At 35.9% G+C, this 57,671-nt stretch carries 59 protein-coding genes, 5 tRNA genes, 2 rRNA genes, 1 pseudogene and 3 riboswitches (2 of these 70 cut by a window edge); of the genes and pseudogenes, 53 read left to right on the top strand and 14 right to left on the bottom strand.

Translation table 11 applies throughout. The features are described from left to right. From MHH69_RS17585 to MHH69_RS17505, 17 genes are all read left to right on the top strand, one after another. Positions 1–855 (top strand): 23S ribosomal RNA (locus MHH69_RS17585); it begins 2,065 nt to the left of the window's first position. A gap of 60 nt (positions 856–915) precedes the next feature. Further along, positions 916–1,031, top strand: a 5S ribosomal RNA gene (rrf, locus tag MHH69_RS17580). A gap of 157 nt (positions 1,032–1,188) precedes the next feature. Then, positions 1,189–1,263: transfer RNA gene (locus tag MHH69_RS17575), tRNA-Asn, on the top strand. A gap of 153 nt (positions 1,264–1,416) precedes the next feature. Continuing rightward, positions 1,417–1,491 (top strand) — tRNA-Glu (locus MHH69_RS17570). Positions 1,492–1,529: 38 nt separating this feature from the next. Further along, positions 1,530–1,605, top strand: a tRNA-Val gene (locus tag MHH69_RS17565). 13 nt (positions 1,606–1,618) lie between these two features. Further along, a tRNA-Tyr gene (locus tag MHH69_RS17560) sits at positions 1,619–1,702 on the top strand. Positions 1,703–1,705: 3 nt separating this feature from the next. Further along, a tRNA-Gln gene (locus tag MHH69_RS17555) sits at positions 1,706–1,780 on the top strand. Positions 1,781–2,011: 231 nt separating this feature from the next. Further along, positions 2,012–2,917, top strand: a complete 906-nt coding sequence (gene rocF / locus MHH69_RS17550) for an arginase (RefSeq protein ID WP_341362858.1) — start codon at positions 2,012–2,014, stop codon at positions 2,915–2,917. 152 nt (positions 2,918–3,069) lie between these two features. Further along, complete coding sequence (gene sigW / locus MHH69_RS17545; protein WP_122973675.1) at positions 3,070–3,633, top strand: RNA polymerase sigma factor SigW; 564 nt, start codon at positions 3,070–3,072, stop codon at positions 3,631–3,633. A 12-nt stretch (positions 3,634–3,645) separates the two neighbouring features. Next, a complete protein-coding gene (locus tag MHH69_RS17540) occupies positions 3,646–4,257 on the top strand; it encodes an anti-sigma factor family protein (RefSeq protein ID WP_122973676.1) in 612 nt (203 codons plus the stop codon). A gap of 310 nt (positions 4,258–4,567) precedes the next feature. Then, positions 4,568–5,404: a diadenylate cyclase CdaA gene (gene cdaA / locus MHH69_RS17535; RefSeq protein ID WP_122973677.1), complete on the top strand. Its 837-nt coding sequence runs from the start codon at positions 4,568–4,570 to the stop codon at positions 5,402–5,404. Continuing rightward, on the top strand, positions 5,397–6,518 hold the full coding sequence (locus MHH69_RS17530) for a CdaR family protein (RefSeq protein WP_122973678.1): 1,122 nt from the start codon (positions 5,397–5,399) through the stop codon (positions 6,516–6,518). The genes cdaA and MHH69_RS17530 overlap by 8 nt, the downstream gene beginning before the upstream one ends. A 108-nt stretch (positions 6,519–6,626) precedes the next feature. After that, complete coding sequence (glmM, locus tag MHH69_RS17525) at positions 6,627–7,979, top strand: phosphoglucosamine mutase (protein ID WP_122973679.1); 1,353 nt, start codon at positions 6,627–6,629, stop codon at positions 7,977–7,979. 132 nt (positions 7,980–8,111) lie between these two features. Beyond that, complete coding sequence (locus MHH69_RS17520; protein ID WP_122973680.1) at positions 8,112–8,636, top strand: type 1 glutamine amidotransferase domain-containing protein; 525 nt, start codon at positions 8,112–8,114, stop codon at positions 8,634–8,636. Positions 8,637–9,150: 514 nt separating this feature from the next. Beyond that, positions 9,151–10,956 (top strand): glutamine--fructose-6-phosphate transaminase (isomerizing), encoded by a 1,806-nt coding sequence (gene glmS, locus MHH69_RS17515; protein ID WP_122973535.1) that lies wholly within the window; start codon positions 9,151–9,153, stop codon positions 10,954–10,956. 887 nt (positions 10,957–11,843) lie between these two features. Next, positions 11,844–12,560, top strand: a complete 717-nt coding sequence (locus MHH69_RS17510) for a class I SAM-dependent methyltransferase (protein ID WP_341362857.1) — start codon at positions 11,844–11,846, stop codon at positions 12,558–12,560. Between the two features lie 175 nt (positions 12,561–12,735). Further along, positions 12,736–12,912: a hypothetical protein gene (locus MHH69_RS17505; RefSeq protein ID WP_174232716.1), complete on the top strand. Its 177-nt coding sequence runs from the start codon at positions 12,736–12,738 to the stop codon at positions 12,910–12,912. Positions 12,913–13,018: 106 nt separating this feature from the next. Here the strand turns inward: MHH69_RS17505 and MHH69_RS17500 are convergent, their stop codons facing one another. The 5 genes from MHH69_RS17500 to MHH69_RS17480 form a co-directional block, all read right to left on the bottom strand. After that, entirely contained in the window at positions 13,019–14,662 is a 1,644-nt protein-coding gene (locus tag MHH69_RS17500) for a pyridoxal phosphate-dependent decarboxylase family protein (RefSeq protein ID WP_122973538.1), read from the bottom strand. Between the two features lie 220 nt (positions 14,663–14,882). Further along, entirely contained in the window at positions 14,883–16,049 is a 1,167-nt protein-coding gene (locus MHH69_RS17495) for a methyl-accepting chemotaxis protein (protein WP_122973539.1), read from the bottom strand. Positions 16,050–16,098: 49 nt separating this feature from the next. Further along, positions 16,099–16,809 carry a hypothetical protein gene (locus MHH69_RS17490; RefSeq protein WP_122973540.1) on the bottom strand — a complete coding sequence of 237 codons (711 nt, stop codon included), beginning with the start codon at positions 16,807–16,809 and terminating at the stop codon, positions 16,099–16,101. Positions 16,810–16,864: 55 nt separating this feature from the next. Beyond that, positions 16,865–17,224, bottom strand: a complete 360-nt coding sequence (locus MHH69_RS17485) for a hypothetical protein (RefSeq protein ID WP_122973541.1) — start codon at positions 17,222–17,224, stop codon at positions 16,865–16,867. A 120-nt stretch (positions 17,225–17,344) separates the two neighbouring features. Next, positions 17,345–17,431: riboswitch (cyclic di-GMP riboswitch) on the bottom strand. 428 nt (positions 17,432–17,859) lie between these two features. Further along, positions 17,860–18,363, bottom strand: coding sequence for a DinB family protein (locus tag MHH69_RS17480; RefSeq protein ID WP_122973542.1), 504 nt, complete (start codon positions 18,361–18,363; stop codon positions 17,860–17,862). A 171-nt stretch (positions 18,364–18,534) separates the two neighbouring features. Between MHH69_RS17480 and MHH69_RS17475 the strand changes: the two are divergent. Together MHH69_RS17475 and MHH69_RS17470 are read left to right on the top strand one after the other, a co-directional pair. Continuing rightward, positions 18,535–18,998: pseudogene (locus MHH69_RS17475) on the top strand (DUF523 domain-containing protein). Positions 18,999–19,118: 120 nt separating this feature from the next. Next, on the top strand, positions 19,119–19,664 hold the full coding sequence (locus MHH69_RS17470; RefSeq protein ID WP_122973543.1) for an RBBP9/YdeN family alpha/beta hydrolase: 546 nt from the start codon (positions 19,119–19,121) through the stop codon (positions 19,662–19,664). 62 nt (positions 19,665–19,726) lie between these two features. Here the strand turns inward: MHH69_RS17470 and MHH69_RS17465 are convergent, their stop codons facing one another. Next, positions 19,727–20,050: a MazG nucleotide pyrophosphohydrolase domain-containing protein gene (locus MHH69_RS17465; protein ID WP_122973544.1), complete on the bottom strand. Its 324-nt coding sequence runs from the start codon at positions 20,048–20,050 to the stop codon at positions 19,727–19,729. A gap of 195 nt (positions 20,051–20,245) precedes the next feature. Beyond that, positions 20,246–20,425: riboswitch (cobalamin riboswitch) on the top strand. Positions 20,426–20,674: 249 nt separating this feature from the next. On the opposite strand from MHH69_RS17465, the gene MHH69_RS17460 reads away from it, so the two are divergent. Continuing rightward, positions 20,675–20,887, top strand: coding sequence for a hypothetical protein (locus MHH69_RS17460; RefSeq protein WP_122973545.1), 213 nt, complete (start codon positions 20,675–20,677; stop codon positions 20,885–20,887). A 124-nt stretch (positions 20,888–21,011) separates the two neighbouring features. Continuing rightward, positions 21,012–22,055, top strand: coding sequence for a M14 family zinc carboxypeptidase (locus MHH69_RS17455; protein ID WP_341362856.1), 1,044 nt, complete (start codon positions 21,012–21,014; stop codon positions 22,053–22,055). A 118-nt stretch (positions 22,056–22,173) separates the two neighbouring features. On the opposite strand, the gene MHH69_RS17450 is transcribed toward MHH69_RS17455, so the two are convergent. Then, the gene (locus MHH69_RS17450) at positions 22,174–23,742 is read right to left on the bottom strand and encodes an IS1182 family transposase (protein ID WP_169187918.1); all 1,569 of its coding nucleotides are present in this window, start codon (positions 23,740–23,742) and stop codon (positions 22,174–22,176) included. A 429-nt stretch (positions 23,743–24,171) separates the two neighbouring features. Between MHH69_RS17450 and MHH69_RS17445 the strand changes: the two genes are divergently transcribed. The 3 genes from MHH69_RS17445 (at position 24,172) to MHH69_RS17435 (ending at position 26,290) form a co-directional block, all read left to right on the top strand. Continuing rightward, positions 24,172–25,482 (top strand): M14 family zinc carboxypeptidase, encoded by a 1,311-nt coding sequence (locus MHH69_RS17445; RefSeq protein ID WP_341362855.1) that lies wholly within the window; start codon positions 24,172–24,174, stop codon positions 25,480–25,482. A gap of 120 nt (positions 25,483–25,602) precedes the next feature. Beyond that, complete coding sequence (locus MHH69_RS17440) at positions 25,603–26,100, top strand: GNAT family N-acetyltransferase (RefSeq protein ID WP_122973255.1); 498 nt, start codon at positions 25,603–25,605, stop codon at positions 26,098–26,100. Positions 26,101–26,137: 37 nt separating this feature from the next. Further along, complete coding sequence (locus MHH69_RS17435) at positions 26,138–26,290, top strand: hypothetical protein (RefSeq protein ID WP_341362854.1); 153 nt, start codon at positions 26,138–26,140, stop codon at positions 26,288–26,290. Positions 26,291–26,574: 284 nt separating this feature from the next. Here MHH69_RS17435 and MHH69_RS17430 read toward each other — a convergent pair whose 3' ends face one another. Beyond that, on the bottom strand, positions 26,575–26,928 hold the full coding sequence (locus MHH69_RS17430) for a hypothetical protein (protein ID WP_341362853.1): 354 nt from the start codon (positions 26,926–26,928) through the stop codon (positions 26,575–26,577). A gap of 158 nt (positions 26,929–27,086) precedes the next feature. Here MHH69_RS17430 and MHH69_RS17425 point away from each other — a divergent pair, with 158 nt between their 5' ends. Beyond that, positions 27,087–27,230: a YjcZ family sporulation protein gene (locus tag MHH69_RS17425; RefSeq protein ID WP_122973253.1), complete on the top strand. Its 144-nt coding sequence runs from the start codon at positions 27,087–27,089 to the stop codon at positions 27,228–27,230. A 49-nt stretch (positions 27,231–27,279) separates the two neighbouring features. Here the strand turns inward: MHH69_RS17425 and MHH69_RS17420 are convergent, their stop codons facing one another. Beyond that, positions 27,280–28,719 carry a bifunctional metallophosphatase/5'-nucleotidase gene (locus MHH69_RS17420; RefSeq protein WP_341362852.1) on the bottom strand — a complete coding sequence of 480 codons (1,440 nt, stop codon included), beginning with the start codon at positions 28,717–28,719 and terminating at the stop codon, positions 27,280–27,282. A 190-nt stretch (positions 28,720–28,909) separates the two neighbouring features. Then, a riboswitch (cobalamin riboswitch) is annotated at positions 28,910–29,092 on the top strand. Between the two features lie 208 nt (positions 29,093–29,300). On the opposite strand from MHH69_RS17420, the gene MHH69_RS17415 reads away from it, so the two are divergent. From MHH69_RS17415 to MHH69_RS17360, 12 genes are all read left to right on the top strand, one after another. Next, complete coding sequence (locus MHH69_RS17415) at positions 29,301–29,525, top strand: glutaredoxin family protein (RefSeq protein ID WP_122973251.1); 225 nt, start codon at positions 29,301–29,303, stop codon at positions 29,523–29,525. Continuing rightward, positions 29,522–29,881 (top strand): class Ib ribonucleoside-diphosphate reductase assembly flavoprotein NrdI, encoded by a 360-nt coding sequence (nrdI, locus tag MHH69_RS17410; RefSeq protein ID WP_122973250.1) that lies wholly within the window; start codon positions 29,522–29,524, stop codon positions 29,879–29,881. Before MHH69_RS17415 ends, nrdI begins: the two co-directional genes overlap by 4 nt. Beyond that, the gene (nrdE, locus tag MHH69_RS17405; protein ID WP_122973249.1) at positions 29,878–31,971 is read left to right on the top strand and encodes a class 1b ribonucleoside-diphosphate reductase subunit alpha; all 2,094 of its coding nucleotides are present in this window, start codon (positions 29,878–29,880) and stop codon (positions 31,969–31,971) included. The genes nrdI and nrdE overlap by 4 nt, the downstream gene beginning before the upstream one ends. Next, positions 31,959–32,933 (top strand): class 1b ribonucleoside-diphosphate reductase subunit beta, encoded by a 975-nt coding sequence (gene nrdF / locus MHH69_RS17400; RefSeq protein ID WP_122973248.1) that lies wholly within the window; start codon positions 31,959–31,961, stop codon positions 32,931–32,933. Before nrdE ends, nrdF begins: the two co-directional genes overlap by 13 nt. 158 nt (positions 32,934–33,091) lie before the next feature. Next, a complete protein-coding gene (locus tag MHH69_RS17395) occupies positions 33,092–33,970 on the top strand; it encodes a quinone oxidoreductase family protein (RefSeq protein ID WP_341362851.1) in 879 nt (292 codons plus the stop codon). Between the two features lie 95 nt (positions 33,971–34,065). Beyond that, complete coding sequence (locus MHH69_RS17390; RefSeq protein WP_341362850.1) at positions 34,066–35,034, top strand: bile acid:sodium symporter family protein; 969 nt, start codon at positions 34,066–34,068, stop codon at positions 35,032–35,034. 16 nt (positions 35,035–35,050) lie between these two features. Then, positions 35,051–35,509 (top strand): GNAT family N-acetyltransferase, encoded by a 459-nt coding sequence (locus tag MHH69_RS17385; protein ID WP_122973245.1) that lies wholly within the window; start codon positions 35,051–35,053, stop codon positions 35,507–35,509. Positions 35,510–35,610: 101 nt separating this feature from the next. Further along, positions 35,611–36,783 (top strand): MDR family MFS transporter, encoded by a 1,173-nt coding sequence (locus MHH69_RS17380; protein ID WP_241559371.1) that lies wholly within the window; start codon positions 35,611–35,613, stop codon positions 36,781–36,783. Between the two features lie 21 nt (positions 36,784–36,804). Then, the gene (locus MHH69_RS17375) at positions 36,805–37,329 is read left to right on the top strand and encodes a YfiT family bacillithiol transferase (protein WP_122973244.1); all 525 of its coding nucleotides are present in this window, start codon (positions 36,805–36,807) and stop codon (positions 37,327–37,329) included. Between the two features lie 155 nt (positions 37,330–37,484). Continuing rightward, on the top strand, positions 37,485–37,718 hold the full coding sequence (locus MHH69_RS17370; RefSeq protein WP_341362849.1) for a hypothetical protein: 234 nt from the start codon (positions 37,485–37,487) through the stop codon (positions 37,716–37,718). A gap of 87 nt (positions 37,719–37,805) precedes the next feature. After that, the gene (locus tag MHH69_RS17365) at positions 37,806–38,228 is read left to right on the top strand and encodes an SRPBCC family protein (RefSeq protein ID WP_341362848.1); all 423 of its coding nucleotides are present in this window, start codon (positions 37,806–37,808) and stop codon (positions 38,226–38,228) included. Beyond that, the gene (locus MHH69_RS17360; RefSeq protein WP_341362847.1) at positions 38,228–38,551 is read left to right on the top strand and encodes an ArsR/SmtB family transcription factor; all 324 of its coding nucleotides are present in this window, start codon (positions 38,228–38,230) and stop codon (positions 38,549–38,551) included. The genes MHH69_RS17365 and MHH69_RS17360 overlap by 1 nt, the downstream gene beginning before the upstream one ends. Positions 38,552–38,663: 112 nt before the next feature. Here MHH69_RS17360 and MHH69_RS17355 read toward each other — a convergent pair whose 3' ends face one another. Next, positions 38,664–38,915 carry a hypothetical protein gene (locus MHH69_RS17355; protein ID WP_122973240.1) on the bottom strand — a complete coding sequence of 84 codons (252 nt, stop codon included), beginning with the start codon at positions 38,913–38,915 and terminating at the stop codon, positions 38,664–38,666. A 106-nt stretch (positions 38,916–39,021) separates the two neighbouring features. On the opposite strand from MHH69_RS17355, the gene MHH69_RS17350 reads away from it, so the two are divergent. The 5 genes from MHH69_RS17350 (at position 39,022) to MHH69_RS17330 (ending at position 43,642) form a co-directional block, all read left to right on the top strand. Next, positions 39,022–39,858: a DUF2268 domain-containing protein gene (locus tag MHH69_RS17350; RefSeq protein ID WP_341362846.1), complete on the top strand. Its 837-nt coding sequence runs from the start codon at positions 39,022–39,024 to the stop codon at positions 39,856–39,858. A 382-nt stretch (positions 39,859–40,240) separates the two neighbouring features. Continuing rightward, positions 40,241–41,398: a betaine/proline/choline family ABC transporter ATP-binding protein gene (locus MHH69_RS17345; RefSeq protein WP_122973238.1), complete on the top strand. Its 1,158-nt coding sequence runs from the start codon at positions 40,241–40,243 to the stop codon at positions 41,396–41,398. Further along, a complete protein-coding gene (locus MHH69_RS17340; RefSeq protein ID WP_122973237.1) occupies positions 41,395–42,042 on the top strand; it encodes an ABC transporter permease in 648 nt (215 codons plus the stop codon). The genes MHH69_RS17345 and MHH69_RS17340 overlap by 4 nt, the downstream gene beginning before the upstream one ends. Beyond that, a complete protein-coding gene (locus MHH69_RS17335; RefSeq protein ID WP_341362845.1) occupies positions 42,039–42,953 on the top strand; it encodes an osmoprotectant ABC transporter substrate-binding protein in 915 nt (304 codons plus the stop codon). The genes MHH69_RS17340 and MHH69_RS17335 overlap by 4 nt, the downstream gene beginning before the upstream one ends. A gap of 17 nt (positions 42,954–42,970) precedes the next feature. Next, positions 42,971–43,642: an ABC transporter permease gene (locus MHH69_RS17330; RefSeq protein WP_174232707.1), complete on the top strand. Its 672-nt coding sequence runs from the start codon at positions 42,971–42,973 to the stop codon at positions 43,640–43,642. 49 nt (positions 43,643–43,691) lie between these two features. Here MHH69_RS17330 and MHH69_RS17325 read toward each other — a convergent pair whose 3' ends face one another. Continuing rightward, positions 43,692–44,546: a manganese catalase family protein gene (locus MHH69_RS17325; RefSeq protein ID WP_122973234.1), complete on the bottom strand. Its 855-nt coding sequence runs from the start codon at positions 44,544–44,546 to the stop codon at positions 43,692–43,694. A 189-nt stretch (positions 44,547–44,735) separates the two neighbouring features. On the opposite strand from MHH69_RS17325, the gene MHH69_RS17320 reads away from it, so the two are divergent. From MHH69_RS17320 to corA, 3 genes are read left to right on the top strand one after another with little or no spacing between them, the layout of a single operon-like run. Continuing rightward, positions 44,736–46,067: a hydroxysqualene dehydroxylase gene (locus MHH69_RS17320; protein ID WP_122973233.1), complete on the top strand. Its 1,332-nt coding sequence runs from the start codon at positions 44,736–44,738 to the stop codon at positions 46,065–46,067. A gap of 57 nt (positions 46,068–46,124) precedes the next feature. Further along, positions 46,125–46,901, top strand: a complete 777-nt coding sequence (locus MHH69_RS17315; protein WP_122973232.1) for an alpha/beta fold hydrolase — start codon at positions 46,125–46,127, stop codon at positions 46,899–46,901. Positions 46,902–46,942: 41 nt separating this feature from the next. Then, positions 46,943–47,905, top strand: coding sequence for a magnesium/cobalt transporter CorA (gene corA / locus MHH69_RS17310; protein WP_341362844.1), 963 nt, complete (start codon positions 46,943–46,945; stop codon positions 47,903–47,905). A 17-nt stretch (positions 47,906–47,922) separates the two neighbouring features. Here corA and MHH69_RS17305 read toward each other — a convergent pair whose 3' ends face one another. Continuing rightward, positions 47,923–48,186 carry a YqhV family protein gene (locus MHH69_RS17305; RefSeq protein ID WP_404817756.1) on the bottom strand — a complete coding sequence of 88 codons (264 nt, stop codon included), beginning with the start codon at positions 48,184–48,186 and terminating at the stop codon, positions 47,923–47,925. Positions 48,187–48,386: 200 nt separating this feature from the next. Between MHH69_RS17305 and MHH69_RS17300 the strand changes: the two genes are divergently transcribed. Then, a protein-coding gene (locus MHH69_RS17300) for an IS3 family transposase (protein ID WP_341361552.1) occupies positions 48,387–49,717 on the top strand; the annotation gives its coding sequence in 2 pieces (ribosomal slippage) (positions 48,387–48,765 and positions 48,765–49,717; 1,332 coding nt in all). Between the two features lie 85 nt (positions 49,718–49,802). Here MHH69_RS17300 and MHH69_RS17295 read toward each other — a convergent pair. Continuing rightward, complete coding sequence (locus MHH69_RS17295) at positions 49,803–50,027, bottom strand: phosphate-starvation-inducible protein PsiE (RefSeq protein ID WP_341362843.1); 225 nt, start codon at positions 50,025–50,027, stop codon at positions 49,803–49,805. A gap of 158 nt (positions 50,028–50,185) precedes the next feature. Between MHH69_RS17295 and MHH69_RS17290 the strand changes: the two genes are divergently transcribed. Both MHH69_RS17290 and MHH69_RS17285 read left to right on the top strand, forming a co-directional pair. After that, positions 50,186–50,686, top strand: coding sequence for a pyridoxamine 5'-phosphate oxidase family protein (locus MHH69_RS17290; protein ID WP_341362842.1), 501 nt, complete (start codon positions 50,186–50,188; stop codon positions 50,684–50,686). A 162-nt stretch (positions 50,687–50,848) separates the two neighbouring features. Continuing rightward, positions 50,849–52,078 (top strand): MDR family MFS transporter, encoded by a 1,230-nt coding sequence (locus tag MHH69_RS17285; RefSeq protein WP_341362841.1) that lies wholly within the window; start codon positions 50,849–50,851, stop codon positions 52,076–52,078. 38 nt (positions 52,079–52,116) lie between these two features. Here MHH69_RS17285 and MHH69_RS17280 read toward each other — a convergent pair whose 3' ends face one another. After that, positions 52,117–52,419 (bottom strand): YunC family protein, encoded by a 303-nt coding sequence (locus MHH69_RS17280; protein WP_341362840.1) that lies wholly within the window; start codon positions 52,417–52,419, stop codon positions 52,117–52,119. A gap of 175 nt (positions 52,420–52,594) precedes the next feature. Between MHH69_RS17280 and MHH69_RS17275 the strand changes: the two genes are divergently transcribed. The 5 genes from MHH69_RS17275 to MHH69_RS17255 all read left to right on the top strand — a co-directional run. Further along, complete coding sequence (locus MHH69_RS17275) at positions 52,595–52,747, top strand: YpzG family protein (protein WP_341362839.1); 153 nt, start codon at positions 52,595–52,597, stop codon at positions 52,745–52,747. 518 nt (positions 52,748–53,265) lie between these two features. Beyond that, positions 53,266–53,967 (top strand): polyphosphate polymerase domain-containing protein, encoded by a 702-nt coding sequence (locus MHH69_RS17270; protein ID WP_341362838.1) that lies wholly within the window; start codon positions 53,266–53,268, stop codon positions 53,965–53,967. A 25-nt stretch (positions 53,968–53,992) separates the two neighbouring features. Next, positions 53,993–54,676: a DUF4956 domain-containing protein gene (locus MHH69_RS17265; protein ID WP_341362837.1), complete on the top strand. Its 684-nt coding sequence runs from the start codon at positions 53,993–53,995 to the stop codon at positions 54,674–54,676. Between the two features lie 75 nt (positions 54,677–54,751). Continuing rightward, on the top strand, positions 54,752–57,070 hold the full coding sequence (locus MHH69_RS17260) for a carbohydrate-binding domain-containing protein (protein ID WP_341362836.1): 2,319 nt from the start codon (positions 54,752–54,754) through the stop codon (positions 57,068–57,070). A 241-nt stretch (positions 57,071–57,311) separates the two neighbouring features. Next, positions 57,312–57,671, top strand: the 5' portion of a protein-coding gene (locus MHH69_RS17255) for a hypothetical protein (RefSeq protein WP_341362835.1). Its footprint extends 201 nt past the window's final position; only the first 360 of its 561 coding nucleotides appear in the window; it begins with the start codon at positions 57,312–57,314; its stop codon lies beyond the right edge, outside the window.

Below are 57,671 nucleotides of genomic sequence, written 5' to 3'. Positions count from 1 at the left end.
CGCGACAGGACGGAAAGACCCCGTGGAGCTTTACTGTAGCCTGATATTGAATTTTGGCACAACTTGTACAGGATAGGTAGGAGCCAGAGAACTCGGAGCGCCAGCTTCGAGGGAGGCGTCGGTGGGATACTACCCTGGTTGTGTTGAAATTCTAACCCATACCCCTTAGCGGGGTAGGAGACAGTGTCAGGTGGACAGTTTGACTGGGGCGGTCGCCTCCTAAAAGGTAACGGAGGCGCCCAAAGGTTCCCTCAGAATGGTTGGAAATCATTCGTAGAGTGTAAAGGCACAAGGGAGCTTGACTGCGAGACCTACAAGTCGAGCAGGGTCGAAAGACGGGCTTAGTGATCCGGTGGTTCCGCATGGAAGGGCCATCGCTCAACGGATAAAAGCTACCCCGGGGATAACAGGCTTATCTCCCCCAAGAGTCCACATCGACGGGGAGGTTTGGCACCTCGATGTCGGCTCATCGCATCCTGGGGCTGTAGTCGGTCCCAAGGGTTGGGCTGTTCGCCCATTAAAGCGGTACGCGAGCTGGGTTCAGAACGTCGTGAGACAGTTCGGTCCCTATCCGTCGTGGGCGTAGGAAATTTGAGAGGAGCTGTCCTTAGTACGAGAGGACCGGGATGGACACACCGCTGGTGTACCAGTTGTCTTGCCAAAGGCATCGCTGGGTAGCTATGTGTGGACGGGATAAGTGCTGAAAGCATCTAAGCATGAAGCCCCCCTCAAGATGAGATTTCCCATTACGCAAGTAAGTAAGATCCCTCAAAGACGATGAGGTAGATAGGTTCGAGGTGGAAGTGTGGTGACACATGGAGCTGACGAATACTAATCGATCGAGGACTTAACCAAATCTTGAATGCATTCAATGTCTTTATCCAGTTTTGAGAGAACAAGCTCTCAACTAAATAGTCTAGTGATGATGGCAAAGAGGTCACACCCGTTCCCATACCGAACACGGAAGTTAAGCTCTTTAGCGCCGATGGTAGTTGGGGGCTTCCCCCTGTGAGAGTAGGACGTTGCTAGGCTCAAAAAGTCATTGCTGATTCAGTCGGTAGTGGCTTTTTTATTTCGTTGTAAACATTTTTGACCTTTCCATTTTGTATGGAAATTCAATAAATAACTTGTATATTTTACTGATATCAGTATAATAATAAATATATGTAAAATGGTATTTATGATCGTTCCGAAGTAGCTCAGTGGTAGAGCAACCGGCTGTTAACCGGTTGGTCGTAGGTTCGAGTCCTACCTTCGGAGCCATTTTTTTTTTGCAAAAAATTTTTACTAAAAGTATTTTTGGATTATTTACTAGAAAATAGATAGACATAAATTTTTAACAAAAACTTTTAAAAATAGTTGCATTTACTAATTAATAGTGGTATTATAAATCTTGTCTTGTTTAAGAATTGTAAAGGCCCGTTGGTCAAGTGGTTAAGACACCGCCCTTTCACGGCGGTAACACGAGTTCGAATCTCGTACGGGTCACCAAATAAATTAAGAAATAAAAAATTATCACTTCTAATTATGGAGGATTAGCTCAGCTGGGAGAGCACCTGCCTTACAAGCAGGGGGTCGGCGGTTCGAGCCCGTCATCCTCCACCATAAGTGTTAATTTGGAGGGGTAGCGAAGTGGCTAAACGCGGCGGACTGTAAATCCGCTCCTTCGGGTTCGGCGGTTCGAATCCGTCCCCCTCCACCATTTTGGGGTATAGCCAAGCGGTAAGGCAACGGATTTTGATTCCGTCATGCCCAGGTTCGAATCCTGGTACCCCAGCCATTTTTTAATATACATAAAATGAAATAACGTCATAATATTAATTCTAATCCCAATCCTTTACTCAAACGAGTAGGGGATTTTTTTATGCCTTTAAAAATTTATATGGTTATAGAATCGATCCTTCTAAAAATAACTGAATAATATTAACTGAATAAATATTCAATATTTTGTCGAGTTGAGCCATTTTAATATTCAATATAAAATATAAGGAATTCAACAGGGGGGATAGATATGAGAAAAAGTGAAGTTTCCATTATAGGGGTACCATCAGATTATGGACAATTACGCCGTGGGGTAGATATGGGGCCAAGTGCAATTCGTTATGCTGATGTTGTAGAAAGATTAGAAAATCTCGGTTATGAAATAAAGGATGAGGGCGATATATTAATTAAAAAGGGGACAGTCCCATCCCAACTAGGAACTAATCTAAAAAATTTAAAAGAAGTAATTGAGGTATGTACAAAACTATCCGTTAAAGTACAAGAAGTAATAGATAATGGGAGATTTCCATTAGTTTTAGGTGGAGATCACAGTATAGCTATTGGAACATTAGCTGGTTTAGCTACAAAGTATAAAAACTTGGGAGTAATATGGTATGATGCCCATGCGGATATTAATACACCAGAAACTTCTCCATCAGGTAATATCCATGGAATGCCTTTGGCGGTTAGTTTAGGATTGGGAGATAATCGGTTAGTTGAAATTGGGGGATTTGCACCGAAAATCAAGCCTGAAAATATTGTTATTATAGGTGCACGGTCTGTTGATCCAGGGGAACGAGAGCTAATAAAAAAATTAGGAATTAAAGTTTATTCAATGCATGAGATCGATCGTCTAGGTATGACGAAAGTAATTGAAGATACGATTTCCTATTTAAAAGGGCGTCAAGTTGACGGAGTCCATTTATCACTTGATTTAGACGGAATTGATCCTTTATATACACCAGGTGTAGGTACACCTGTACCGGGAGGAATTACATATCGGGAAAGTCATCTCGCAATGGAGATGTTAGAGGAAGAAGGATTTATTACATCAGCAGAGTTTGTAGAAGTAAATCCTATTTTAGATGAACGAAATAAAACGGCAGATGTAGCCGTTGCTTTAATGGGGTCACTATTTGGTGAAAAACTAGTATAAGGAAGTATTTTTGCCCAGTATTGAGGATAATAATACCAAATAAGTCATTTTAAGGCATAAAAAATTTTGATATAATATTAAATGTCATGAAACTTTTTCGGTGGATAGACGTAAATAATAATAAGCCTAAAAGGTGGAGAGGGAATACACAAATGGATGCGTTAGTGAACAAAAGAATAAAGCAAGTGCTAAAAGGTGATCAAAACGCATTTTCAGATGTTGTGAGCCTCTACCAGCACAAGTTATATCAAATATGTTATCGTATGCTTGGGAACAAACAAGAAGCGGAAGATATTGCGCAAGAAGCGTTTGTTAGGGCATACATAAATCTTCATACATTCGATCAAAAAAGAAAATTTTCAACATGGTTATACCGTATTGCAACAAATCTTTGTATTGATAGAATTAGAAAGAAGAAGCCAGATTATTATTTAGATGCAGAAGTTCCAGGAACGGACGGACTTGATATGTATTCACATGTTCCTGCATCTGACCAATTGCCGGATGAAACGGTAGAAAAAATGGAATTACAAGATCGAATACAATATGAAATCAGCAGATTACCTGATAAATATCGATCGGTAATCGTATTAAAATATATAGAAGAGTTGTCGCTGCAAGAAATAAGTGAAATTCTAGATATGCCTTTAGGAACAGTTAAAACAAGAATTCATCGAGGGCGCGAAGCTTTAAGAAAGCAATTAAACAATCTGTAGGAGGGGTAAAGCATGAGTACGTGTCCACAATACATTGTTGACTATATGCACGAATACTTAGATGGCGACATCAGTCGTGAACATGAACAACAGCTAAAAAAACATTTGCAAGTGTGCTCTGACTGTCAACAACATATGCACGAGTTAAGTGACACGATTGCTTTTGTTAAGAGTGCAGCGCATATTACAGCACCTCCACATTTTGAGGAAATGGTAATGAAGCGTTTGCCGAAACATAAAAATCGGGTTGGCGTACAAAGATGGTTTAGACAACATCCGATTATTGTTGCAGCTGCTGTATTCTTCTTGTTCATGAGTGCTACTTTATTAAGTAGTTATCCTACTGATGAATTTTCATTCACTGCCAAACCGAATTTAATTGTAGATGGGCAAACAGTTATTGTCCCAGAAGGTGAAGTTGTTGAAGGTGACATCGTTGTGAAAAATGGTGATATTGTCATCGAAGGAGAAGTAAAAGGAAATGTGACGGTTATAAACGGACAATATATGGCTTCTACTTCGGTCGTTACCGGTCAAATTGAAGAAATTGATCAAGTATTTGAATGGCTATGGTATGAAATAAAAGATACGGCAAATGATTTCATGGCTTTATTTGAAAAATAATAATTAAATGAATGGATTATTTTATATAAGTAAATAAATATGTTAAAGTCTGCTCATTGGAGTAGACTTTTTTCTTGATGAAAGCTTTATAAGGGGAAAATATGATATACTGTTTTTAATGATTTCATGGCTCATTTTGAGCAGAATTCCAATTTTTTAATAAGAAAAATTCTCTCTAGTCCTTTTTATTTTTTTATAAAAATAAAAAATAGGTATATTTTAATAAATATTCTATACTCACGTAATAACGTAATAACTTCGTGACGTCATTGATATACATGAAATAGCAAGAAAAAGTGGGGGATGCCACGTGCAGATTATTGAGCAGTTTACAGACATTACGCCTGTAAATATTGTGTTTAGTTTTTTGGACGTACTATTAGTATGGTACGTAATTTATAAATTGTTAACCCTCATTAAAGGAACGAAAGCTGTTCAGTTATTAAAGGGAATTTTTGTTATCATTATCGCCAGATTTGCTACTGTTATTTTTGGCCTTGATACCCTCGGATGGTTACTACAAGAAGTAATCGATTGGGGATTTTTAGCGATTATCATTATCTTTACACCTGAAATTCGAAGAGCGTTAGAACAACTAGGTAGGGGGAAAATATTTCAACGTTCAACGAGTCAATTAGAAGATGAACAAACACGTTTAATTGAAGCGATGAAAAAATCGGTTAGCTATATGGCTAAACGACGAATCGGAGCGCTTATTTCTATAGAGAATGAAACAGGTTTAACAGAATATATTGAAACCGGTATTAAGTTAAATGCTGAAATTACTTCAGAACTATTAATTAATATTTTTATTCCAAATACACCGTTACATGACGGAGCTGTTATTATACAAAAAGATAAAATTATCGCAGCTGCATGTTATTTACCATTGTCAGAAAGTACGTTTATATCAAAAGAACTAGGTACAAGGCACCGTGCTGCAGTTGGTTTAAGTGAAGTAACGGATGCGATCACAATTGTCGTATCAGAAGAAACAGGGGCAGTTAGCCTCACTCGGAATGGAAACTTATATCGTAATTTAACAATTGAGGAATTTGAAGCTCAGCTAAGGAAAATGTGGTTTGGCCCTCAACAGGATTCAGAAATAACCTCTAAGTGGACTTGGGGGGGAAGAAAGAATGGATAAATTATTTGATAGTCACTGGGCTCTAAGAGTTGTAGCCCTTATACTTGCTATTTTGCTGTTCTTTTATGCGAAGGCTCAACTTGATAGTGGACAATCTACAGGTATAAATCCCGAAATGGATATTATTACGGACGTTCCCCTTGAAGCCTATTACGATTCGGAAAACTTAATTGTGTCAGGACTTCCAGAGACCGTTGATGTAAAGATTGAGGGACCAAGACAACTTGTCCTTGAAGCAAAATTACGAAAAGACTTTAAAGTGTTTGTGGACTTAAATTCGTTGTTAATTGGTGAACATACAGTTACAATTCAACATGAAAATTTATCGGAGAAACTTGATGTTACCATCGACCCAAAAGTAGTAGATATTGTAATTGAGGAAAAAGTCACGAAAGAAGTAAGTGTAGACCCGGAACTTAATAGTGGTCTTATCGCAGAAGGTTATGAGCTAACGGATATGAGTGTTGAACCAAGTACAGTACTTGTTACAGGTGCTAAAAGTATTATTGACAGTATCAGTTATGTTAAAGCTACTATTAATGCAGAAGAAGGTATAAATGCTTCCTTTGAACAAGAAGCAGATGTTAAAGTGTTGGATAGTAGCTTGAATAAACTAGATGTCATTATTGAGCCCACCACTGTTAATGTAAAGGTGAATGTAAGAGCTTATAGTCGTGAAATACCAATCGTTGTTCGACAGACAGGAACACCTATGGAAGGTGTCACCATTAACAGTTTATCGTCAAAAATAAAAACAATTGAAGTGTTTGGTCCAAAAACAATGATTGACCCATTAACCCAATTAGAAGTAGAATTTGACGTATCAGAAATTACAGAGTCTGGTGTTTATGATGTGGATTTAGTTTTACCAAAGGGTGCAACGAAACTTTCGGCTAAATCCATAGAGGTACAAGCTAACGTAACAAAAACAACGACAGAACCCGAGGAAGAAACTCCTGACCAACCAGAAGAAGAACTACCTGCTTCGGGGGAAACAAACACTAGTGATACAAATACTAGTGAATCAAATGATGAAGATACAAATACTGGTGAAACAGATACTAATCAAACTCCAGAAGAAACACCATCTGATGAAGGTAATACAACAGAATAAGTAGTGTGAAATGAAAACAATTATAGATCATTCATTGCAGAGATATAAATCATATAAGATCTCAATTTTGAAGCATAGAATGTCTAGCATTGAAGGAGAGAAAAAGTAATGGGAAAATATTTCGGTACTGATGGCGTGCGTGGTGTCGCCAATTCAGAGTTGACGCCTGAACTAGCGTTTAAGCTAGGTCGTGTTGGAGGTTACGTATTAACTAAACATGCAACAGAGCGTCCAAAAGTAATTATTGGACGAGATACACGCATATCAGGGCATATGTTAGAAGGAGCATTAGTTGCAGGTCTACTATCCATTGGGGTAGAAGTAATGCGACTAGGTGTTATTAGTACACCAGGTGTAGCTTATTTAACACGTGTAATGAACGCAGCTGCAGGTGTAATGATTTCCGCTTCTCATAATCCAGTTGCTGATAACGGTATTAAATTTTTCGGACCTGACGGCTTTAAATTAACAGATGCACAAGAAGCTGAAATAGAAAACATACTTGATATGGAAGAAGATACATTACCACGCCCTATCGGAGGCGATTTAGGTACAGTAAGTGATTACTTCGAAGGTGGTCAAAAGTATCTTTCATATTTAAAACAAACTGTGGATGAAGATTTCCTAGGTTTACATGTTGCACTTGATTGTGCCCATGGAGCTACTTCTCAACTAGCAACTCATTTATTTGCGGATTTAGAAGCTGATATCTCTACGATGGGTTCTTCGCCGGATGGCTTAAACATTAACGAAGGTGTAGGTTCAACTCACCCTGAAAAACTAGCCACATTAGTACTTGAACGAGGTGCAGATGTTGGACTAGCATTCGATGGAGATGGCGACCGTTTAATCGCTGTAGACGAAAAAGGTCAAATTGTTGATGGTGACCAAATTATGTTCATCATCGGTAAATATTTAAACAGTAAAGGTCGCTTAAAGAAAAATACAGTAGTGTCAACTGTCATGAGTAATTTAGGCTTCTACAAAGCACTTGGGGAAAACGGAATGTCAAGTGTGAAAACAGCGGTAGGAGATCGCTATGTTGTAGAAGAAATGCGAGCAAATGATTATAACCTAGGTGGAGAACAATCTGGACACATCGTGTTCCTAGATTATAATACAACTGGTGATGGCTTATTAACTGCGATTCAACTTGTTAACATTATGAAAGCAACGGATAAACGTTTATCTGAACTGGCTTCTGAAATGACCGTGTTCCCACAACGGCTTGTAAATGTTCGTGTTGTCGATAAACATGCTGTTACTCAAAATGAAAAAGTGGCAAAAGTAATTGCCGAAGTAGAAGCGGCAATGGGAGGAAATGGACGTGTCTTAGTTCGTCCTTCGGGTACGGAGCCTCTTGTACGTGTAATGGTTGAGGCAGCTACAGAAGAAGAATGTGAAAGCTACGTTAACCGAATTGCAAACGTCGTTCGTGAAGAATTAGGATTAACAGATTAAAATAAATATAGCCAGTAGATAAGCTGTAAATTTCTTAACAGTGGATTTACTGGCTTTTTCTATGGCCGAGGCTTTTTTCGTTTATTTGTGCAAAAAATCGGCTATAGTATAGTTGAAAGGAGTGTGTGTAAAATGGCTAAAGTAGCTACATTAATTACTGATTTGTTTGAGGATATTGAATATACAAGTCCTAAGGAAGCATTAGAAGAAGCAGGTCATACCGTAGTAACCATTGATAAAGTTGGAAACAAAGCGGTCCGAGGTAAACAAGGTGAAGTTCGAGTAGAAATCGACTATGGAATCGACGATGTAAATGCAGATGATTTTGATGCATTATTTATTCCAGGGGGCTTCTCGCCAGATTTATTACGAGATGATGATCGGGTAGTTGCCTTTGCGAAGAAATTTATGACAGATATGAAGCCTGTCTTTGCCATCTGCCATGGTCCACAGCTTTTAATTACTGCTCGTTCATTGGAAGGACGAGATATTACTGGTTATAAATCCATTCAAGTAGATTTAGAAAATGCGGGTGCTAACTTCCATGACCAAGAAGTTTTTGTTTGCCAAAAACAACTTGTGACAAGTCGTACACCAAAGGATTTACCAGCCTTTAACCGCGAAATTGTTAATTTATTAAAAGAAAAAGAATTATAATCAATAAAATTCCACTAGAGGCATTCTCTAGTGGAATTTTTTTATGAAAAAATAGGAAACTAGTAGATATGCGTGGATGATTGACGAATCACAGCATATTCTGTATGATGAAGAGGCTTGAAAAAATAATTAATTTTCAATTTACTTTTCAAGCGAGCGCAAAAGGAGGATTGGAAAAGCGCTTTATAAGTAATAAGGAAAACAATAATAGCGCCTGAACTAAGGAAATCGAACGGACTGCAATCCTTAGTTGACGAGGTGGAGGATTATCGAATTTTCGGCGGATACCTCCCGATCGCATGCCCGGTTGTTAATTTCGTTTCTAAAACAAAAAAGAAATTTTTTGGACAGCGAAACGAAAAGGCAAATAATCTAGGCAATATCGTTTTTTTATTTTTATTGCTTTTTAGTATGTTAAGGAATTAGACAGAATTCCTTTATTACTTCAAAAGCACTTGTATTTTTCATTGTCATTTTTAGTTAAATGGTATTGCTTAATCGGAGGAAAAAGAAAATGTGTGGAATCGTAGGATATAATGGTCAATTAGACGCAAAGGAAATTTTATTAAAAGGATTAGAAAAGTTAGAATACCGCGGTTATGACTCTGCAGGTATTGCGGTTCGTAACGAAGAAGGTATTACAGTTTTCAAAGAAAAAGGACGTATTGCTGATTTACGTACAGCAGTAGACGATGATGTAGATGCAACAATCGGTATTGGTCATACACGTTGGGCAACTCACGGTGTACCGAACCAATTAAATGCACATCCTCACCAAAGTGTTTCAGGTCGATATACATTAGTACACAATGGTGTCATTGAAAATTATCATTTATTGCAAAAAGCATATTTAAAAGGTATTACAATGAAATCCGATACAGATACAGAAGTCATCGTTCAACTTGTTGATTTATTTGCAAGTGAAGGTCTTTCAACTGTAGAGGCATTCCGTAAAACATTATCATTGTTACATGGTTCATATGCTTTAGCATTATTGGATCAAGAAGACGAAGATACAATTTATGTAGCGAAAAATAAATCACCATTATTAGTTGGTGTTGGTGATGGCTTTAACGTCGTTGCATCTGATGCAATGGCGATGCTACAAGTAACAGATCAATTCATCGAACTTCGCGACAAAGAAGTTGTATTAGTTCACCATGATAAAGTAGAAATTTCAACATTAGAAGGTCGTCCAGTGGAACGTAAACCGTTCAAAGCAGAGCTAGATGCTAGCGACATTGAAAAAGGTACGTACCCTCACTACATGTTAAAAGAAATGGATGAGCAACCAAGTGTTGTTCGTAAAATCATTCAAGCATATAGCAATGCTGATGGTGAATTAACAATCGATGATAATATTTTAGAAGCTTTAAAACAAGCAGATCGTTTATATATTATTGCAGCTGGAACTAGTTACCATGCTGGTTTAATCGGGAAACAATATTTCGAAAAAATTGCTGGTATTCCAGTAGAAGTTCATATTTCAAGTGAATTTGGCTACAACATGCCACTTTTATCTGAAAAACCATTATTTATCTTCATTTCTCAATCTGGAGAAACTGCGGATAGTCGTCAAGTACTTGTAAGAGTGAAAGAAGAACTTGGTTACCCAGCATTAACAATTACAAACGTACCTGGTTCTACGCTTTCTCGTGAAGCGGACTATACGTTATTATTACATGCAGGTCCTGAGATTGCCGTTGCTTCCACAAAAGCATACGTTGCACAAGTTGCAGTATTAGCTGTTGCAGCCTATGTTGCTGGTAAAGTAGCTGGTAGAGAACTAGATATGGACTTAAAACAAGAGCTTGCGATTGCAGCTAACGCTATTCAAACAATTGTTGACTCTAAAAATGAGTTAGAACAAATTGCAGAAGATTATTTAAAAATCGCACGCAATGCGTTCTTTATCGGACGTAACCTTGATTACTATGTAAGTATGGAAGGTGCGTTAAAACTGAAAGAAATCTCTTATATTCAAGCAGAAGGTTTTGCTGGTGGGGAATTAAAACACGGTACAATCGCATTAATCGAAGATGGTACACCAGTATTTGCGGTTGTTTCGCAAGAACAAGTAGCATTAAACATTCGTGGTAACGTAAAAGAAGTTGTTGCGCGCGGTGCCAATGCATGTATCATTGCAATGGAAGGATTAGAGGAAGAAGGCGATCGCCTAGTTATTCCAAAAGTTCATTCCTTATTAACTCCACTTGTAACAGTTGTACCATTACAATTAATCAGCTACTACGCGGCATTACACCGTCGTTGTGACGTAGATAAACCTCGTAACCTAGCAAAATCTGTAACGGTTGAATAAGATAGTAGACTTTCCTTAAAATTATTATCTCCCTGTCTTATTCTTCTTCCCCATGCTAAAAAGTCGGTACCTACTGCTAAATTATTGGTATCCAAACGGCAAAGGAAGCGGGAGAGCAGCGGGCGTAACGATATGTATGTAACATTTTTTCTACTGTAAAATCAATCAAAATTCGAGGCTGGGTCCATTAGTGATCCAGTCTATTTGTTTTGTCCAATATCTCCTCAATCCCTTGACCTATAAGGGTTCAATCATCCTTTCTTAATTTCTCTTGTGTCTATTCTGTTGTTTTCCTCACTGTATAAACCCGTAGGGTTTCAGTTCTTTTTCGTGTATTTCTCAACGTGTTTTTTCAATTTTTTCTCTTGATTCTTCCCTCCATTATGGAAGAACTTTTTAACATTGTCCGAATATTCGATACAACCCAGAACGGAAAAAAGAGGTCGAAAATGGGGGTTTTGGGGAAGAACAATAAAGCAGAAGGAAGAGTTGAGGAGAGAAGAGGAAAGAGGGGTGGGGCTTAGAACCGCAAGGATTTGAGGGGAGTGAGAGAGGGGGGAAGGCGGGGAAGGACTTTTTGGCAGGGGAATAATTATAGATTTTTAAATTAAAATTACATTCCGAAGGTTTCTGGTACTTTTCTGGCAGACCTTCGGATTTTTTATATTCAAAATCGGTAGTATTGAAAAGTAATTAGGAATAAAATTGTAAAGCTATACTATTGCACAGTTATCCCTAGTAGATTACCATTATTAATGGAATGTTTTTAATAGCAAATGTGAAATAGACGAAGGAAGGTTGTTTCATAGATAAAGAATTAAAACAAACATGCAATAATTATTTAACTGAATGTTCTGTTTTCGTTAGGAAGAGGGGGAGCTTGCTTAATGATTCCATTAGTGTATGACCAAATTAATAGATGGGGCAAAGACGACGAATTCTTTTTAGCTCTGTTAAAAAAGATAAATGCGAAAAAATTAGCTGATTTAGGTTGTGGAACTGGAAGATTGACAACTCATTTTGCGAAAGCAGGCTATCATATTACAGCCATTGACCCGAATGAAGAAGCGATTGAATATGCGAAAAGAAAAGAGAATTCAGACAAAGTGACTTGGATTGTTGGGGATAGTACGAATTTAGAAACCAATGCATATGATGTCGTTATTATGACAGCGAATGTTGCACAAGTGTTTCTTACAGAGGAAAGTTGGCAGAACGTCATTTCAGATGTGCATCGTGCTTTAAAATCGGGAGGACACTTTATTTTTGACACTCGTAATCCATTAGTAAAAGCGTGGGAAGAGTGGGAAAAAGATGAAACACCTGATGTTGCAACGGATCAGGTGAGCGGTGAATTACTTGAAATTTGGACAGAATATGAAGGGTTCATAGACGATGTTTTTACATTTTATGAAACGGTAAAAATTGCACGTACAGGTGAAATAGTTGTTCATGAAAAAATGCAATTAAAATTTCGAACACAAGAAAACATCCATGAATCATTACAACAAGTAGGTTTTTCACGAATTCAAGCCTATGGAGATTGGGAGTTTCAGCAAGCATCTGCAGAAACGAAATCGTTTATTTTTCACAGCGTAAAATAAATAATGAGTTTTTATAAAATTTATTAAGAGAGGAATCCATCTTGATTTCAAAAGGATTCTTTTTTATTTGCTTTAAAATGGTCAATGATGAAACTTTGATATTTCTAATTCGTATATAAAGTAACAGGGTTTTAATCCAGGTTCGGAAAAAATATAACTTAAGGAGGAAACAAATATGTCTACAAATGTTATTACCATAGTAGCTATCGTTTCTATTGTTTTATGGATTGCCGTGTCCCGGGAGCTTACAAAATCTTCAAAAGAAAAGAACGGAAGAAGAATAATAACTTTAATGTCTGCAGGTTCCTTATCGACACTAATACTAACCATCTCACTTTTTCAAAATATTTAATTCTAGAATTTCGTATAAATGAAAAGTGTAGACAAGCATAACCCCGTTCTAATTTTAGGACGGGGTTAAAGTAACAGTAAAGTCGTTTGCATCATTCTTAATTTTGTTAGATTTTTGTTAACATACTACGTTTTGTTTTCAGAAAAATTTCTAGGTGTTCTTTTAAAAATGCAACATAACGATCGACCTCTTCGATGGTTGTATATGGAGAAATCGCAAAAAATTTGTGCGCATATATGGATATCGGATTGTTTGAGTTTTTTGCTTTCACAAGGCGCTGCTTCCTTGTATTCCCAAAGAATATAGTATCTCGGTCGGTACCAATTATCTCTGCAAACTCATCATTAAATTGATTAATTTCCATCATTTCTTCTACGGTTAAAAGTCCGTTCAATTCGTCATTCCATTTTTTCTCCTCAGGATAAAAACGAAATGTTGTAATCGGAGAAATCTCATTCGTGACCACCACATTGGAAATTTCTTTTGTTAATGTCTCTCTAAATGCAATATTAACACGAATATAGTTGGCTAAAAGTTCTTGATAGCCTTCGATTCCAAATGCTAATAACGAAGCATAAATGGACAAAGCACTTCCCATTCGCGAGCATTCGAGCGTATAGCCAGTATGATAACTACCATAACCTCGATTTCCAACATACGGCGTTTCCTCTGCATCTAAATCAACATATTTTAGATTTTCTCTATTTTTAATTAAAAATAGACTCGTTGTATATGGTGTTTGCCCTAATTTATGGAAATCAAAGACCATACTATCTGCAAGTTTAATCTGTTTAAATTTCTGTTGATAGGATGTTAAAACCTCATTCACTTTATCTTCCAATTGTAAGGGATTGCTTTCAAAATCGTACTGATTAAAGAACGTATACATCCCCCCCATAGCAGAGTCTGCATGGATATAAATTGGATCGATGTTATATGTACGTTCCATTTCTTCCGCTATATACTTAATGCCTTCAATGTCATCAATCCCAAATGTATCCGTCGTTCCCATTGTGGCAAGGATATAAAGTGGAACGCCGCCTTTTGCAATAACCTGCTCGATTTTTTCTTTTAAATCTTCTAGATTCATAGAATGATCCGCATTGGCTGTCACTCGAATCATGTTTTCTACACCAATCCCTGTTGCCTCTACAGATTTATAGAGACTGTAATGGGATAGTTCAGAACAGAAGCAATAAAGATTTTGCGGTATACCTTTTTGATTAGAAGATGGTGCGTAACGGGCAATGGCAAGACGTAAAGAGTTAAAGACAGCCCCTTGTCCTCCCCAAGTTGTATATCCTGCACTCATGTTTTCATCGTAGCCAACCAGTTTAGATAACATAGCAGTTACTTCGACTTCTGCTGTAGCCGCTGCTGGCCCCTCCACATCCCATAGATTATTCCCATTAACGAGTACCATTACTAAATTTCCAATGATACTCGCAATGGTCGGAAGTGGCGCTGCATTGGCTACATAGTTCCGATTGACGAACCGATGTCCTTCCACCAATTTTAGAAGCTCTTGTACGACATTATCCATCGACACACCGGATTTCGGAATTGCCGCTTTTTGAATGACGCGATTATAGTAATCTTCCGTGTACTCAGGCATTTCACCTAACGTTAGTTTGTTCGGATCTTTTAATTCATCAATTTTCGTTAAAACGGTGTTAAAGTAGGATAATAATTCTTCTCTTTGAAAGTCGTTCCCATCCATACTAGGGAACAATTTTTGTATTTCCTTCATGTAGTTACCTCCTTGCTGTTTATACTAGAAGTTGTTGTTATATTTCATGGAACATAGAATCCAATCGATTAACTCCTTGCGTTGGAAAGGTAGTTTGTTTTAGTTTTTGCCTTGCATAAAAATAAAGCTTCCCACAAGTTGCATTAACCTATGAGAAGCACTTTTATTTATATAAGTCAGCAAGGTGATTCTCTTGATATTGCTATATTGAGTTTATATATTAACTCACTTTAGCTTCTACAGTTTCACCAACATGATCCGAGGCAAATAGTAATTTGTTTACATTATTTTTTAACTCGATAAGATTTTGAGCTTCCTGAACAAGTTGTTTCATCGTATGCAATTCATCATCATTAATTTCGATTAGTTCCTCAAACATTTCAACAGATTCTCGAGAGATAGACGCTATTTCAACAATTGTTGCCATGATTTGTTGAGTAGCAGAAGATAATTCTTCTGTACTTGCAGAGGAATTTTCATTATTCTCAGCAATAATTTTTGTAGTAGATAGAATTTTTTCAAACATGGTTCCAACTTCTACAATCGTCATATTTGTCTCTTTAAACTCTTCCGTTCCCTGTTTCATTGACTTAACGACTACTTCAGTTTCTTCCTGTATATTTTTTACAATATTTGATACTTCAGAAGAAGACTGACGTGTTTGTTCTGCTAGTTTTCGAACCTCATCGGCAACAACTGCAAATCCTTTACCATGTTCACCTGCACGGGCAGCTTCTATTGCCGCATTTAATGCCAATAAATTAATTTGTTCTGAAATTTCCGTAATCACTTTGACAATAAGGCCGATTTCGCGAGATTTTTCTCCAAGTTTATTAATGGCATCAAATGTTGTATTTACAGTTTGATTAAACTGTTCCATTTTTACTAAGGAATCCTTTAGCTTCTCGTTTCCTTCTTGAGTTAACTCCAATGTAGCGTTCGATTGTTCCGAAATTTGATTTGATCGCACGGATAGATCATCAATCGCTTGTGAAATTTCTTCCATAGATGCGGCGCTTTCTTCCGTAGCAATTAATTGTTTTTCTAATCCTCTACCTACCTCATCAATTGCTGCTCGAACAATATCCGCTTTCTCAGATGCATATTCACCGATTTCTGCGAGATTTTCTCCTCTATCCTGTACATCCTTTGAAAAGGAAATGAATTTTTCCCTTACATTACTGAAAAACTCCGTTAGTTGATTAATTACAGGATGATTAGAACTTTTGTCATCAATGTTGATGACATTACCTGCTGAGACTTCTTTCATTGCATTGATAATTTCTTTATTAACATGGGGTGTGTGTTTAAGCGAATAATATTTGTAAGCAAAATACACCGATACCCCCAATAAGATTACAATTATACCGAGCAAAATAGCTTCCATAATAAACAAATCTCCTAACTCCTATTATTGTTGAATTAGCAATTATATTTTATAGTTCTCGAATAATGATATATGTTCCATCTGCTATATTTGCAGGAATACCATTTAATTTGCTATTGTCTTCATATTTATGAACAATATAATTTCCTTGTAAATCTTTATATTTTTTCATATTATGATATTTTTCCATTACGCGTAACGACTTCATGTTTGTCGCTTCACCTAAAACACCCTTTAACCCTTGTGCTGTTGCCTTTGCAATCAATCTATTTCCTAATTGCTGGATAATTTCATGACGGTCGTGTTCAGCGATTACTCCTAACATAAATAGGTGTAATAGCTCTCCATCTTCAAGATCTTTTCCGTTCCGTTTTTTATAATCTTCCATGAAACGCTTATCCACATCTTCAAGAACACGAAGAATGACATTCATATCATAAAAAGAACCTTCAAAAATATCTTCACCGATAATTTCTGGTGCATTTGTATCTCCAGCTAGAACACCTACAACGTTATGATGAATATCTTGAGCAACTGCGCAATATCCTTGCTCAACTGTGGAGTCTAAATATTCCTTTGTAAAATTATAAAAATCGTCATATGCTATATTTAATTGACCTACCATTGGTTCTTGAACCCATTTTCCTGAAACATCTACCCCGATGAAAGTACGAGCTAGACACTCAGCCGCTTTTTGAATTAAGTCTGGTTGTTCCTTCGTTAAAATTTCATATGTATATAACTCTTGTGTTGTTTGCATTGAGGATCTTCCTTTCAAATTGAAAATTTAAAAAATTTCTTTCAATCGGAACGTATTATTGCACTTTATCGATAAACGTACCTGTGAAATCGATTCTTTCAAGGGCATTTCGGATTTGTACTTGAGCAATTTTAGATTTAGGTTTTACTACAAGGACATTTTTAAATCCTAGGCTAGAATAAAATTGCATTGTTTGTTCTAATTGCGGAACAACCTTTGAAGGGACAGGTGTTTGGTGAGTTCCATCGACAACAAACGTATATTCATGTCTTGGTACTTTATTAATGGTATCTTGTAAATCGACCATATAACCTTCTGCATCTTCTTCTCTCATTAATCCGATTACCTGCACATGAACTTCCTTCGCCACTTCATTAATGGCCATTTTATATTTCTTTTTATCAACCACTATCATCTTACAAACTCCTTTTTTGTTATAATCTACTACTTAACTTTTGCACATTTTCTTTCGTAAAAGTGCAATAAAAAACTATCCTAAATATAGATAAGGATAGCCAAATAAGTATTAATTAAGATTGGCAACCCGACTATCTTTACCCAATAGGATTTTAGACTCGTAGCTTTGCGTCCCTACCTTTCGATAAGTTTGCCTTTTTCAGTTTTTAAGAAATAGCACTAATATCACACTCCATTGTATTACTATTACATTATAAATTAATTGAAAATTTTTGTCGAACTGGTATTATTGTCTTTTTGTAAATTTTCATAATACTGCGTCCTTTATACTATTAATTCGTAAATTTCGTAAGAAAAGATAAATGTTATTTTTTCTACTAATAGAAGAACGACAGAAAAACAACAAGAGATTTTACTGTATGATGTGCAAGGCTATACAAATTTGTAAGGTGCAAATGGTTAAAATAAGGTAAATATCCTGAAGTTTAAGTGAGAAATGTAAAAACGGATTATTTAATAGGGAAGGAATGAAGAGGTTAATCAAACTAAAAGGTAAAATGGGCCATCTACTTATCTAGATGGCAAATAACTCTCAATTGCGTTTGCTTAAAACTAAAAGGAGATCCTATCGCACTACATCGGTGGAGCTTCCATACCATATTTTGTCCATTCCTCTTTTGACGGACCATAAATGCCTGGAACAACTAATCCTGCTTGTCTCATTAGAACGGTCATTTGTCCTCGATGGTGGCTTTGGTGTTGGATTAAAAACATTAACAGTGAACCGATGGGAATTTGTTGACCTAAAAAATTAATCACTTCATTCATTGTATGGTCAGTCCAATGACTTTTTAATGCCTGTAAGAATGCACTATTAGCTTGTTTATAACTATCTGCTATAAATTTAGCTGAAATAGGAACCGGATAGTCATTATTAGGGGCTTCGAACGTTAAGTTTGTATTTGAAGTAATAATACGAATAGCAGTAACCGTATGCCAAGCAATTCGGCCTAATGTCCAATTTTGTGATGTTATTTCCTGTTTAAGAGATTCATCCGTTAAATGATTAAGTATTCTTTGTGTAGCATCAGCTTCAAACTCCCAAGATCTCAAAAAATGGTCTAATGTTTGGAACATAACCTTCCTCCTAAAATAGTAGTTTTCACTTCTATGCATCTATAATTTCATTATATTCTCCTTAAAATGGAAAAAGACTTATGCTTAATCTATTGGATTAACCAATCAAATTTCAAACAAATAACTTTGTAGTATAATACGATAAAGTCTTTATATGGGGTGGGGAAAAAGATGATATTAGTTAGTTCGTGTTTAGCTGGAAACCCAGTAAGGTACAATGGTACGTCATGTTCGGATAGTACAATTCAAAAATTAATCGATGATCAGAAGGCCATCCCTATTTGTCCAGAGCTATTAGGAGGTTTTGAAACACCTAGGGAACCAGCTGAGATTATTAACGGTGAGGTTTTGATGTTTTGGCAGGAAAAGCAAAAGTGATGGAACGCTCTGGGAATGACGTCACCGAATTATATTTGAAGGGTGCTAGAAAAACCCTTGAGATAGCAAAAGAAATGAAAGCTACATATGTAGTGTTGAAAGTATTTAGTCCATCATGTGGTAGTCAAAAAATAAATAACGGAAAGTTTATTGGAGAACAAATAAACGGAGCGGGTGTAACAACAGCGTTATTAAAAACGAATGGTATCAGTGTTATATCTGAACTAGAGTTAGAAAAATTAAAAGATGAAATTTAATAGCAATATTCTAGCAATCGTTACTAGTATTAGCATTTTAAAATTTCTTCGCTATTACTCCTTTGGATATATCCCTATCTGGAGGGGTGTTTTTTATTAAATTAAAAGGAGAATCATTCTATGAATAAATTATATTTAATCGATGGTTATGGAGGTTCGCCAGAAATAAATTGGCTATCTAACATTGGACAAAAATTTAAGGATGATTTTGATATTCACATTATTCCATACACAGATCCTACCGAAGCTAATGTAACGCAATGGGATTTTGATTTGGAAAGGGGAATTACAACCCCTGAAGATGCTTATTTTATATGTCATAGTTTAGGGTGTGTTACGTTCTTAAGATACTTACAACGACATCATGTAAAAGTGAAAGGAGCCATTTTAGTTTCTGGTTTCGTAGAGGAGGTTGAAAATTTCCCACAATTTCAACCTTATTTCAAAAACCTAGATGAAGGTTGTTGGAAAGATTTGATTGGGGATGCTTATGTCATTTCTTCTAAAACGGATCAAATTATTCATTGGAAACTAACATATGAACTATCTAATTTGTTGGAATGTCCATTTATTTTATTACCAATTGGTGGACACTTTACATCCGGAGAAGGAATCGTTAATATGCCTGTTGTTGAGAAGTTAGTGAAGGCTAACTGGTTAGGTTAATACTAAGGAAAAAACGCCTCTTTAGAATGTAACTTTCTAAAGAGGTTTCATTATGTAAATAGTCATTTTAATAGTTTATACCGCTTATCTAACTTATCACGATGGGACTGGAAAACATCTTCTAAAGAAATATCGTATTTGTTAGCAATTACAATAAGATTGCCTAATACATCTCCGAGTTCTTCGGTTAATTCTTGTTTTTGCCGTTCTAAAGTTCCATTACTTTCATCAGGTCGATCTCTTCCAATTTCAAGTGTTCGAATTGCCCGTGCAACTTCGCCCGTCTCCTCAGCTAAAAAACCGATTCGAATAAATATATCTAACTCTGACCATCCTCTTTTTTCATAATAGACTTTAACCCATTCTTGAAATTCATTCACATTCATAACTAAATACCCCCTTCAATAACCACAATATTTTCAGCATATCAGAAAACATGAATAATGGGAAAAGGCTGTTAGTGCCAAGTATTTAAACGCCTGCAACATTATCCATACGCTATATGGAGAAGGTACTCATTTTCAAAACAATAGTTTGAATATTTTAATCCTTTTGTTTTTTAGGTATAATATATAGTAATTACATAACGTGTAAGAATAGGTGCTTATGAGAATAAGCTTAAAAGGGAAGCTTGGTGAAAATCCAACACTGTCCCGCAACTGTGAATTCGGAGCAAATCAATAGATGCCACTGTGTAAATGGGAAGGCGTTGATTTGTGTTGATGAGAAGTCAGGAGACCTGCCTAATTCTAGTACACACCAAATACCTACGTGGAAATAGGTGGTGTTCTGTGCGAAATTGAACGTAAAAAAAATCGGTTTTTTTACGCTTTTTAAGTATGCATAGATAAGTCCAAAGCTATTTCTGAACTCAGGAGTAGCTTTTTTATTTGGGTTATGTAAAAAAGGAGGCTTATCAGATGGATGTTATTAGTACGGTAGTAGGTTACCAGTATATTTGTGGAACTCACAGGAAAGAAAGTTTTATGGTATGAAAGGGAGTGGGAGAAATGCCATCACATTCAATAGCTTTTTATGAAGAGCAATTTAAAGTATATATTATGGAGAATATGCTCGGCGAGAAAACAGAGACGTTAAAGGATTTTCTCCTCCAATTAATCGATGATCATCAAAATGATTATAAAGAAATTAATTATGCTTATTTAAAGGTAAAGAAGGAGTTATTGGGCACCAAAGATAATATTGAAAATGGTAAATTATGATAAAGGGACTATATTTAGTAATAAATAATGATAGTTTTCCTCTATATACATTCAAAGTAATGATAGATTATATTAATTTATGAATAATATAAATATTCAGACTTTTGAATGTGGAGGGGTTAAGATGAAAAAGAAATTGTTTGCACTATCGTTAACGGGAATGATGACATTAGGAGCTGTTGCACCATCTGCGTTGCCTGTTTATGCTGTCGGTGAAGGACCAAACTATAATGGAAACGAATCGATTCAAACTTCTAATCTATATACTTACGAAGAAATGGTAAAATACTTGAAAACCCAAGATGCAAAACAAGAAGCAATGGAGCTTGAAGTTATTGGTCAAACAGTGAAAAATAGAGATATTTATTTAGCAAAATATATGACTGACCCAAGCAATCCAACTGTACTATTTTTAACTCAACAGCACGGAAATGAACAATTAACAACTGAAGGTGCTTTAGAGTTTATTAAGCATCTTGGTACAAATAAAACAAAGGGTGTTCTTGAAAATGTAAATGTTCTTATTGTACCGATGTTAAATGCGGATGGTGCAATGGGTGATGTAAACTTTTCCCTTGAAGATTACGTGGCAGATGGCGGACGTCATTTAACACGTTATAATGCAGTGGGGACTGACTTGAATCGAGATCATGTTGATAAATTACAACCTGAAACACAAGCACTACACGAAAATGTGCTACAGAAGTATGATATTGATTATATGATCGACCTTCATCATCAAGGTACTGAATATGAACGAGATGGAGAATTAGTATCTGGTTCAATGCTCTATCCGACAAACGCGAATGTAAAACCAGAAGTGTTAGAGAAATCCAAAAAACTAGGTGCAGTCGTATTCAACGCTGTTGATTCAACGGGTTGGGGTCATATTGGCAAATATAATGGTGGTAGCGGCGAAAATATTGGCCGTAACGGTGCAGCGGTCCAATATGATATAGCGACGCTGTTATTTGAAATGCGCGGAATGTCTGACCATGAGGATCCTTCACGAGTAATCGGTCAAAAAAGTAATGGTTATTTAATTAAACAAACGGTCACGACGTTGGATGCCACTGTTAGAGCGATCGCAGACGGTTCAATTGAAAATGCAGATATTAGTTTCTGGGATACATTAGATACACAAACTCAACGACCTTCTGAAGAGTAATTGTGAATTGAATAAGCGAAGAGGCTGGGACATAACTAGCTTCAAATAGTGAGAAAGGTGAATTTGAGGAAACTCAAATTCACCTTTCTCTATTTTGGTGTGTAAATTCTTTTTTTCTTTAGTTAATGGCCGTGAATTTTCTTAAATTCACAGCCATTAACGCGAGGCCCATTTCGTTTTCTACCTTCGATTTTCCTCGTACAGAAAATCGAGTGAAACGCAAATTAGCCTTCAAGAATCCAAAAACTGGTTCCACATCGATTTTGCGTCTTCGATAAATGGCACTTGTTTTCTCTTCTGAAAGCTTTGCTCTTACATATTCTTTTTGCTGTTCCCATTTTTCATTTACCATTAATTTTCGATTGTTGCCTTCTTTAGCTTTGGTACACGATGAACGGAATGGGCATCCCGAACAGTCTTCACACTCGTAAATTTTGAGCTTCCGTTGGAAGCCTGTGTGGTCATTACGGACAGAATAATATTGAAATTCAAGACGTTTTTGATTAGGACATGTATATGTATCGGTTTCTTCATCATACGTCCAGTTATCGGGATTAAATATGTTTTGTTTATACTTTTTCTTTTGTTCTTTCAAATACATACTATACGTAATAAGTGCTTCTCGTTTTCTATTCGAAAGGATATCATGAAAGTTTTGTTCACTACCGTAACCTGCATCTGCAACAATGTGTTTTGGTAACTCAAAATAATGCTGCTCAATCTCATCTAGAAATGGAATTAACGTACGTGTATCTGTTGGATTTGTATATATACTATAGGCAAGCGTATATTGACCTTCCGTTGCGATTTGTACATTATATCCAGCTTTTAATTGTCCGTTTTGCATATAATCATCTTTCATTCGCATAAACGTCGCATCTGAATCTGTCTTAGAATAGCTATTGCGTGTACCAAAGATTTCAAAGTCTCTTTCGTATTTTTGTTTACGTAGGACAAAATCAATCAACTGCTTGCGTAATTGTTTCGGGTATTTACGTTTATTTCTTAAGGCTTTTCGTTCTAGAACATCTGATGATGTTTCAATTTGTTTATCATATTCAGTTACGACATCGTCCACTTTTTGAACTAATTGAGCGAGTTCTTCCAATGATAACTGTTTATCGCTTTCACGTTGAATTTCAGGTATGATTTCACTCTCTAGTAGCTCATTGTATAGCTGGTTTGACTTTTCAATTAAATTTTGGTGATATTTTTCAATGGTTTTCTTCCAAACAAACGTAAATTTATTCGCATTTGCTTCAATTTTTGTACCATCGATAAAAATCGCTTCTTGATCAATAAGCTTTTCTTCAATCAATTGGCAACGGAATTGAACGAAACATTGACGAATTAAATCTTTCACTTCTGGTTGAATACGGAATCGGTTGATTGTACGGTAGCTTGGTTCATATCCTTGGGCTAGCCACATCATTCGGATACTGTCTTTTAATAGGGCTTCAATTTTCCGTCCTGAGAAGATAGATTGTGTATAGGCACATAAGATAATTTTAAGCATCATACGTGGATGATAGGCAGGACACCCCTCATTTCGTAGAAATGGTTCGAACGCTTCATGAGGGATACTTTCAACTAGATGATGGATATGGAAAGCAATATCATTATTTTGTAATTTTACTTCTAAATCTAAAGGCAAAACGAGTTGATTCATGTTATAATCTTTAAACATAAGGATCCTTCTTTCTGTATAATTTTGTTGTGGTGACTTAATTTTATCAGAAGTGGTCCTTATTTTTTATTTAAAATAATCAAAGCCGGTGAAATTTTACTTATCGTAAAATTTCACCGGCTTTTCATTTCAGAGGTGGGTTTTGTCCCAGCCTCTTCTTTTTTATGTTAGAAGGTTTATCAATAAGAACATAGTGAGACCTTTTTTCTAGCCAACGTTCCATTTTACCTACGGAAAGAAGGAATATTCTAAATTATCTCTTGTCTACTAGTCTTGTAATCCTTAATAATTGAAAAATAACACTAATAAAGACTTAATTTTCTGAAAAGATAAAATATTCTGTTTTGTTTTCTTTTCCAATCATGTACAATCTATTTCGAGCCCCAAAATAAATTGTAGATTGGGACAAGTATACTTAGGAGGGATTTTATGAAAAAGAAGTTTTCAAAAGTAATTTTACCAACAGCGTTGGCACTAACTGTAAGTGTATCATCTGCTGCCTACGCAAATCCGCAATCAACACCGAACGGACCTTACATTGAAGACAACCAGAATATTTCTCTATCAAGTTATATGTCAAATGCAGAATTAGCAACTAAATTACAAAAGCTCGAAGCTTCTTCCAATGGGAAGATGAAGCTGGAAGTTGCTGGCTATTCCAACCTTGCTCCCGATGGTTATCAAACCGAAGCGGACAAAGGGGAACCAATTTATGTAGCAAAATTTGGGGATAATGATCCAAATAAAAAACGTATATTAATTACCGCTCAGATTCATGGGAATGAGCAAATTGGAGCTGAAGCGGCTATTGATATTATTCAAAAGCTTTCTTCCAACGGGAAGGAAGTTGAAGAAATTTTAGAAAACGTGTCCATCTGGATTATGCCTCGTATTAACCCAGAAGGAGCGGATAATCAATATGAAGGTAAGTGGTATCCAACTCGTTATACCCATCAAACATGGTTGCCTGAAAATATCGGTCTTCCAGCAGATACGGTTGCTCCGTGGTACTATAATAGCGATGGTAGCGAAAGAGCTCAAAATAATGAAGGACGTGTCGTTTATGGTATTCCTGGATATGACCAAAACCGGGACTACAATCCAAATTTAGATTTTAGAGTAGAGAACCAAGACCTTAGCGAGGTTGCTTCGTTCTTAAACTCCCAATCTACAAATAACAGCAAATACGGTGGTTTCTATGTTACAGCAGAGGCACGTACTGTTACAAGTGTGTTTAAAGAGTTCCAACCGGATGTGTATGTAGATGTACATCACCGTGGTTTCAATACAGTATCTGATGAGGATAATCGTTCAGTACCTGTCCAATTCGCTGCAGTTGTTGCTGATCCATATAAAGATCCATTCACTGGTGAACAATATGAAGTAGATGAAGATGTTCTGACGCTAGCTAAACAGGTTAATGCACTATCTGCATTAACATTGCAAAAAGGGCAATCCCATTTCGGTGCTGTTCAGAAATATCCTGATGTAAACTTACCAGGTACAGCTCTAGGAGCATTTGCATTAAATGATACTTCAATTATGTTAATTGAAATTAAAGGTCAAAGCCAAACATTAGGACAAAAGCAGGCCGGTATGCTGAAAGAAACGGTTACTCAACCACTCTTTGCAGTTTTCCAAGGACTTGCTGATGGATCTATTTATGAAGTTGATACGCAAGTTTATGATGATATTCCAGAGGCTTCAAATTCAATTAGTGATCCAACATCAAGAAACTAAAAAATGGTTCTATGAAGAGGGTGGCAGTATTGCTATCCTCTTTTTTAACGAATTAAAGGGTTGCATCATTCCATCATGGATAAAATTACTTCCGACGTAAATAAGAAGGAGCCGATAACTATGGTTAAAGTAAGGAAAGGGATGGGTAGTGACGCAGAACAGGTCATTACAGTCATGAAAAATGCAGAGGATTCGGGATTTATGTTATTTTCTCCGGGAGAAAGAAAAATAACTATTGATGGTTTAGCAAAACTGATGGACTCCCTAAATAATAGTCTCAAATCAAGTTTGTTTGTAGCAGTAGATAACAATCGAATTTTAGGTTACATCATTGTTCAAAATGATAAGCCATCACGCGTCGCCCATAGAGCATATTTAGTTATTGGTGTACATAGTGAAAGTCGGGGTAAAGGGGTTGGAACAGCCCTTTTTCATCACGTATTAGAATGGGCAAAGGAAGTGAAGCTTCATCGATTAGAATTAACGGTCATATCAACAAATGACGTGGCAATCAACTTATATAAGAAAATGGGATTTGAAGTGGAAGGGGTAAAGAAGCATTCCTTATTGATAGATGATGAATATGTGGATGAGTATTATATGTCGATTTTAATATAAATCTATGAAGAATTTGGCTGAAAGGAGTAGAGTTGTTTTGAAAAACGAAAATATCCTAACATCTTTAATAATAATTCGACCTATTAAAATAGAGGATTATCAATTTATTTTAAGTTGGAGTAAAGATATTTACTTTTGTTTAGCAAATGGTTGGGAGAACAATCGAATTGCAGAACAGCTCTATTCATGATGGGTTCAATGTGTAAATAATCCGCCAAAAAATTTTATTCGTAAGGGTATCGAGTTTCAAAATACGTTTATCGGATATGTAGATTTAGCATGTATGAAAGGAAATACAGCTGAATTGGGCATTGCAATTGGTGATAGTACACTTTGGGGAACAGAAAGTAGATTAATACAATAGAGACTAAGAAAATAATATTTAAGTTAAATGAACCTTTAACCCTGCATTGACTGCCCAAATATGATGTTCATGAAAAAGAAGTGTTCCCACTTTATCGATATCAATCCAATTCATAAGATGATCCTTTTCAGTAGGCTCTTGTTTTTTGTCCAAAAGGTGGGCCAAATAAAAATAGCCGTTACTAAGTAGGGGTTCCTTTTTACTATAATTTCGCCTTTAGGGTTGAACATCGTTGTCACGATATAATTTCTTTCTAAAGGAAATTGCTGTAACCACATGTAGCCTCTATCTGCGATACAGACATTTTCTCCATTTAAGCTTACTGTTAATGGTTCAGTTACTTCCAAAATATGTATTAAAGTGATGTGTCCTTTAAATTTTTTTGAGTCGACAAAAGCCTGTGCACATTCTTTTTTTACTACACGTTTCCAATCTAAACGATTTCCGTATTTTCTTTTTAGCATTTGCGCCCCCTATAGAAACAAGTATTTCTACAATATTACCATTTACTGGATGTTTGTAGTGAGAAAATTAAAAAAAGATTCGGACCAATACATCCGTCTAGTTCCAACTAAAAGCATTACATATGATGTATTGAAATGAATTTGAGGAGGTGTTCGATTTGGGTAAAAACGTTGGTGGTGAATACGGTTATGGCGGTAACGACTATGGTAATGGCTCAGGCTTTGCATTACTAGTCGTTTTATTCATCCTTTTAATTATTGTTGGTGCTTACTTCTGGAACGGTGGCTACGGTGGCTACTAATTAACCAGTAATCATCCAGGCCCTCCAAATATTGGAGGGCTTTTCCTATTTAATCAATTACTTTAAATGAACCGTGATGAGGTACATCAATAGGCATAAAGTTTTTTAAATAACCTTTTAGTAGGAAGAAAACGGTATAAGCTGTTTCATAAAGAATTTCCCGATTCTTTAATAATGGGAAATCATAGCCAGTTAATCGATAACTGTTGAGAACAACTTCATAGGTTGACTCGTCTTTTAATGGCTCTCCTTTAAACGTAATATTCTTTACACGTTTTCCAACGGGATTCCTTATGTCAATCGTATAAGAGAGTCCGCCCCAAAAATCATATTGATAAGGTTGGGGTGTTTTTGGGTATACATTTGTACGAAAGTCAATTTTTCCCTCGTTATTCAATGCGAAAACAGCTGCACTACTTTCCATTAATTGTTTAATTTCAAATCCGAATAAGGAAATGACTTTTAGGGTATGTTCCCTCGTATTGAATACGATATCTCGGTTCGTAATGCTTCCTTTAAATCCTCCCTTTTCAAGGAAAGCGAGGTCGCATACAGAAATTTGTGCGCCTGTTGCTTTGATCTGCATGTCGTGAAGAAGCTGTATATAAGGGTGACTTGTTAACCTAGCCTTTAATAACCCTTCGTATGTATAATCCTTTTCTATATAGGTAATTTCCTCATCTAACCACCTTTCAACTTCTGAAGGATAAGAAGTATGGTCAGTTTTTAATGGATGAAATTTACCACTACTTTGTTTCGTTTCGCCATAAAAATTTACTTGAATCTCTATAAAGCCTTTTCCGTGGGAAGCAGGCTGGACTGTTAATGTTTGTTGAATTCTCTTATTGAAATATAAATGTTGATGTCCTGTTATAAGGAGGTCGATATCTTCCGTTAACTCTAAAATTTCATTTGCCTCGTTTTCACCTATTCGTTCTTGAAATATAGCTCCTGTTAAAGGGTCTTCGGAGAAACCACCATGATAGGCGACGATTAAATAATCGGGTTTTTCATAAGTCTTTACAAAAGTAACCCAATGTTGAATAGACTTAAGAGCGGATTGGAAAGAAAGATCGGTTAAATAGCCGTGTTCATCCCATAATGGGGTGAAATGAGTTGTAGCGCCGATGACAATAAATTTTCTTCCACGAATGATTTTCGTATAATAAGGTTTGGAAAAGTCTCCAATATTGCAGCTAATCCAAGGAAATCGAAATTGGGAGTGTAATTTTTTAATATTGGGCAAATGGTCGTTAAACTCATGGTTACCGTAAACGGCCACATCATACAATTCGTTTGCAAGGGTAATCATAGGGTGATTTTCATTGTTACTTATATGCTTGTAATAAAAAGAAGCTGGGCTACCATCTAAAAAGTCACCATTATCGATGACTAAGTCAGCCTTAAGACTTTTCATTTGATGAAATAATTGCTCAAACCGATCCAATCTACCATGTAAGTCACTCGTAATTAAAATCGTGATCGCCATAAACCTCACCCCTATATCTTTTTTATAGCATAATTTGAATGAGCGTTCAGCAAATCTTTTTTAATTTTTTTTTATGAAAAACAAAGGCGAATAGAGGGTTTGAAAGGTGACGAATTGGAAAAGCAGATTTTATTCATTTACATAATCCTGGGGAGTATGCTAAACTAATTCCAGAAGATAAAAACTATATATTGTGTTCATTTTTATTAGGTACTACTATATGTAGTTTAAAAGGGAAGTTCGGTCATGACGCCGACGCTGTCCCCGCAACTGTGAAGCTGACGAGGATTTTGAATACCACTGTGCAAATGCATGGGAAGGAAATCGGAGAATGAGGCTAAGCCAGGAGACCTGCCTATAAAAATGCGATGACATTTCTTCGGGGATTGAGAAATGGAGACGTTACCATTTTTCAATTTTTACGAACGTTTCCATAAAGGCTATTTCTTTTCGAAGAGATAGCCTTTTATTATTTTAACATTCTAACTACATATTGTTATAGCTGATTGAGGCAAGATATAAAACTTTGTCTAAAATCAGTAACAAAATATAGATTTAATAGATTAAGAAAGAGGGATTATATGAAACTATTTACGAAAACAATTTGCCCAAAATGTATGTGGGTAAAAACAGAAATACAACAAGCGGGACTTGAAGTAGAAATTATTAATATTGATCATAATGAAACTGAAAAACAACGGTTAATAGATGCAGGCTTTTTAACAGTGCCCGTTTTAGAACATGAAGGGAAGTTTATTGGGGATGTAAATGAAATTATCTCCCACATCGAGTTGGTTCATCAATGATTGCATATGCAAGTCGCACAGGAAACGTAAGATATATCGTTTCCAAAATAGAAGCAGAGTCTATTGAAATTCAAGAGGATTTACAAATAGACGAGCCCTATTTATTAGTTACTTATACAGATGGCTTTGGTGATATTCCAATGAAGGTATCACGATTTTTAGAACAAAATGAAGCCCATTGTAAAGGGGTAGTGGTAAGTGGTAATAGCAATTTTGGACCAAGTAACTTTGGTGGTGCCGGGGACAAAATAGCTGCCAAATATCAAATTCCTTTAGTCCGTAAATTAGATTTACGAGGTTACCAAGCAGATTATGAAGCAATTCAACAGTTTTATGAAACGAGGGTACTTGTATGAAGACATATTTAAAGTTAAATAATGATGTGTTAAATCGTTACAGCTCTACAGGACAATTGGAATTAGAAAAGGATCGTGAGGCGACACGCCGATACTTTTTAGAGTATGTAAATGTTCGGTTACGTTATTTTATCGACGTGGAAGAAAAGATTCGTTACTTAGTAGATGAAGGTTACTATGAGAGAGAATTTATCGAGCTGTATGATATGGATTTTATTAAAAAATTGTATAAAAAGGCTTACGATTACAACTTCCGCTTTCCATCGTTTATGAGTGCGAGCAAGTTTTATGATAGCTATGCATTAAAAAGCCGTGACGGAGAAGAAATTCTAGAAAAATATGAAGATCGTATTGTGATTATTGCTTTGTATTTAGCACAAGGTGATAGAACCCTTGCTGAACGAGCGGTGGAAGCGATGATGGAAGCTTACCAACCTGCTACTCCAACAGCATTGAACAGTGGGAAAAGAGCCCGTGGGGAACTAGTAAGTTGCTTTAAATTATCGATGGATGACTCGATGAATAGTATTGCTGAAAATATTGGGTATTGTTTAGAGCTATCCCGTTTAGGTGGAGGCGTCGGTGTTAACTTAACGGATTTACGTCCCCTGGGTGATCCAATTAAAGGCATATTAAACCGTGCGAGTGGCGTTATTCCAGTGGCCAAGCTGTTAGAAAATGCATTTAGTTATTCCAATCAACTCGGACAACGCAATGGTTCTGGGGTTGTATACTTGAATATTTTCCATGGTGATATAGAAAACTTCATTTCATCGAAGAAGCCAAATGCTGACGATAAAATACGATTAGCAACTCTTTCAACGGGTATTATTATTCCAAGCATTTTCTTTGAATTAATGAAACGGGATAAAGATATAGTATTATTTAGCCCATATGATATTTATAAAGAATATGGGAAACGCATGTCGGAAATATCTATCTCCGAAATGTATTATGAATTACTAGATAACCCAAATATCAGAAAAATTAAACGATTGAATGCCCGTAGACTTTATACAGAAGTGAAAAAAGCCCAATTTGAATCGGGTTATCCTTTTGAAATTTTTGATGACAATGTAAATGATGTTCATCCATTGAAAAATATTGGACGAGTTAAAATGTCTAATCTTTGTACGGAAATACTTCAAGTACAAGAGACAAGCGTCATTACAGACCAAGGAGAGCCGAATGAATACGGCTTAGATGTTTCCTGTAATTTAGGATCCATCGATATCCATGCAGCAAGTAAGACGGATGATTTTGGACAATTAGTTGATACAGCAATGCGTTTACTTACGAATGTGTCACAGATGACATATATTCAAAATGTGCCGTCTATCGCAAAAGCGAACAAAATTATGCATTCTGTAGGGCTTGGAGCAATGAATTTACACGGCCATTTAGTGACTCAAGGAATTCTTTATGGTTCAAAGGATTCGGTTGACTTTATCGATTGTTTTATGGAAGCAATGAATTACTATTCTTTAAAAACATCTATGGAAATTGCAAAAGAACGTGGAGAAACGTTCCATCGATTTGAAGAGAGTGAATATGCATCAGGTGCTTACTTTAAACAATATGTGGAGAAGGAAGAAAAAGAACTTTCTCCGGTAGTATTAAATGCCCTTGGTAAAGTGCCTATTATTACAAAACAAATGTGGCAAAAACTAAAAGAAGAAGTGATGGAACACGGCTTGTTCCATTCCTATCGATTAGCTATCGCACCAACAGGAAGCATCTCTTATATTCGGAGCTGCACAGCATCTATTGCACCTTGTACTGAAAGAGTGGAGGTTCGGGATTACGCTGACAGTCGTACTATTTACCCGATGCCCCATTTAAACAATGATAATGCTCACCTTTACGTGGAAGCATATGATGTGAATGCCTATGATTTAATCGATTTATATGCAGCTGCCCAAAAACATGTCGATCAAGGGATTTCTATGACTCTTTATGTAACAGATGCTTGGACAACGGAGCAACTAGCGAAAATTTATATTTACGCATGGTCGCGCGGAATTAAATCGGTTTACTATGTCCGTCAACGCCTACAAACATTAGAGGAGTGTGTCGCATGTCAAATTTAGTTTATGAGGCAGTCAATTGGAATAAACCGACGAGTGAATTAGCACAAATTTTTTGGGATCAGCAATGGAAGCAAATTTGGTTTCCAGAAGAAATAGCTGTGAGTAAAGATATCAAACAATGGCAAAGTTTCGAGCATCAAGAAACGTATAAGAAGGTATTTGCAGGGCTTACGCTACTGGATACGGTGCAAACGAATATTGGGATGAATCAAATCGCCACTTATGCAACGGATTTACAAGAAAAAGCGGTATTTACTGTGTTTGGTGCCTTTGAAGCGATTCATGCTAAATCCTACTCTTATATTTTCACAACCCTTTGTACGAATTCAGAAATTGATGAGTTATTTGAGTGGGTAAAAAAGAATGAATATCTTCAATATAAAGCAAGTAAAATTAGCGACATTTATAATAGCATAGAAGAGGGTAACTCCGAATCTTTATGGAAAGCGATGTTCTCTTCCGTTATGCTTGAATCTTTCCTATTTTACTCTGGATTTTTCTATCCGTTATATCTAGGTGGACAAGGGATTCTACGCAACTCGGCAGAAGTAATATCTTTAATTTTACGTGACGAATCAATCCATGGGGTTGCAGTTGGCTTCTTCGCCCAAAATTTATTTAAACAATTTTCTGCTGAAAAACAGGATGAATTAAAGGTTTGGGGATATGAGTTACTGCTAGATTTATATCATAATGAAATGGCTTATACAGATGATGTATATGCAGAAACGGGATTATCGCCTGAAGTTAAGTCATATGTTCGATATAACGCCAACAAAGCGCTTATGAACGTTGGTTTTGATCCAATGTTCCCGGAAGAAGAAGTGAATCCTATCGTTATGAACGGTATTCGTAATGAAGGGTCAACATATGACTTCTTCTCGCAAAAGGGTTCAACTTATGCGAAAGCGAAAGTAGCCCCAATTACAGATGATACTTTCAATTTTGGTGATAGAAAGTAAGTTAAATAATGACTCGAAGAATCAGAAAGGGTTCTTATAGATAAGGGTTTACTAGACAGCTTGCATGGAAAATGCAAGCTGTTTTTACTTTTTACTTAATGTATAATTGTGGTAATTGTAATGGGGGAAATCGTAAGTATTTATTGTAAAAAGGGGAAGTGCTAATAAAAATTGCGTATACGAGTGTCAATTATGCAGATATAAAAAAACGTGTAGGGAATAAGGGAAAAGGGAAGTTTCCGATGATGTTAGGACTCGATTGTGCTGGAGTGATTGAAGAAGTGGCTGGAGATGCCTCCTTTTCTAAAGGAGATCGGGTCATCGCCTTTCCAAAGTCAGGGACTTATGCGGAATATGTTATAGCCAATGAGGAACTTGTTTATAAAATTCCAGACAGCCTTTCCTTTGAACAGGCAGCAGCTATGCCAACCGTTTCGATATTATCTTATATATTATTACATGAAATCGGTCAGGTGAAGGCAACCGATACAATTGTTATCCATAGCGGGGCAGGGGGAGTTGGCTCGATGTTAATTCAACTTGCCAAATTAGCACGAGTCTCAAAAATTATCGCTACAGTAGGGGATATTAGAAAAAAAGATTATTGTATAAATTTAGGTGCGGACATAGTTTGTACATACGAAACATTTACCGATGAAGTTTTATCTTTAACAAATCAACAGGGGGCAAATATAATATTCGACTCAATGGCAGGGGAAGTAACAACAAAAAGCATGGAGTGTTTAGCTTTATATGGCACCCTTGTTCAATTTGGAAATAGTAGCGGCAAGGCTGGTATTTTTCAAACGAGTGATGTGCATAGGAGTTGCCGGAATGTGAAAGGATTTAGTTTAGGCACAACAAGACAATATGACCCAAAGCGTTTAAAACCTGTAGCGGAAAAAGTAATCGACCTATTTGGAAAGGGAGAAATTGAACTACCAATTGCAAAAATTTTTCCATTAGAAAGGGCGCAAGAGGCCCATCTCTTCATGGAAGGTCGTCAGTATGAGGGGAAAATATTAATTAAGATATAAAGTGGCTCGTCTTCTTCAAAAAATAGTCCCCTTTATTAGGGAGAGGAGTGACAATGGTAAGTATAAGATTTTAAGAGGAAGAAGGCTTATATTCAATGTTAGCAACTATCAATAAACACCTCCAAAAATTAATGCCGATCTTAACACCACTTAGTTTAGTAATCGGTGTTTTACTTGAGGATGTAGGTGGGCATTTATTATTTTTAGTGCCATGGTTATTTGCCTTTATGACATTTGCCGGCAGTTTAAGTATGAATTTTGAAGGGTTACGTAGCTTTGCAAAATATCCGAAGGTCATTTTAATTACAATCGCCTTTTTACATATTCTTATGCCAATATGGGCGTATTTTGTAGCAACGTTTATTTTTAATGATCATTATTTAACAATTGGATTTGTATTATCTGTTGCAGTTCCAACTGGAATTACAAGTTTTATATGGGTAAGTATATGTAGAGGTCATCTAGCCCTCTGCTTATCGATTATTTTAATAGATACGATTCTTTCGCCTATCGTTATACCGTTATTAGTACATTTTGTAGTCGGTCAAAACATTGAAATTGATACGATGTCTATTATGCTAGATCTATTGTGGATGATTGTGATTCCATCGATTATAGCTGTTTTACTAAATGAATGGACAAAAGGGAAAATTGACAATACCGTAGGAAAAACCCTCGCTCCTTTTCAAAAGCTTAGCCTCTTTTTCATTGTCATGATTAATAGTAGTGCTATTGCTCCTTTTTTGAAAAATATTACGTGGGAGATTTTTGGAATTATCGTTGTTGTTTTACTGCTTGCCATGTCAGGCTATGTGATGTGTCTATGGTTAGGTCATTATCTCTTTAAAGATCCTGAAGTCATTTCAGCCGTTGTTTTTACAGGAGGAATGCGCAATATTGCTGTAGGTGTCGTCATTGCAAGTACATACTTTCCTGCGAAAGTAATGATGCCAGTTGTTTTTGGGATGTTATTTCAACAAATACTTGCATCCCAGTTTAGTAGAATAATTGAAAAATATAAGGTGAAGTTTTATCCGGATAACAATTTAAGTAATGACTTTTAAGAATAGGAGTGAACAAATGGGAAAGCCGAAAATTACCATCATCCCTTATAGTAGTACTTATGATACGCAGACGGTGGAAATGTGGAGAGAAAGTAAAGAGAATGCCATCGGACAAAAGGAAGGACATAGTTTTGAGGATCATGTCTATTTCCTAAATTATTTATTGCCTAAAGAGTACACAATTGAACTTGCCCTAATTGATCATCATGTTGTAGGAATGATTGCCTACAATGATCATGAAATTAGCCAGCTTTATATTCATTTAGATTATCAAGGTATAGGGATTGGTACTGCTTTACTAGCTCGAGCGAAAGAACAATCTTCTGGCAAGTTAACTTTATACACATTTGAAGTGAATAAGCAGGCACAAGCCTTTTATGAAAAACATGGGTTTCAGATTATTGGTAGAGGACATGAAAATGAAGAAGGTTTACCTGATCTTCTGTATGAATGGATATTAGATACCTCCCATTAGCGTAACCTTTTTTCAGAAGAATCTTTAAGTGATTTGATTACAAAGTCCATTGAGCAATCGATCTTTGTTTTTGCATGGAATGGACGTTTCGGGGTGGTATTTTGAAAAAGCTAAGTTATTTTCATCCATTAGTATGGAGTATTCTTTTTGGAACGGTTTTTACTCGAATAGCGAGTTTCATGACACTACCCTTTTTGGCTTTGTATTTACACCGTGAATTAAATGCATCGCCAGTAGATATTGGGGTGACCCTCGGCGTGGCCCAATTATTTGCGACCTTTGGAGGGATATTTGGTGGATATCTTACTGATAAGGTCGGAAGGAAAGTAATTATTTTATTAACCATTTTTGTATGGAGTGCTGTGTTTTTTGGTTTTGCATTATTCCATAGTGTTCCTTTGTTTATAGTACTTAGTGCGCTAAATGGTCTATGTCGTTCCTTTTTCGAACCATCCACCCAGGCTTTAATGATTGATTTTACGGAGAAAGAAAAGCGGAGAAGGTTATTTTCGGTCCGGTATACAGCTATTAACGTTGCAGGGGTCATAGGTCCCCTATTAGGCGTTTGGATTTCAAGCTTATCAAGTCCAGCTATGCCCTTTATCATTACGGGTATTATGTATGCCCTATATGGATGTGTTCTTGTTATTCTTTTAAATCATTTTAAGATGCGTCAACAGATGGCTACAGAACGGCAAAATCTATTCCAAATGTTCAAAGTGGTAGGAGCTGATACAAAGCTGCTTCTATTAATAGCAGGAGGAACGTTAATTAATCTTGGCTGGTCCCAATATGATTCCACTTTGCCTCAATTAGTGAATTTGTCTGTCGAAGATGGTGTTCAATTATTCTCAATTCTACTTGTTACAAATGCTTCTATTGTTTTATTGTTACAGTTACCAATTAGCATTTATAGTGAGAAAATTTCAATGTTGAAAAGTTTAGTCATTGGTACGTGTTTTTTCGCATTAGGTCTAATTTTGTTTAATATGGCTACCAATTGGCCATTTTTCATTGGCGCTATGGTCATTTTTACGATTGGGGAGATTTTTGCCTTTCCAATGATGAACGCCATGATCGAAGAAATCGCACCAGACACTCAAAAAGCGACTTATTTAGGGGCTTCTCAATTAAAAAATATTGGTGGCTTTATTGGTCCTGTCTTTGGCGGATGGCTTCTCATTCACTTCCCTGGCGAAATTTATTTTGTTATGGCTGTTCTTATGTTATCCAGCTTAATTTTTTATAAAAGGGCATTAGCGAAAAATAGTTAGATGAAATTGGGGGATTGGAAAATGGATGCTAAATATCCTATCGGACAGTTTACTTGTAATGAAACGATTACGCACGAGGATATACATCAATGGATTCAAGAAATTAAACTATTACCAACTAGATTGAGTGAAATGGTAAAGGGACTTACGGATGAAAAGCTTGAAAAAACATACCGACCAGGTGGATGGACTGTTCGTCAGATCGTTCACCATATCGCAGATAGCCATTTAAATTCATATACTCGATTTAAATTAGCCTTAACGGAAGACAACCCGACCATTAAACCTTATGCGGAAGAAAAATGGGCTCTCCTTGTTGATTCCCACTTACCGATTAGTGTTTCCATACAGCTTATTGAAGCTTTACACGAACGTTGGGTCTATTTATTAGAAAGTTTAACGGAAGAACAGTTAAACAGAACATTTGTACATCCAGACAATGGTGCCATTTCATTAAAGAAGAACGTTGGCATCTATGCTTGGCACGGAAACCATCATCTAGCTCATATTCAACTTGCTTTAAAAGAAGAAAGTCGATCCATTTAATGGGTCGACGTTTTTTTCTTCTAACTCCTTTATTTGGCAATAAGAACTTTGTGTTATGTAAGCTTCCTTTTTAGGATAATAGTTTATACTAATAGTGACGAATCTTTTCTTGTACTGTGACGTCATTATTAAAATGGGAAAAGGAGGTTGCTATAATGTTTAAGATTTATAGAATCGTACATATTATTTGGACAGCAATTTTTGCTTTTTACGTTTCGATACCAATCTTAGAGAGTGGAAGCTTAGAAAAAACGCTTTATGTAGATGGTTTATTCGTATTACTTTGGATTTTAGGCGTTATCTTCCTATTTATTAAGAAATTAACAAAGATCGGCTTTATATTCACTATACTGCCATTACTATATGCCATTGTCCTTTTCGTTCTTTAATAATTTGACATAACACCTTTTGGTTATATATAATCTAAGTAACACCTATGGGTTGTATATTTAAAGAGGTAAAGGAGAAATAACGGCATGACAGAGAACTTATCAGATATTACGCAAAGTATTTTAATTGAAGCACCGATTGAAAAAGTTTGGAGTTATGTTTCTACCGTTGAAGGGATTTCAAAATGGTTTATGCCACCAAATGATTTTAAATTAGAAGAAGGGTTTGAATTTACAATCCAGTCTCCCTTCGGTCCGTCGCCATGTAAAGTACTTGAAATTGAAGAACAAAAGAAAATATCGATTCAATGGGATACAGATGGATGGGTATTAACCTTCTTATTAAAAGAAGTTGGCAATGAAACTGAATTTACAGTAATCCATGGTGGTTGGAAAGAAAAAGATACATTAGTTGCAAAGGCGCAACGTCCTCAATCCGTCATTCGCGATACAATGAACAAAGGTTGGGAAGGCATTGTTCAAAAATTAAAACAGTTGGTGGAAGCTTAATGAGTCAAGCAGCTCAAAAGGTTGATGTTTTCCAGGCAATCGCGGATCCGACACGAAGAGACGTGCTCCATCTATTATCAGAAAGAAATCAATCGATTGCTGAAATTTCTTCCCACTTTAAGATTAGTCGTACGGCTGTAGTAAAACATTTAAATGTTTTAACTGAGGCTGGGTTAGTTCGAGGTGAAAAAAATGGTCGAGAAAAAATTTATTATTTGCAGTTTGAACCATTGAAGGAATTAAAAGATTGGCTAGCTTACTACGAACAATTCTGGTATAACAAATTAACAAAACTGAAGTTCGTCGCAGAAAATGAACAGTAAAGAATTAGCTACCTTAAAGGTAGCTTTTTTTATCATTTAAAGGATAAAAAAGAATCTATTTTGGAAAGAAACTTCTCAAAATAGATTCTCTTGTTATAGAAAGTACCTCAATTTACCACCAGAAAGCATTCGCTAAAACGATACCTGCAATTGCACCAATAGCAATTCCAACACCTAATCCGCTTCCGCCCCAGCCCCAGTAACCAATACCGTAGCCACCGAAACCACCTTCGGGCATAATCCATACCATATCTCGTTCTACTCGAGTAATTCTTCCGACATGTCTTCGTCCGCTTTTTTCAATAATACAAACCTTTTTGCCCTTATGGCGACAACATAGATCATATATTTGTCTAGGATGCATCCATATCCCTCCTTTTCATGTAGACTGCTAACTAATATATGATTTTTTTAAAAGTCGACACGAGTTAATAGTCTAAAACATATACTAATTTCAAAGGAGGAAATAGATGTCAGTAGTAAATTTGTTACCCGACCTTTATAAATTATGTGAAATGACTAACCAAAACCGAGACAAATTAATAGAAATTCATCGTAAAATGCTTTGTGAGCCACTCCAATTTTTCTTTCCTGAAAGGTCAACAGAGGAGATTCAGTTTGAACTTTTAACTAATGGATTGTTTGACCCTGATGAAGGGTTAGAAATTGATGAAACTGTAAAGTTCTTAGAACAACAAGGAGTATGGCAAATGCTTCAAAGGGAATTTGAAAAATTAAGAAGTTTATGGAAAGGGCCAGATGTACCGATTTATATATATCCTTTAACAAAATATAGACCAATGATTGATGGAATAGAAGCTAAAAAGAATGGTATTACCTATAATGGTGTTTTATTTTTGTTTGTGTCAACCGACTTGAAAGAAGAGGAATTAAAGGCATTGTTAGCCCATGAATATCATCATATTTGTAGACTTGCCTATTTAAATAAACGACCGGAAGAAATCGAGTTGATTGATTCATTAATTATTGAAGGCATGGCAGAAGCAGCTGTAGAAGAGCTATATGGCGAAAAGCGGCTTTCTCCATGGACGAAAAAGTATGTTATAGACGATGTGAGAATGTTGTGGGAAAAATACTTTGTTCCAGCTTTAAATTTAAAGGGAGTACAACAACATCATCCTTTTTTATATGGAGATGAGTGTCGAGGGTTACCAAAATGGGTTGGTTATAGTATTGGTTACCGTATAGTTGAGTCTTACTTGAAAAATGGAGGTCCAATTCCACAATGTTTGTTTTATCAAATGCCATCTACTGAAATAATCCAGAAATCGGATTTTAAAATATAGGTTAGACAATCTCATTCATTTTGTAAGGTGATTGAGATTGTCTTTCTTTGTTTCTTTATGGCCAGTTTAAGGTTAAAAGGTTCACTTTTGTGTCGATTTTTTCTATAAAAATACGATTTCTTCTGTCAAGTTGTCATAAGTTTTAATATTCAGATATTTTATCTTTAACTTACTTGTAGCCCATTTTTTTAAATCCTATGAAAATGCCTTAATATGAAGGGATAGCTACACAATTTTTCTGAAAATAGGGTATATTAAATGTCACATAAAATATATAAAATGTTCATTAAATTGTCACAATTATATCTTGCATTATGAATATCCCTTTAAATTGTTAGTGGAAACCATGTAACATATAGTTGAGAGGAGGAGTTTTATAGACATGTTAAAAATTGAAAACTTAACAAAAGTATATCGAGGTGGCAAAGTCGCTGTCGATCAATTAAACCTTGATATTAATCAAGGTGAATTTATTGCCTTCATTGGTACGAGTGGGAGTGGGAAAACAACCGCCCTTAGAATGATTAATAGAATGGTAGAACCTACAAGTGGGAAAATGACCTTAAATGATAAGGATATTACGAAAATGAATCCTGTTACGTTAAGGAGGAGCATCGGTTATGTAATTCAACAAATCGGATTAATGCCACATATGACAATTCGTGACAATATAACGCTTGTTCCCCACCTATTGAAATGGTCAAAAGAGAAAAAAGATGAAACAGCTCGTCGTTTAATCGAACTTGTTAATTTACCGCCTTCCTATTTAGATTTTTACCCAGCACAATTATCTGGAGGTCAACAACAACGAATTGGTGTTTTGCGTGCCCTTGCTGCAAATCAGGACATTATTTTAATGGATGAACCATTTGGTGCCCTTGACCCAATTACACGTGATACTCTTCAAGATCTTATCAAAGATATTCAGCAACGTTTAAATAAAACGGTCATTTTCGTTACCCATGATATGGACGAAGCGATTAAGCTTGCTGATCGCATTGCCATTATGCATGAAGGAAAACTAATCCAATTTGATACACCCGATAACATTTTAGCAAACCCTGCGAATGACTTTGTAAAAGAGTTTATCGGTTCCCATCGCCTCATTCAGCAAAAACCAAACATTAAAACTGTCGATGAAGTAATGATTAAACCAATTTCCATTACAATTGAAAAAAGTCTTGATGAAGCGATCCGTTTAATGGTGGAAAAACGAGTAGACACACTATTTGTAACAGATGGCGACAATCGACTACAAGGATATTTAGATGTAGAAAGCTTTACAGGTGCACGTAAAACGAAGAAAAGTGTTTCAGAATGTTATGAAAAGGACATTTTTTACGTGAAAACTGGTTCGAAATTACAAGATTCTGTTCGTAGAATTTTAAAGCGTAACTTAAAAAATATCCCTGTTGTCGATGAGGAGCACCGTTTAGTCGGTTTAGTTACACGTGCTAACATCGTTGATATCGTTTATGACACAATTTGGGGAGAAGAAGAGGAAATGGTTTCTGAGAATAAGGAGTTGATGAGTGAATGATTGCCTTTTTCACTGAAAACAGCTCTGATATTTTATTGAAAACATGGGAGCATTTTTATATATCAATGATTGCCCTATTATTAGGGGTACTTATTGCTGTTCCTATTGGCATTTTATTATCAAAAACAAAATATATTGCGAAGGTAGTTTTAAGTATTACAAGTGTACTTCAAACTGTACCATCCCTTGCTTTATTAGCCATTATGATCCCTTTATTAGGCGTTGGGAAAGTACCCGCAATCGTTGCACTATGTATCTATTCATTGTTACCAATCTTAAATAATACTTTTATTGGAATGAATTCGGTCAATGAAAATACGAAAGGTGCAGGGATTGCTATGGGGATGACGACGATGCAGTCCATTTTCCTTGTTGAACTACCATTAGCAGTTCCTGTCATTATGTCTGGAATACGTCTATCAGCGGTATATGTTATCTCTTGGGCAACATTAGCATCTTATATAGGTGCGGGTGGTCTTGGAGACTTTATCTTTAATGGATTGAATTTATATCAAACGGAGTTAATTATAGGAGGCGCGATTATTGTAACGCTATTAGCATTACTTGCGGATTTCCTATTAGGGAAATTAGAAAAATGGGTAACACCTAAAGGGTTAAAAATTGAAGGGGGTCGTACTTCATGACAAATAGACTCCTACTGACAATTGTTTTAGTTTTATCTTTAGTTATTAGTGGTTGCTCCCTTTCAGGGAATAAAAAGGACGATTCAATTAAAATTGCCTCTGTTGTTACGACGGAAGGGCAAATATTAGCTTATATGATGAAATATATGATTGAGCATTATACGGATGAAGATGTGGAACTAATCAATAATTTAGGTTCAAGTACGGTATTACACCAAGCGATGGTAAACGGTGATGCCAATATGTCATCGGTCCGCTATACAGGTACCGATTTAACCGGTGCATTACAAGGAGAACCGATTAAAGATCCAGAAAAAGCATTGGATTTTGTACAAAAGGAGTTTGCGGAACGATTTAATCAAACGTTCTTTGATTCCTATGGATTTGAAAATACGTATGCCTTTATGGTGACAAAGGAAACAGCAAAAAAATATAACTTAAAAACAGTCAGTGATTTAGCTTCTGTTGCGAGTAACTTACAAGCGGGTGTTGATACGTCTTGGATGAACCGAGAAGGGGATGGTTATAAAGCATTCGTTGAAACATATGGTTTCGATTTTGCTCGAACATACCCAATGCAAATCGGTTTAGTTTATGACGCTGTTGATTCGGGTGAATTGGATGTTGTATTAGGTTATACAACTGATGGGCGTATTGCTTCCTACGATTTAGTCGTTTTAGAAGACGACTTAAATTTCTTCCCTCCATATGATGCGAGTCCTTTTGCGGATACAGAACTATTAAATGAAAAGCCTGAGGTTAAAAAGGCAATTGAACGTTTAGTAGGGAAAATCTCTACAGAGACGATGCAAAAGCTCAATTACCAAGCGGATAATAATTTAATGGAGCCTGCTGTAGTAGCAGAACAGTTCTTAAATGAACATAATTACTTTGAAGGGGGTGATGAGTAATGCAAGATATGTCTCAAATGTCTACAACTGAACAGTTTTTTTATTACATGCAGGAAAACGGATTTTATGTGTTTAGTCAATTTTTAGACCATTTCCTTATTTCCATTTATGGGGTATTACTTGCAGCGCTCATCGGTATCCCACTTGGTATTCTTATTTCGAAATATAGTAAATTATCTGGAGTCGTTATTACCCTTGCCAATATCATTCAAACAATCCCAGCTCTCGCTTTAATGGCCATTTTAATGCTTGTATTAGGCTTAGGTAAAACAACTGTCATTGTAACGGTGTTCTTTTATTCATTACTTCCAATAATTAAAAACACTTATGTTGGAATTAAAAATATTAATAAAAGTATTACCGATGCCGGACGGGGGATGGGGATGACAAAGGCCCAAGTATTATACATGGTGGAATTGCCATTATCCTTATCCGTCATCATTACAGGTATTCGTATTGCCCTTGTAGTTGCAATTGGGATTACGGCAATTGGTGCGTTTATTGGAGCAGGTGGTTTAGGTGATATCATAATCCGCGGTACTAATGCGACAGATGGGACGGCGATTATCATTGCTGGTGCCTTACCAACGGCTTTAATGGCAATTTTATCGGACGTTTTATTAGGATTAATCGAACGAAAACTAGACCCGGTAAAACGTCAACAAAAACGAATTAATCAAGCGATGTAATTGTGTTAAAAAAGTGCTAGTCTCTTTCGTGAAGAGGCTAGCACTTTTTTTAGTTATTTAAATCCCATAAACCAGGGCTATGTTCATTTGGCATGTCCGGTAATTCTGGTACAGGATAAGGTGTAGGAGGGTCCACAACAAGTAATTCGCCACTATTACGACTTGGCGATTCCCCTTTAAAGATTTCGCCCGCTCGGTGATCATCTAATCTGAAGTTAAAAAATGCGTTATGGAAGCCCATATCAACATATTTTTGACACTCAGGATATTTTGTTATGTCGTAGTTCGGTATAGGGAATATTTTTGCCCAATCGACGCCAAGGGTTTCTAGAGCTTTAGCAAATGCATTTTGATGTGCGTTATCTCGAACGATTAAAAATGCTAATGTTTCTCTAAAGGTTTTGTTGGAGCTCATTTCATAAATTCTAGTTTTTTGAAGTACACCTGTGGACTCAAGTACGAGGTTATCAAGTAAGTCAGCGACTAAATTTCCGTGGGAATAAACATAGTTCCCCATCCAAGGGTTTCCTGCTGCATCTACTGGTAATGAGCTTTGTGCACCCATAATAAAGTGATGGGGGTTTGCATGTTTAATGACTTCATCCAATGGTGCTTGATCCGTTCCTGCATTACCTACTCCAGATTCCCCAGCACCATTTAACAATTGATTAATTGTTGTTTGGACTAACTCTACATGACTAATTTCTTCTAGAAAAATTCCGCGTATTAAATCACGATACTGCTTTGCCTTTCCACGGAAATTGGAACTTTGGAACATAAATTGCATCATCGTACGCATTTCTCCAAAGCGGCCACCTAATGTTTCTTGTAGAACTTTTGCAGCTGACGGATCTGGTTTATCTGGAACTATGATGTTAATTAAATCTTCCTTATAAAAATACATAGATTTTCCTCCCTAGAGTAAGTTTTCAATAGAAGTATTGGTTTGCCCTATTTTTTTATTCATTTTATAGGCTTTAAAAATTTTTACCGATTGGAATCGTGACTTCATGATTGTCCGCTTAAAAAAGAGGAGAAATGAGAAAACTTCATAAAGTGAGAATTCATTTTAATTAGGTAGGAATGATGCCAAGTGGAACAATTTGATGCGATTATTGTAGGTTCAGGATTAGCAGGATTAACGGCTGCAGTAGAGTTATGTGATCGAGGAAAGAGCGTGCTCGTACTTGAAAAGGAAAAGGTAATTGGCGGAAGGACATCGTCATGGGATGAAGATGGAATGCTTGTTGAATCGGGCTTTCATCGCCATATTGGCTACTATAAAGCATTGCCCTACATATTAAAAAAGGTCGGGATAAATGTGGATTCCCTTGTTCAATGGGAAGAAAACGTAGATGTTCGTATAAAAGGAAAAAGGGATGTGGCAACGTTTGGAGTATCGCCCATTTTTGGTCCCATTGATTTATTAAAAGGGGTTTTAGGAAATAATGAGATTTTATCGTTGAAAGATAAGCTTTCATTAATGCGATTTTTTATGAGTGGTTTTATTGATTATTTAAGCAAACCTCATATTCTCGATCAATGGAATGTAAGAGATTATGCTAAAAAACATCATGTAAGTGAAGATGCGTTACATTATGCTGTAATTCCCCTTAGCGCTGGCATTTTCTTTTTGCCTCCTGAAAGATATTCTGCAAAGGTTTTTTTCGGATTGTTTTTCCCTGCGATACCAAGGTTTTATCGAATGAGAATTGGTGCCTATTTAGGAGGAATGACAGAACTTTTAGCTCGGCCAATCGCCCATTATATTGAAGGGAAAAAGGGCATTATTCAAACGAATGCAAAAGTGCACAATTTAATCGTAGAGAGCACAGGGGTAAGGGGAGTTATTTTAGAGGATGGCTCACGTTACGAAGCTAAACATGTCATACTTGCTGCTGATTTAGGTGGAGCGAAGAAAATATTAAAAAAGAACTTTTCAAGTCATCCATTGTTTCAATCATTATTTCAATTACCAACGATGCCCGCTGTCACAATTCAAATGGAGTTTTTAAAGCCAGTTTTACCTTATGATCGTACAACTTTTGGTCCTCTGACATCGTTAGCTAGCTTTGCTGAGCAATCCCGTTCAACCTTTACCCATGTACCGGGAAGATTGTCCATTATATTGACACCTCCTGAAAAATTTTTAGTAATGGAGAAAGAAGAAATATTAAAGCAGGTTCAAATGGAAGCAAAGGAACTGGGGTTAGATCTAGAAACGAACTTAACGAATTATCGAATTGTAAGTAGAAGTGAGGATTTTTATAGTTTAGAGCCTAATCATGATCGTTTAAGGCCAAATCAAAGAACGGATATTAGCGGTTTAATTTTGGCTGGCGATTATACAAAACAGCCTTATTACGCAACGATGGAAGGAGCAGTTGTTTCGGGTTTGAAGGCAGCTAGTATCATTTTAAACTAATGGCTTTAAAAGGGCTTGTTGCGTAAGTATTTTATGAAAAAGAGTGGGGTGCTGATTTTGCCGACATTAACTATTAATGAAATAAATATTCATTATGATACAAAAGGAGATGGAATCCCCATTATATTTATTCATCCACCCTTATTAACTAGTACTATTTTTAAATTTCAACTGGAGCATTTTTCGAAAAAGTATAAAGTGATTACTTTTGATATTCGTGGTCATGGAAAAAGTGATTATTCCGATGAGCCGATCACTTATCCACTTATTGTAGAAGATATCGTTGCCCTATTAGACGAATTGAATATTGAAAAAGCGTTTATTTGTGGTTATTCAACAGGAGGTTCTATCGTATTAGAATTTTTGTTACAACATCCGGAAAGAGCTTTTGGAGGAATAGTCATTAGTGGGATGTCTGAAGTGAAAGATCGTATCTTAAAACTTCGACTAGGTGCCGCTATTAATCTTTCCAACGATAAAACGATACCATTTCTTACCTATATGGTTACTAGGGGGAATGCGAATTCATCCCAAACTTTCAATAGTCTTCGAAAAGGAGCAAAAGAAGGTCATTCGATAAATATAAAGCAATATTACCTTTATAGTAGAAATTATAACTGTACGAAGTTTTTACAAGAGATTCAGCATCCTGTTTTATTAACGTACGGTGCAAAAAATAAAACATTTCACCAGTATGCACAATTACTTCATGAAAACTTGCCTCATAACGAACTAATTTTTATTGAGAATGCAAAACATCAAATTCCAACGAAAGAACCGAAGAAATTACATGATGCAATCCATCGGTTTATTCAATCTTATAAAAGGGAATAAAGCAATATAATCTAATGTTTGAATATGAAAGGGCATATGCGATGATCAATTTCATAGGAATAACAAATGATAATCATTTAGAGAAAAATATTTCGATTAATAACGCTGTTTTATCAGATTATAAATGGTTTTGGGTGGATTTTAGTGAACCAACCGATGAAGAAGTCAAACATCTTTCCGAAACGTTTCATTTTCATCCCCTTGCCATTGAAGACTGTGTACAGGAATTTCAACGACCAAAATTAGATTATTATAAAAATTATACGTTTTTCGTTACTCATCTTCTCCGAGAAGAAGATGAAGTGATTATGAAAGACCAATTGGACTTTTTTGTAGGGGAAAGTTGTATCGTAACTTTTCATAAAGTACCTTCCGATGAAGTGTTAATTGTTTGGAATCGTTTTTTAGCACAAGAGTCGTTAGTCGGTTGGGACCCGTACTATATTTTTTATGAAATATTAGATAAAATTGTCGATAATTATTTCCCCCTTATTTATAAAATTGAAGATGAATTAGAAAAGATGAATGATAGCATTAATAAAAAATCGATGAATAATTTGATGAATGAACTGTTTGAAACGAGAAATATGTTATTAAATTTATTACATTCAGTTAATCCGATGAGGGATTTATTGTATCGAATGTTAAATTCCCATCATTTAAATTTAAATCGAATTGGAGAAAGAAAAGAGTATTTCTCCGATATTTACGATCATTTATTAAAATTATCTGATATGGTGATGACAAATCGAGAAGTCACGGCAGATATAAGGGATAGTTATTTATCTTTAAACTCACATCAAACAAATAATGTGATGAAGTTATTAACGATTATTACGTCTATTTTTGCCCCTTTAACGTTCATCGCAGGTATTTATGGTATGAATTTCAGTTATATCCCTGAGTTGACTTGGAAATATGGGTACTTTTTTTCTTTAATATTAATGGCTTTAATCGGTTTATGTATGTTGCTTTGGTTTAGAAGTAAAGGTTGGTTTAAATAGATATTTTATTCGTTGAATTATTTCATTCGTAAGCTAAATAAAATGAGCAAAACACCAGCAAACAGACAAATCATTTTTTGGTAAGAGATTTTATCACCTATGCCTGCAATGCCTAGCCCGGTAGTAATGATAAGGATTGTAGGACCAACTAAGGCAAGCATGGAATTAATTGCGAGAGCTTTTTCGATATCATGGGACTTATACATGAATCCGGCGGCAGTCACTTCGATACTTCCTGATATTATTCGTAATAAAACCATATAGATTAGTGCTGATTCCACATAACCATCCTTTATTGTATGTTAAAAGAATGTATGCTTGTCCCCTAAAAAATATGTAAATAAAAAAAGTCGTCACTTTATGAACTGAACCCCGAATAGTGGACACTTTAAAAAAAGTGGACCTATTCGGGGTTTTTCTATTTTCTTCAATGAACTACCCCGTTATACTTAACATACTATTTATGAACGGGAGAATTTTTATGAGTAAGATAATTTTTAATGAACATCAACGTAGACTATTAGAAACAAACCAAAATGTTGCATCAGTATCAGATCGCGCCATCCAATATACAGCCGAATTTAAAATAAAAGCGGTTAAGGAAAATCAATTAGGAAAAGGACCAGCTCAGATCTTCAATGAAGCTGGGTTTGATTTAGAAATTATTGGTCTAAAGAAAGCTCAAAGTTCCCTTGCACGCTGGCGTAAAACCTATCAAACACTTGGAGAATCAGGATTTTTAGAGGAACGACGCGGAAAAGCAAGTTCTGGTCGGCCAAAGGCTGAACACTTGTCAGCTGAAAAGAAATTAGAAAAAGCAGAAGCGCGTATTCGATTATTAGAGGCGGAGCTTACGCTCCTAAAAAAGCTCGAAGAAATGGAAAGGCAGGCGAAGAAGAAACGAATCTAAAGCCAAGCGAGAAATATCAGGCAATTAATGAAACGATTCGTCTGTATCAATTAAAAAATATGACTCGTTATCTTTGTAAAATAGCGAATGTTAGTCCAAGTGGCTATTATAAATGGCTTCAGAACAATGGAAAGCAAGTACTACGTGATGAAGCAGACTATCAAGATTATTTATTATTGAAGGATATTTATGAAGCCTCGAATGGAAAAATAGGTTATCGTGGATTTTATATGACTTTAACAGAATTACTAGTAACCCCAATGAATCACAAGAAGATATTACGTTTAATGAGCAAATTCAATTTGTATTCAAAAGTGAGACGTGCCAATCCTTATCGTACATTAGCGAAGGCAACTGAAGTGCATCGCCAAGTACCTAATCATTTAAATCGCCAGTTTAAACAAGATGAGCCTGGTAAAGTATTCTTAACTGATATCACCTATCTACAATATGGAAGTGGACAAACTGCCTATTTATCATGTGTTAAAGATGTAGCTACAAGAGAGATTGTGGCATATGAATTATCTACGAGTCTAAAGATGGATATTGTCAGCCGTACATTAAAAAAGTTAGAAGAATTTATAAATGATAACCTACATCCAGAGGCGATGATACATTCCGATCAAGGCTTTCATTATACACACCCTGATTTCCAACAGCGTGTGAAAGAAATGGGTCTCCTTCAATCCATGTCACGACGAGGAAACTGTCTCGATAACGCACCGATGGAATCATTCTTCGGGCACTTTAAAGATGAAGTTGATTACAAAGAAGCTGAGAGCTTAAAAGATTTGAAATACATAGTAGAAAATTATATGGATTACTACAATACTGCAAGAAAACAATGGACATTAAAGAAGATGACTCCGGTAGCATACCGAAGCCATCTAATCGTCGCTTAAAATAGGTGGCGAACTCCCTTTTAATTAAACTGTCTACTTTATAGGGTTCAGTTCATTAAGTGTGCGACTTTTTTTATGAAGAAAATTAAAGTTTATTAATTACTCCGTGAAGAGTTTCTGTTAATTCATCATCATATTTTGCTAGTTCGATAAGGTTCGCTAGACGTTCACGTAAAATATGGCGCTCAATAACTAATTTCTCATCTAATACGTCAACTAATAATTCAATAATTAAATTGTTACGAATAGCTAAAGCTTCATCAACACGCTCTGGAGTAATTTTAGCATCTGTTTTTAATGATTTACCCATGATATTTCCCCCCTAGTATTTATCGTTTTGATTTTATCATAATATCGGCGATTTATAAATATTGTAGAAAATTAGTTGCTATAGGAAAAATTTTGACTATATAAAAGGAATTAAAAGATGTATTTAGAATATATATTAATAGAAAGGAGAGAGAAATCATGAGGGGAACAATTCATAATAAGAAAAGAGAAGTCACAGAAGACATGGCCTATCATTTTTTAAAACATGCGCAAGTGGCTCATGTGGCGACAGTAGGAGAAGATGGGTATCCATATGTGATTCCCTTTGTTTATGTTTATGAGGAAGGGAAAAATCTTTATTTACATATAGGAAACTTGCGAGAAAGCCATTTTTGGGAAAATGTAAAGGTGAATTCGAAAGTTAGCATTGAAGTATGTGAAATGGGGGAAATCGTTCCAGGGAAAAAATACGCCTGTCAGTCTGCTTTAGGATATACAAGTGTCGTTTTATTCGGAACGATTAAACATATTGAAGAAGAAGCAAAAAAAGAATGGTTTTATGACTGTTTATGGAAAAAATACGGGGATCCGGATTGGAATTTTGAAAAGGGAGGATACCCAGCATTGCCTAAAACAGAGTTATTTGAAGTAGAGATTGAAAAAATAACAGGGAAGTATAGTGAGGCATTGAGTCATTAACTTTTAAATCCGTAAATAATAAATGTCAGCCTATAAAAAACGGTATTGAAACTTCATTCAATGCCGTTTTTTAATATCGCTCTACCTTAAACAGAATTATCCAATTCATCTATCTTTTTCCTGAATAGTCTGCTATAAATGGAATAGATAGGGGGGCGCATCATGAAATGGAGAGATTATCCTCAAAATGTAAAGGTTAGATTATTCACTTCCTTCTTTATTCGAGTCCTTTCTTCTGCAGTCATCCCGTTTATGGCTTTATTTTTTGCCCAAGAAATGAGTAAGTTATGGGCGGGCGTCTTTTTAGTAATGACGGTTATTGTAGGATTTTTATCGAATTTAGTTGGCGGTTATGTATCAGATCGATTTCATCGAAAGAAAATATTAATTATAAGTTCGTTAATTAGTGCATGCATGTTAGTTCTTATGACGGTAAGTCTTTTACCTGAGAAAAGTATCATGGTCCTATTTGTTGTTGCTTTTATTTTATTTACGATTTCAAGTAGTATGGAATATCCGGCGATGGAGGCGCTTATTATTGATTCAACGACTCCTAAAAACCGAAAGGCAATTTATACAGCAGATTATTGGTTATCCAATTTATCGATGGCCATTGGTACAGCTATAGGTGGATTGCTTTATGTAAAACATCAAGTTGAATTATTTAGTATTTTAACCTTTGTAGCCATATGTATTACAATTGTTTACGGAATTTGGTTGGAAGATACGAAAAGAGAGTTACTTGAGCAGAAACATACGAATTTAATGATCGATGTCCTTCATAATTATAAAATCGCATTACAAGACCGACCGTTTGTAAAAGTAGTTATCGGTTCCATGTGTATTATCGCAGCGGAGTTATCGTTAAATAGTTACGTTGCGGTACGATTAGCTGAATCCTTTGAATCCCTATATATCGGCGGATTTGAAATTAGTGGAATTCGAATGCTCAGTATTCTTAATATAGAGAATATGTTGCTTGTAGTATTACTTACATTTTTTATTAGCCGTTTTACTGATCAATTTAGCAAGTCGAAAGTTATCGTGGTTGGGTTAGTCATTTACGCATTAGGGTATAGCATCATGATGTCAGCGAACGTTTGGTATGTACTAGTCTTATTTGCTTTTATTGCAACGATTGGTGAGTTAATTTATTCTCCTATTTTTAATACAGAACAAGCCAATATGATGCCGGCTGATAAGAGGGGATCTTATGCTGCTTTTGCTATAGTAGGTAATTCAGGTGCGGATTTAATTTCTCGCTCAAGTATCATTGTAGGAACATTTTTAATACCATCTATGATGTCCATATATATAGGAATTATTATGATGTTTGGTATTGTTTTAATTTACACCGGAATATATAGGCGAAAAACGGTCAAGTTATGGTAAAGCCCGAAAATTAATCGTTTCCGGGCTTTTCGAAATTATTAAATCATCATCAATAAGGCATCTTCGCCAATTGTTCCTTTTACGATTCCTAATTTTTCTGCTTCATACGTAACGGATTCTAGAGGTGCTTTTAATAATTCATCGATTGTTTTTACACCGACAGCACGACCTGCAATAATTTTACGATCGGCTAATTTACTATTTAGTAAGCCGACATCTAACGCGCCACACATAATATAACCGTTCTCGTTGGAAACGGTTAATAAAGTGGTTTTTGGTAAACGTACAGTAACAGCAGTAAACATGTGTCCGTTTAATTCAATTGGTTCAATCGAAACCATATTTATCGCCCCTTTCCTTTATAAAATATGGGAAAGGGAAAAAAGTGTTCGAATTTCTTTTCTAAGAATTATGTTTTAAAGGAATATAAAAAATTACGGATAGCATTAAAAAAGAAAAGCATACTAATAATGATTTCACATAGGAAATCTAACATGATGAACAGGGGTGTGACCGATGGATCGAAAGGGTTTATTAAATCCTAATTCTCAGAAGAATCACCGAAACTGGGAAAAGCCGAAGATTCAAAAATCTCAAATGAATGGTCAAACGGAGATTTCTCTCCATAACCAAATTTTGAGATCTGAAGCAAAAGCTAGACAGTTTTAGATCATCATGTAAGGTTTTGTGAAACGAAAAGCCCGGAGTAATCCGGGTTTTTTATTTTTTCGACATGTAAATATCAAAGCGTATAAATTAAATGATTCGAGCAATACTATAAATGATTTCACTAAACAATCCGACATGATTTACAGGAGGGATTTCCGTTATGATTAACGCAGAAGACAACTCAACGTCTAATAATCCGCCGAAACTCATTAAGGAAAAGCATATTTTCTCTATTTAGTTATTCACAACTGAATATAGAAATCACATGTTGCCTTAAGAAGTGATATCATGTGGATCAGTGAAATTAAGCCCGGAAATTAAGTTTTCCGGGTATTTTTTTGTTTTTTTGGAAATCCATAAATCTCTAATTGATGAAAATTAACATTCTTCATAAAAAATTTACTTTGACATATTGCCGACACATTCGGGTTTTAATATAGGAATTGTTAAAGGGAGTAGCAATGATTCAACAAATAAACAGGCTCCACTCAGTCGTTACTAAGGAAAGGAGAAAAAAAATGCCGTTTCAAACTTCATTTAATCCGAATGGTCGAAAAGAATTGAAACATGCCATTTCGAAAGCGGAGTATTATGTGTTGCGCCGTAAGCTTCAACATTTCTTAGAGCTGGATCCCAATGCTGGGCCAAATGGCAAATACCTTATTCGTTCCACTTACTTCGATAATTTTGATAACAAAGTGTTGAACGAGAAAAAGGAAGGCTACATAAATCGAGACAAATATCGCGTCCGTATTTATGGAAAAAGTTCCTCCGTCATTCATCTTGAACGAAAAAGTAAACGGAATAATTTAACGTTTAAATCAAAATGTAGATTAACTCAAAAGGAATTCGAACAAATACGTTTAGGTGAGATTGAATGGATGGAAACGGATGAACGGAAACTTTTACGGGATTTATTTTTCAACATGAAATACCACCAGTTAAAACCGATGGTAGTTGTTGATTATGAACGGGAAGCATGGATGTTTCCTTTTGGTAATGTCCGTATTACCTTTGATATGAAAGTTCAGTCAAGTATTCGTAATACGGATATGTTCAATAAACATTTGCCAATGGTAGATGTACTTGAGCCAAATTTAGTCATTTTAGAAGTGAAATATGACGATTATTTACCGGAAGTGGTTAAACATTTACTTCAAATTTCAGATACACAAGCTGAAAGTTATTCAAAATATCAATTAAGTCGAATGTATATTTAGTTTTTATGATTAGGAGGAAAAAACATTGGATACAACAAATTTTTCAGACATTTTTAAATCAAGTTTTATCGAAAAGACATCTTCATTTTCTTTAACCGATTCATTCATCGGTTTAGGGTTAGCTTTTTTAATAGGATTATTTATTTACTATATTTATAAGAAAACATTTAATGGCGTGATTTATTCTCATTCGTTCAATATTTCATTAATGATTATGACACTAGCTACAGCACTCGTTATTATGGGGATTAGTCAAAACGTATTGTTATCGTTAGGTATGGTAGGGGCATTATCCATCGTTCGTTTCCGAACACCTATTAAAGATCCAATGGATTTAATGTATTTATTCTGGTCTATAGTGGCAGGTATTTTATGTGGAGCAGGTTTCATTCCTTTAGTTGTTATTGGTTCAATTGTTATTGGGGCTGTTATTGTCCTATTTGCTAACAAAATTGTTGTGGAAAATCCTTATTTATTAGTCGTGAAATTAGAAGAAGATTTTGCGGGAGATGAAGTAGAAAAACTAATAAAATCAAAATCGAAAAAATTCGCCTTAAAATCGAAATCCATCATACAAGATTATGAAATTGAAGCGACGTATGAAGTACGTGTAAAAGAAAATGATGCAAAAATTGTTTCGGAAGTTTCCAATATTCCTGGGGTACGCTCCGCTGTTATGTTAAGCTACGATGGCAATTTCACAGCTTAAAGTAATTAATATAAACAAAAAGGAAGGGGGATCAGATAACGGAGATCCCCTTTTGTACAATAAAGGGATGATGATATGAAAATAAAATTCAAAGCACTCCTTCCCATTCTATTAGGTTCAGCCTTATTTATTAGTGGATGTAATGAATCTTCTACCACGAATGCCGCATCTTCCCAAGATGTAATCAGTGAATATGTTTCTTACGATAGTGAGGATGAGTACACGAGTTGGGAAGAGGAGGGTGTTACCTTCATCAACTTAAATGGCACATCAGCAGATTTTAGTGGTGACGGTGGCGTGATATTAGAAGAAAATCAAATACTTATTCGAACTACTGGTACTTATGTATTTGAAGGGACATTGGATGATGGACAAATTGTTGTTGATGCGGAAGATACAGGTACTGTCCGACTTGTTTTAAATGGTGTAACAATAAACTCTTCAACGAGTGCTCCCATTTATATTAAACAGGCGGATAAGGCAGTCATTTCATTAGAAGAATATACGGTAAATACATTAACGGATGCTAATGAGTACCGTTATGATGAACAAGAAACGGAACCTGATGCCGCCATCTTTAGTAATGATGATTTAACAATTAACGGGTTGGGTTCATTAACGGTGCAAGGAAATTATGAAGACGGTATAAAAAGTGATGATGACTTACTGTTTACAGGTGGACAAGTTCATGTCGTCTCTGCTGATGAAGGTATTGTAGGTAAAGATCTTTTAGCTGTTAAAGAAGCGAATATTACAGTCGAGTCGGTAGGTGATGGATTAAAAGCATCAAATACAGAAGATGAACAGAAGGGAAATATAGTTTTAGAAAGTGGCTCAGTAACAATCCAATCTGAAGGAGACGGCATTCAAGCTGAAAAAACAGTAGTCGTTGCAGATGGTAACTATGACATTGTAACGGGAGGTGGCAGTCCGGAAACGATTGAAAATACCGACGAATTTGGAATGGGTGGCGGTATGGAACGGCCAGGTCATATGGATGAACTTGATCTGTCGACGATGATTGATTCTATGCTAGAAGGTGTCGATATCTCAGACGATATTAAAGAGCAGTTAGAGAGCACGGAAAGCATGGAAGAATTACAAGCAATTTTGGAAGATTATCCAGAACTTCAGCAACAGCTTGAAATTTTCAGCATAGATGGACGTCAAAACATGGGGCAAGGGGGTCCGATGGCAGGTAGTGCAACGGGGGATAGTAATGATTCGACGGACGGTACCGAAACAATGCCTCAAATGCCAAATGGAGAAGAACGACCAGATGGCAGTGAAAGCTCTAGTGGACAACCTCCAGAAGAAGCACCTGAAATGAATAATGAACAGTCCACTGGGGAAGAAAGTTCAGAAAATCAAACAGTAGAAGATGAAGAAGCAATAACGGATGATACTACAGTTAGTACAAAGGGTGTAAAGGCTGGTACAGAAATAATCGTTGTAGGTGGTACTATCCAAGTTGATTCATTCGATGATGCTGTTCATAGTGATGGAAACGTAACGATTTCTGGGGGCCAATTGATTGCCAATAGTGGTGATGATGGAATCCATGCCAATACAGAGGCGGTCATCTCTGGAGGCGACATTACCATTGAAAAGAGCCTGGAAGGATTAGAAGGAAGAAATATTACAATTTCCGATGGTACAATTCACATCATTGCGGCAGATGATGGCGTAAACGTTAATAGTGAAGAAGTTGGGTTTGGGATGATGCACGGAAATGTAAATGGTGATACTGCAACAGGTGAAGCGACTGAATCCATTGAAACGACAACTGAAAATGAGGGGAATTTATTAATTGAAGGTGGTTATCTTTATGTTAATGCCGATGGGGACGGTTTAGATTCTAATAATACAATGGAAATGACTGGTGGAACAGTAATCGTTTATGGCCCAACCAATTCAGGTAACGGTTCATTAGACTATGCAAATTCCTTTAATGTCGAAGGTGGTATGTTAATAGCTGTTGGAAGTAGCGGGATGGCACAAGGTATTTCAGATAGTTCCTCGCAAAATGCTATTATGATGACGTTTGATGAAGTGCAAAAAGCTGGTACAACGATTTATGTTGGAGATAATGATGGGCAACAAATTATCGCGTTGGAACCAGAGAAAGAATACCAAACGGTTATTATTAGTTCTCCGGAATTAAAAACAGATGAATCCTATACAATCCGTTCTGGTGGTGCAATATCAGGTGAAAAAATAGATGGGTTATATGAAGAAGCTACTTATAAAGATGGTCTTATTTCGGTTGACTTCACCCTTTCGAAGGTTATGACCTATTTAAATGAATCTGGAATTACAGAAGCATCTAGCGGGTTGATGGGAGGATTTGATGGCGGTAATCCATTTGGAAATAATACAGGCGTCAATAATTAGAGAAAAATAGAAGTTGAAGTAGGCTGGCAGTTTTGTTAGCCTATTTTTTTATGAGGGTAGAAATATATTCCAATTTTTATTCATAATATGATATTTTCAGCATATATCCTAAAATAACCAAATATGAATAAGAAAATGTACTACGTCTTAAGTCTGATACTAAAATATTTCTACGGTCGGTTCACAAGATAGAAGGAATCAACTATTATAGTAATAATAAAACACATGAAGGGGTACATTAATGGAAAGGAAGAAAATTTACTTATTATTGACTGATACAGGAACAATGTTCACGAGAATGATTAAGCTTTATACAAAAAAGCCCTATAATCATGCATCCATTGTATTCGATGAAGACTTTAAAGAAGTATATAGTTTCGGACGTAAAAGACCTCGTAATCCTTTCATTGGTGGATTTGTAAATGAAGACGTAAGGCAAGGATTATTTAAAAATGCGAGATGTGCTATTTATAGTTTCGAAGCAACAGATGAGCAGGTTCAAAAAATGCGTCATTTTATTAAAAATATAGAAATGGAAAAACATTTATATAGATATAACCTTTTAGGATTAATTACTTTTATTATTAACAAACCATATGAA

This window comes from Ureibacillus sp. FSL E2-3493, assembly GCF_038077515.1.
Classification (GTDB): domain Bacteria; phylum Bacillota; class Bacilli; order Bacillales_A; family Planococcaceae; genus Ureibacillus; species Ureibacillus halotolerans.
Note: the sequence above shows the minus strand (reverse complement) of the source record. Positions and strands in the feature narration are given on the sequence as shown.

Coding starts and splice junctions, on each gene's coding strand:
- MHH69_RS17460 (WP_122973545.1), top strand. CDS start 20,675: ATGCCATCACATTCAATAGCTTTTTATGAAGAGCAATTTAAAGTATAT.
- MHH69_RS17480 (WP_122973542.1), bottom strand. CDS start 18,363: ATGTTCCAAACATTAGACCATTTTTTGAGATCTTGGGAGTTTGAAGCT.
- nrdF (WP_122973248.1), top strand. CDS start 31,959: ATGTCAAATTTAGTTTATGAGGCAGTCAATTGGAATAAACCGACGAGT.
- MHH69_RS17500 (WP_122973538.1), bottom strand. CDS start 14,662: ATGAAGGAAATACAAAAATTGTTCCCTAGTATGGATGGGAACGACTTT.
- MHH69_RS17335 (WP_341362845.1), top strand. CDS start 42,039: ATGACAAATAGACTCCTACTGACAATTGTTTTAGTTTTATCTTTAGTT.
- sigW (WP_122973675.1), top strand. CDS start 3,070: ATGGATGCGTTAGTGAACAAAAGAATAAAGCAAGTGCTAAAAGGTGAT.
- MHH69_RS17490 (WP_122973540.1), bottom strand. CDS start 16,809: ATGCAAACAACACAAGAGTTATATACATATGAAATTTTAACGAAGGAA.
- MHH69_RS17465 (WP_122973544.1), bottom strand. CDS start 20,050: ATGAATGTGAATGAATTTCAAGAATGGGTTAAAGTCTATTATGAAAAA.
- MHH69_RS17350 (WP_341362846.1), top strand. CDS start 39,022: ATGTCAGTAGTAAATTTGTTACCCGACCTTTATAAATTATGTGAAATG.
- MHH69_RS17470 (WP_122973543.1), top strand. CDS start 19,119: ATGAATAAATTATATTTAATCGATGGTTATGGAGGTTCGCCAGAAATA.
- corA (WP_341362844.1), top strand. CDS start 46,943: ATGATCAATTTCATAGGAATAACAAATGATAATCATTTAGAGAAAAAT.
- MHH69_RS17495 (WP_122973539.1), bottom strand. CDS start 16,049: ATGGAAGCTATTTTGCTCGGTATAATTGTAATCTTATTGGGGGTATCG.
- glmM (WP_122973679.1), top strand. CDS start 6,627: ATGGGAAAATATTTCGGTACTGATGGCGTGCGTGGTGTCGCCAATTCA.
- MHH69_RS17360 (WP_341362847.1), top strand. CDS start 38,228: ATGAGTCAAGCAGCTCAAAAGGTTGATGTTTTCCAGGCAATCGCGGAT.
- MHH69_RS17275 (WP_341362839.1), top strand. CDS start 52,595: ATGGATCGAAAGGGTTTATTAAATCCTAATTCTCAGAAGAATCACCGA.
- MHH69_RS17420 (WP_341362852.1), bottom strand. CDS start 28,719: ATGGCGATCACGATTTTAATTACGAGTGACTTACATGGTAGATTGGAT.
- MHH69_RS17455 (WP_341362856.1), top strand. CDS start 21,012: ATGAAAAAGAAATTGTTTGCACTATCGTTAACGGGAATGATGACATTA.
- MHH69_RS17285 (WP_341362841.1), top strand. CDS start 50,849: ATGAAATGGAGAGATTATCCTCAAAATGTAAAGGTTAGATTATTCACT.
- MHH69_RS17370 (WP_341362849.1), top strand. CDS start 37,485: ATGTTTAAGATTTATAGAATCGTACATATTATTTGGACAGCAATTTTT.
- MHH69_RS17415 (WP_122973251.1), top strand. CDS start 29,301: ATGAAACTATTTACGAAAACAATTTGCCCAAAATGTATGTGGGTAAAA.
- MHH69_RS17440 (WP_122973255.1), top strand. CDS start 25,603: ATGGTTAAAGTAAGGAAAGGGATGGGTAGTGACGCAGAACAGGTCATT.
- MHH69_RS17355 (WP_122973240.1), bottom strand. CDS start 38,915: ATGCATCCTAGACAAATATATGATCTATGTTGTCGCCATAAGGGCAAA.
- MHH69_RS17345 (WP_122973238.1), top strand. CDS start 40,241: ATGTTAAAAATTGAAAACTTAACAAAAGTATATCGAGGTGGCAAAGTC.
- MHH69_RS17330 (WP_174232707.1), top strand. CDS start 42,971: ATGTCTACAACTGAACAGTTTTTTTATTACATGCAGGAAAACGGATTT.
- MHH69_RS17270 (WP_341362838.1), top strand. CDS start 53,266: ATGCCGTTTCAAACTTCATTTAATCCGAATGGTCGAAAAGAATTGAAA.
- MHH69_RS17280 (WP_341362840.1), bottom strand. CDS start 52,419: ATGGTTTCGATTGAACCAATTGAATTAAACGGACACATGTTTACTGCT.
- MHH69_RS17375 (WP_122973244.1), top strand. CDS start 36,805: ATGGATGCTAAATATCCTATCGGACAGTTTACTTGTAATGAAACGATT.
- MHH69_RS17530 (WP_122973678.1), top strand. CDS start 5,397: ATGGATAAATTATTTGATAGTCACTGGGCTCTAAGAGTTGTAGCCCTT.
- MHH69_RS17520 (WP_122973680.1), top strand. CDS start 8,112: ATGGCTAAAGTAGCTACATTAATTACTGATTTGTTTGAGGATATTGAA.
- rocF (WP_341362858.1), top strand. CDS start 2,012: ATGAGAAAAAGTGAAGTTTCCATTATAGGGGTACCATCAGATTATGGA.
- MHH69_RS17325 (WP_122973234.1), bottom strand. CDS start 44,546: ATGTATTTTTATAAGGAAGATTTAATTAACATCATAGTTCCAGATAAA.
- MHH69_RS17510 (WP_341362857.1), top strand. CDS start 11,844: ATGATTCCATTAGTGTATGACCAAATTAATAGATGGGGCAAAGACGAC.
- MHH69_RS17430 (WP_341362853.1), bottom strand. CDS start 26,928: ATGCTAAAAAGAAAATACGGAAATCGTTTAGATTGGAAACGTGTAGTA.
- nrdI (WP_122973250.1), top strand. CDS start 29,522: ATGATTGCATATGCAAGTCGCACAGGAAACGTAAGATATATCGTTTCC.
- MHH69_RS17340 (WP_122973237.1), top strand. CDS start 41,395: ATGATTGCCTTTTTCACTGAAAACAGCTCTGATATTTTATTGAAAACA.
- nrdE (WP_122973249.1), top strand. CDS start 29,878: ATGAAGACATATTTAAAGTTAAATAATGATGTGTTAAATCGTTACAGC.
- MHH69_RS17540 (WP_122973676.1), top strand. CDS start 3,646: ATGAGTACGTGTCCACAATACATTGTTGACTATATGCACGAATACTTA.
- MHH69_RS17365 (WP_341362848.1), top strand. CDS start 37,806: ATGACAGAGAACTTATCAGATATTACGCAAAGTATTTTAATTGAAGCA.
- MHH69_RS17260 (WP_341362836.1), top strand. CDS start 54,752: ATGAAAATAAAATTCAAAGCACTCCTTCCCATTCTATTAGGTTCAGCC.
- MHH69_RS17505 (WP_174232716.1), top strand. CDS start 12,736: ATGTCTACAAATGTTATTACCATAGTAGCTATCGTTTCTATTGTTTTA.
- MHH69_RS17445 (WP_341362855.1), top strand. CDS start 24,172: ATGAAAAAGAAGTTTTCAAAAGTAATTTTACCAACAGCGTTGGCACTA.
- MHH69_RS17485 (WP_122973541.1), bottom strand. CDS start 17,224: ATGATAGTGGTTGATAAAAAGAAATATAAAATGGCCATTAATGAAGTG.
- MHH69_RS17450 (WP_169187918.1), bottom strand. CDS start 23,742: ATGTTTAAAGATTATAACATGAATCAACTCGTTTTGCCTTTAGATTTA.
- MHH69_RS17290 (WP_341362842.1), top strand. CDS start 50,186: ATGAGGGGAACAATTCATAATAAGAAAAGAGAAGTCACAGAAGACATG.
- glmS (WP_122973535.1), top strand. CDS start 9,151: ATGTGTGGAATCGTAGGATATAATGGTCAATTAGACGCAAAGGAAATT.
- MHH69_RS17385 (WP_122973245.1), top strand. CDS start 35,051: ATGGGAAAGCCGAAAATTACCATCATCCCTTATAGTAGTACTTATGAT.
- MHH69_RS17390 (WP_341362850.1), top strand. CDS start 34,066: ATGTTAGCAACTATCAATAAACACCTCCAAAAATTAATGCCGATCTTA.
- MHH69_RS17295 (WP_341362843.1), bottom strand. CDS start 50,027: ATGGGTAAATCATTAAAAACAGATGCTAAAATTACTCCAGAGCGTGTT.